The organism is Sphingopyxis sp. NJF-3, assembly GCF_053514865.1.
Genome location: NZ_CM130726.1, coordinates 2718715 through 2772117, shown reverse-complemented (window position 1 = coordinate 2772117; position 53403 = coordinate 2718715). Strand labels below are relative to the sequence as shown.

At 66.8% G+C, this 53403-nt stretch carries 59 protein-coding genes and 1 pseudogene (2 of these 60 cut by a window edge); 25 read left to right on the top strand and 35 right to left on the bottom strand.

All coding sequences use genetic code 11. The features are described from left to right. The 4 genes from ACOTSS_RS13440 to ACOTSS_RS13425 form a co-directional block, all read right to left on the bottom strand. Positions 1 to 176, bottom strand: partial view of a diguanylate cyclase gene (locus ACOTSS_RS13440; RefSeq protein ID WP_448688631.1) — the start only. Its footprint begins 1333 nt before the window's first position; the window shows 176 of its 1509 coding nt (coding positions 1–176); its start codon is at positions 174 to 176; the stop codon falls past the left edge of the window. A 346-nt stretch (positions 177 to 522) separates the two neighbouring features. Further along, on the bottom strand, positions 523 to 1449 hold the full coding sequence (argC, locus tag ACOTSS_RS13435) for an N-acetyl-gamma-glutamyl-phosphate reductase (RefSeq protein WP_448688630.1): 927 nt from the start codon (positions 1447 to 1449) through the stop codon (positions 523 to 525). A 7-nt stretch (positions 1450 to 1456) separates the two neighbouring features. Continuing rightward, on the bottom strand, positions 1457 to 2401 hold the full coding sequence (locus tag ACOTSS_RS13430) for a C40 family peptidase (RefSeq protein WP_448688629.1): 945 nt from the start codon (positions 2399 to 2401) through the stop codon (positions 1457 to 1459). Between the two features lie 85 nt (positions 2402 to 2486). After that, the gene (locus ACOTSS_RS13425; protein WP_448688628.1) at positions 2487 to 3902 is read right to left on the bottom strand and encodes a leucyl aminopeptidase family protein; all 1416 of its coding nucleotides are present in this window, start codon (positions 3900 to 3902) and stop codon (positions 2487 to 2489) included. Between the two features lie 54 nt (positions 3903 to 3956). Between ACOTSS_RS13425 and ACOTSS_RS13420 the strand changes: the two genes are divergently transcribed. From ACOTSS_RS13420 to ACOTSS_RS13410, 3 genes and pseudogenes are all read left to right on the top strand, one after another. Continuing rightward, positions 3957 to 4790, top strand: coding sequence for a DUF3298 and DUF4163 domain-containing protein (locus ACOTSS_RS13420; RefSeq protein ID WP_448688627.1), 834 nt, complete (start codon positions 3957 to 3959; stop codon positions 4788 to 4790). Positions 4791 to 4856: 66 nt separating this feature from the next. Beyond that, a pseudogene (locus tag ACOTSS_RS13415) lies at positions 4857 to 4955 on the top strand (NAD(P)-dependent oxidoreductase); the annotation flags it as partial. Positions 4956 to 4981: 26 nt separating this feature from the next. Beyond that, complete coding sequence (locus ACOTSS_RS13410; RefSeq protein ID WP_448688626.1) at positions 4982 to 5164, top strand: DUF3008 family protein; 183 nt, start codon at positions 4982 to 4984, stop codon at positions 5162 to 5164. 4 nt (positions 5165 to 5168) lie between these two features. On the opposite strand, the gene ACOTSS_RS13405 is transcribed toward ACOTSS_RS13410, so the two are convergent. Then, complete coding sequence (locus ACOTSS_RS13405; RefSeq protein ID WP_448691355.1) at positions 5169 to 6728, bottom strand: flavin-containing monooxygenase; 1560 nt, start codon at positions 6726 to 6728, stop codon at positions 5169 to 5171. Between the two features lie 183 nt (positions 6729 to 6911). Here ACOTSS_RS13405 and ACOTSS_RS13400 point away from each other — a divergent pair, with 183 nt between their 5' ends. Beyond that, on the top strand, positions 6912 to 8036 hold the full coding sequence (locus ACOTSS_RS13400) for a DUF47 family protein (RefSeq protein WP_448688625.1): 1125 nt from the start codon (positions 6912 to 6914) through the stop codon (positions 8034 to 8036). A gap of 15 nt (positions 8037 to 8051) precedes the next feature. Next, on the top strand, positions 8052 to 9065 hold the full coding sequence (locus ACOTSS_RS13395) for an anion permease (RefSeq protein ID WP_448688624.1): 1014 nt from the start codon (positions 8052 to 8054) through the stop codon (positions 9063 to 9065). 1 nt (position 9066) lies between these two features. On the opposite strand, the gene ACOTSS_RS13390 is transcribed toward ACOTSS_RS13395, so the two are convergent. Beyond that, the gene (locus tag ACOTSS_RS13390) at positions 9067 to 10548 is read right to left on the bottom strand and encodes a DUF4403 family protein (RefSeq protein ID WP_448688623.1); all 1482 of its coding nucleotides are present in this window, start codon (positions 10546 to 10548) and stop codon (positions 9067 to 9069) included. Between the two features lie 69 nt (positions 10549 to 10617). Beyond that, entirely contained in the window at positions 10618 to 11988 is a 1371-nt protein-coding gene (rimO, locus tag ACOTSS_RS13385; RefSeq protein ID WP_448688622.1) for a 30S ribosomal protein S12 methylthiotransferase RimO, read from the bottom strand. A gap of 242 nt (positions 11989 to 12230) precedes the next feature. Between rimO and ACOTSS_RS13380 the strand changes: the two genes are divergently transcribed. After that, positions 12231 to 12557: a DUF423 domain-containing protein gene (locus tag ACOTSS_RS13380; RefSeq protein WP_448691354.1), complete on the top strand. Its 327-nt coding sequence runs from the start codon at positions 12231 to 12233 to the stop codon at positions 12555 to 12557. 116 nt (positions 12558 to 12673) lie between these two features. Here ACOTSS_RS13380 and ACOTSS_RS13375 read toward each other — a convergent pair whose 3' ends face one another. The 5 genes from ACOTSS_RS13375 to ACOTSS_RS13355 all read right to left on the bottom strand — a co-directional run bounded on the left by ACOTSS_RS13375 (position 12674) and on the right by ACOTSS_RS13355 (position 16926). Continuing rightward, positions 12674 to 13729, bottom strand: coding sequence for a potassium channel family protein (locus ACOTSS_RS13375; protein WP_448688621.1), 1056 nt, complete (start codon positions 13727 to 13729; stop codon positions 12674 to 12676). A 75-nt stretch (positions 13730 to 13804) separates the two neighbouring features. Next, positions 13805 to 14569, bottom strand: coding sequence for a 5'/3'-nucleotidase SurE (surE, locus tag ACOTSS_RS13370; RefSeq protein ID WP_448688620.1), 765 nt, complete (start codon positions 14567 to 14569; stop codon positions 13805 to 13807). A 114-nt stretch (positions 14570 to 14683) separates the two neighbouring features. After that, positions 14684 to 16084, bottom strand: coding sequence for a serine--tRNA ligase (serS, locus tag ACOTSS_RS13365; RefSeq protein WP_448688619.1), 1401 nt, complete (start codon positions 16082 to 16084; stop codon positions 14684 to 14686). Positions 16085 to 16126: 42 nt separating this feature from the next. Then, a complete protein-coding gene (locus ACOTSS_RS13360; RefSeq protein WP_448688618.1) occupies positions 16127 to 16588 on the bottom strand; it encodes an SRPBCC family protein in 462 nt (153 codons plus the stop codon). Then, a complete protein-coding gene (locus ACOTSS_RS13355; RefSeq protein ID WP_448688617.1) occupies positions 16585 to 16926 on the bottom strand; it encodes an ArsR/SmtB family transcription factor in 342 nt (113 codons plus the stop codon). The genes ACOTSS_RS13360 and ACOTSS_RS13355 overlap by 4 nt, the downstream gene beginning before the upstream one ends. A 154-nt stretch (positions 16927 to 17080) precedes the next feature. Here ACOTSS_RS13355 and ACOTSS_RS13350 point away from each other — a divergent pair, with 154 nt between their 5' ends. The 4 genes from ACOTSS_RS13350 (at position 17081) to ACOTSS_RS13335 (ending at position 19568) form a co-directional block, all read left to right on the top strand. Next, the gene (locus ACOTSS_RS13350; RefSeq protein ID WP_448688616.1) at positions 17081 to 17905 is read left to right on the top strand and encodes a hypothetical protein; all 825 of its coding nucleotides are present in this window, start codon (positions 17081 to 17083) and stop codon (positions 17903 to 17905) included. Between the two features lie 27 nt (positions 17906 to 17932). Beyond that, the gene (locus ACOTSS_RS13345; RefSeq protein WP_448688615.1) at positions 17933 to 18349 is read left to right on the top strand and encodes a hypothetical protein; all 417 of its coding nucleotides are present in this window, start codon (positions 17933 to 17935) and stop codon (positions 18347 to 18349) included. Between the two features lie 282 nt (positions 18350 to 18631). Beyond that, entirely contained in the window at positions 18632 to 19093 is a 462-nt protein-coding gene (gene dksA, locus ACOTSS_RS13340; RefSeq protein WP_448688614.1) for an RNA polymerase-binding protein DksA, read from the top strand. 76 nt (positions 19094 to 19169) lie between these two features. Continuing rightward, positions 19170 to 19568 (top strand): PilZ domain-containing protein, encoded by a 399-nt coding sequence (locus ACOTSS_RS13335; protein WP_448688613.1) that lies wholly within the window; start codon positions 19170 to 19172, stop codon positions 19566 to 19568. 50 nt (positions 19569 to 19618) lie between these two features. Here ACOTSS_RS13335 and ACOTSS_RS13330 read toward each other — a convergent pair whose 3' ends face one another. After that, positions 19619 to 19777, bottom strand: coding sequence for a YdcH family protein (locus ACOTSS_RS13330; protein WP_448688612.1), 159 nt, complete (start codon positions 19775 to 19777; stop codon positions 19619 to 19621). Positions 19778 to 19902: 125 nt separating this feature from the next. Here ACOTSS_RS13330 and ACOTSS_RS13325 point away from each other — a divergent pair, with 125 nt between their 5' ends. From ACOTSS_RS13325 to ACOTSS_RS13315, 3 genes are all read left to right on the top strand, one after another. Then, positions 19903 to 20100 (top strand): YdcH family protein, encoded by a 198-nt coding sequence (locus ACOTSS_RS13325; protein ID WP_095386419.1) that lies wholly within the window; start codon positions 19903 to 19905, stop codon positions 20098 to 20100. A gap of 93 nt (positions 20101 to 20193) precedes the next feature. Continuing rightward, positions 20194 to 20664, top strand: a complete 471-nt coding sequence (locus tag ACOTSS_RS13320; RefSeq protein ID WP_448688611.1) for a DUF1465 family protein — start codon at positions 20194 to 20196, stop codon at positions 20662 to 20664. A gap of 116 nt (positions 20665 to 20780) precedes the next feature. Next, complete coding sequence (locus ACOTSS_RS13315) at positions 20781 to 21284, top strand: hypothetical protein (RefSeq protein ID WP_448688610.1); 504 nt, start codon at positions 20781 to 20783, stop codon at positions 21282 to 21284. Between the two features lie 43 nt (positions 21285 to 21327). Here ACOTSS_RS13315 and ACOTSS_RS13310 read toward each other — a convergent pair whose 3' ends face one another. From ACOTSS_RS13310 to ACOTSS_RS13295, 4 genes are all read right to left on the bottom strand, one after another. Next, a complete protein-coding gene (locus ACOTSS_RS13310) occupies positions 21328 to 22044 on the bottom strand; it encodes a hypothetical protein (protein WP_448688609.1) in 717 nt (238 codons plus the stop codon). A gap of 232 nt (positions 22045 to 22276) precedes the next feature. Then, complete coding sequence (locus ACOTSS_RS13305) at positions 22277 to 22591, bottom strand: GIY-YIG nuclease family protein (RefSeq protein ID WP_448688608.1); 315 nt, start codon at positions 22589 to 22591, stop codon at positions 22277 to 22279. A gap of 125 nt (positions 22592 to 22716) precedes the next feature. Continuing rightward, on the bottom strand, positions 22717 to 22914 hold the full coding sequence (locus tag ACOTSS_RS13300) for a KTSC domain-containing protein (RefSeq protein WP_448688607.1): 198 nt from the start codon (positions 22912 to 22914) through the stop codon (positions 22717 to 22719). 49 nt (positions 22915 to 22963) lie between these two features. Beyond that, positions 22964 to 23143, bottom strand: coding sequence for a hypothetical protein (locus tag ACOTSS_RS13295; protein ID WP_448688606.1), 180 nt, complete (start codon positions 23141 to 23143; stop codon positions 22964 to 22966). Positions 23144 to 23631: 488 nt separating this feature from the next. On the opposite strand from ACOTSS_RS13295, the gene ACOTSS_RS13290 reads away from it, so the two are divergent. Then, positions 23632 to 24237, top strand: a complete 606-nt coding sequence (locus ACOTSS_RS13290) for a hypothetical protein (RefSeq protein ID WP_448688605.1) — start codon at positions 23632 to 23634, stop codon at positions 24235 to 24237. A gap of 35 nt (positions 24238 to 24272) precedes the next feature. Here the strand turns inward: ACOTSS_RS13290 and ACOTSS_RS13285 are convergent, their stop codons facing one another. From ACOTSS_RS13285 to ACOTSS_RS13260, 6 genes are all read right to left on the bottom strand, one after another. Then, positions 24273 to 24503 (bottom strand): hypothetical protein, encoded by a 231-nt coding sequence (locus ACOTSS_RS13285; RefSeq protein ID WP_448688604.1) that lies wholly within the window; start codon positions 24501 to 24503, stop codon positions 24273 to 24275. Between the two features lie 117 nt (positions 24504 to 24620). Beyond that, the gene (locus ACOTSS_RS13280; protein WP_448688603.1) at positions 24621 to 25685 is read right to left on the bottom strand and encodes a ribonucleotide-diphosphate reductase subunit beta; all 1065 of its coding nucleotides are present in this window, start codon (positions 25683 to 25685) and stop codon (positions 24621 to 24623) included. Between the two features lie 3 nt (positions 25686 to 25688). Next, entirely contained in the window at positions 25689 to 26024 is a 336-nt protein-coding gene (locus ACOTSS_RS13275; protein WP_448688602.1) for a hypothetical protein, read from the bottom strand. Positions 26025 to 26085: 61 nt separating this feature from the next. Next, the gene (locus ACOTSS_RS13270) at positions 26086 to 28044 is read right to left on the bottom strand and encodes a ribonucleoside-diphosphate reductase subunit alpha (protein WP_448688601.1); all 1959 of its coding nucleotides are present in this window, start codon (positions 28042 to 28044) and stop codon (positions 26086 to 26088) included. Positions 28045 to 28990: 946 nt separating this feature from the next. Next, complete coding sequence (locus ACOTSS_RS13265; protein WP_448688600.1) at positions 28991 to 31285, bottom strand: EAL domain-containing protein; 2295 nt, start codon at positions 31283 to 31285, stop codon at positions 28991 to 28993. Between the two features lie 106 nt (positions 31286 to 31391). Next, a complete protein-coding gene (locus ACOTSS_RS13260) occupies positions 31392 to 33125 on the bottom strand; it encodes an acyl-CoA dehydrogenase (RefSeq protein WP_448688599.1) in 1734 nt (577 codons plus the stop codon). Positions 33126 to 33178: 53 nt separating this feature from the next. Here ACOTSS_RS13260 and ACOTSS_RS13255 point away from each other — a divergent pair, with 53 nt between their 5' ends. Further along, positions 33179 to 34135, top strand: a complete 957-nt coding sequence (locus ACOTSS_RS13255) for an L-threonylcarbamoyladenylate synthase (protein WP_448688598.1) — start codon at positions 33179 to 33181, stop codon at positions 34133 to 34135. Between the two features lie 195 nt (positions 34136 to 34330). Here the strand turns inward: ACOTSS_RS13255 and ACOTSS_RS13250 are convergent, their stop codons facing one another. Next, positions 34331 to 35233: a DMT family transporter gene (locus tag ACOTSS_RS13250; protein ID WP_448688597.1), complete on the bottom strand. Its 903-nt coding sequence runs from the start codon at positions 35231 to 35233 to the stop codon at positions 34331 to 34333. Positions 35234 to 35317: 84 nt separating this feature from the next. Between ACOTSS_RS13250 and ACOTSS_RS13245 the strand changes: the two genes are divergently transcribed. Both ACOTSS_RS13245 and ACOTSS_RS13240 read left to right on the top strand, forming a co-directional pair. After that, the gene (locus ACOTSS_RS13245; RefSeq protein ID WP_448688596.1) at positions 35318 to 36358 is read left to right on the top strand and encodes a DUF6624 domain-containing protein; all 1041 of its coding nucleotides are present in this window, start codon (positions 35318 to 35320) and stop codon (positions 36356 to 36358) included. Next, on the top strand, positions 36351 to 37013 hold the full coding sequence (locus ACOTSS_RS13240) for a hypothetical protein (RefSeq protein WP_448688595.1): 663 nt from the start codon (positions 36351 to 36353) through the stop codon (positions 37011 to 37013). Before ACOTSS_RS13245 ends, ACOTSS_RS13240 begins: the two co-directional genes overlap by 8 nt. A 4-nt stretch (positions 37014 to 37017) precedes the next feature. Here the strand turns inward: ACOTSS_RS13240 and ACOTSS_RS13235 are convergent, their stop codons facing one another. Both ACOTSS_RS13235 and ACOTSS_RS13230 read right to left on the bottom strand, forming a co-directional pair. Continuing rightward, positions 37018 to 37797: an SDR family NAD(P)-dependent oxidoreductase gene (locus ACOTSS_RS13235; RefSeq protein ID WP_448688594.1), complete on the bottom strand. Its 780-nt coding sequence runs from the start codon at positions 37795 to 37797 to the stop codon at positions 37018 to 37020. Position 37798: 1 nt separating this feature from the next. Then, entirely contained in the window at positions 37799 to 38308 is a 510-nt protein-coding gene (locus ACOTSS_RS13230) for a thioredoxin family protein (RefSeq protein ID WP_448688593.1), read from the bottom strand. 70 nt (positions 38309 to 38378) lie between these two features. On the opposite strand from ACOTSS_RS13230, the gene ACOTSS_RS13225 reads away from it, so the two are divergent. Next, complete coding sequence (locus ACOTSS_RS13225; RefSeq protein WP_448688592.1) at positions 38379 to 39896, top strand: acyl-CoA carboxylase subunit beta; 1518 nt, start codon at positions 38379 to 38381, stop codon at positions 39894 to 39896. Between the two features lie 134 nt (positions 39897 to 40030). Here ACOTSS_RS13225 and ACOTSS_RS13220 read toward each other — a convergent pair whose 3' ends face one another. Then, on the bottom strand, positions 40031 to 40891 hold the full coding sequence (locus ACOTSS_RS13220) for a LytTR family DNA-binding domain-containing protein (protein ID WP_448688591.1): 861 nt from the start codon (positions 40889 to 40891) through the stop codon (positions 40031 to 40033). 92 nt (positions 40892 to 40983) lie between these two features. Between ACOTSS_RS13220 and ACOTSS_RS13215 the strand changes: the two genes are divergently transcribed. Continuing rightward, complete coding sequence (locus ACOTSS_RS13215) at positions 40984 to 42120, top strand: acyltransferase family protein (protein WP_448688590.1); 1137 nt, start codon at positions 40984 to 40986, stop codon at positions 42118 to 42120. A gap of 53 nt (positions 42121 to 42173) precedes the next feature. Beyond that, a complete protein-coding gene (locus ACOTSS_RS13210) occupies positions 42174 to 42371 on the top strand; it encodes a hypothetical protein (RefSeq protein WP_448688589.1) in 198 nt (65 codons plus the stop codon). 7 nt (positions 42372 to 42378) lie between these two features. On the opposite strand, the gene ACOTSS_RS13205 is transcribed toward ACOTSS_RS13210, so the two are convergent. Genes ACOTSS_RS13205 through ispG form a run of 5 tightly spaced genes read right to left on the bottom strand, consistent with a single transcriptional unit; the run spans position 42379 to position 45184 of the window. Beyond that, positions 42379 to 42858 (bottom strand): N-acetyltransferase family protein, encoded by a 480-nt coding sequence (locus ACOTSS_RS13205; protein ID WP_448688588.1) that lies wholly within the window; start codon positions 42856 to 42858, stop codon positions 42379 to 42381. 31 nt (positions 42859 to 42889) lie between these two features. Continuing rightward, positions 42890 to 43309: a hypothetical protein gene (locus ACOTSS_RS13200; RefSeq protein WP_448688587.1), complete on the bottom strand. Its 420-nt coding sequence runs from the start codon at positions 43307 to 43309 to the stop codon at positions 42890 to 42892. 42 nt (positions 43310 to 43351) lie between these two features. Then, positions 43352 to 43738, bottom strand: coding sequence for a type II toxin-antitoxin system VapC family toxin (locus ACOTSS_RS13195; RefSeq protein ID WP_448688586.1), 387 nt, complete (start codon positions 43736 to 43738; stop codon positions 43352 to 43354). Beyond that, positions 43735 to 43977 carry an AbrB/MazE/SpoVT family DNA-binding domain-containing protein gene (locus ACOTSS_RS13190; RefSeq protein ID WP_448688585.1) on the bottom strand — a complete coding sequence of 81 codons (243 nt, stop codon included), beginning with the start codon at positions 43975 to 43977 and terminating at the stop codon, positions 43735 to 43737. The genes ACOTSS_RS13195 and ACOTSS_RS13190 overlap by 4 nt, the downstream gene beginning before the upstream one ends. A 55-nt stretch (positions 43978 to 44032) precedes the next feature. Continuing rightward, complete coding sequence (gene ispG / locus ACOTSS_RS13185; protein WP_448688584.1) at positions 44033 to 45184, bottom strand: flavodoxin-dependent (E)-4-hydroxy-3-methylbut-2-enyl-diphosphate synthase; 1152 nt, start codon at positions 45182 to 45184, stop codon at positions 44033 to 44035. Positions 45185 to 45304: 120 nt separating this feature from the next. Between ispG and ACOTSS_RS13180 the strand changes: the two genes are divergently transcribed. Then, positions 45305 to 46045 (top strand): TorF family putative porin, encoded by a 741-nt coding sequence (locus ACOTSS_RS13180; protein ID WP_448688583.1) that lies wholly within the window; start codon positions 45305 to 45307, stop codon positions 46043 to 46045. A gap of 355 nt (positions 46046 to 46400) precedes the next feature. Beyond that, on the top strand, positions 46401 to 47141 hold the full coding sequence (locus ACOTSS_RS13175; RefSeq protein WP_448688582.1) for a TorF family putative porin: 741 nt from the start codon (positions 46401 to 46403) through the stop codon (positions 47139 to 47141). Between the two features lie 46 nt (positions 47142 to 47187). Here ACOTSS_RS13175 and ACOTSS_RS13170 read toward each other — a convergent pair whose 3' ends face one another. From ACOTSS_RS13170 to ACOTSS_RS13160, 3 genes are all read right to left on the bottom strand, one after another. Continuing rightward, the gene (locus tag ACOTSS_RS13170; protein ID WP_448688581.1) at positions 47188 to 48399 is read right to left on the bottom strand and encodes an NAD(P)/FAD-dependent oxidoreductase; all 1212 of its coding nucleotides are present in this window, start codon (positions 48397 to 48399) and stop codon (positions 47188 to 47190) included. Positions 48400 to 48550: 151 nt separating this feature from the next. Next, positions 48551 to 50203: an amidohydrolase gene (locus tag ACOTSS_RS13165; RefSeq protein ID WP_448691353.1), complete on the bottom strand. Its 1653-nt coding sequence runs from the start codon at positions 50201 to 50203 to the stop codon at positions 48551 to 48553. A 119-nt stretch (positions 50204 to 50322) separates the two neighbouring features. Continuing rightward, positions 50323 to 51201, bottom strand: a complete 879-nt coding sequence (locus ACOTSS_RS13160; protein WP_448688580.1) for an NAD(P)-dependent oxidoreductase — start codon at positions 51199 to 51201, stop codon at positions 50323 to 50325. Between the two features lie 199 nt (positions 51202 to 51400). Here ACOTSS_RS13160 and ACOTSS_RS13155 point away from each other — a divergent pair, with 199 nt between their 5' ends. From ACOTSS_RS13155 to ACOTSS_RS13145, 3 genes are all read left to right on the top strand, one after another. Continuing rightward, positions 51401 to 52648, top strand: coding sequence for a threonine ammonia-lyase (locus tag ACOTSS_RS13155; protein ID WP_448688579.1), 1248 nt, complete (start codon positions 51401 to 51403; stop codon positions 52646 to 52648). A gap of 151 nt (positions 52649 to 52799) precedes the next feature. Beyond that, positions 52800 to 53198 (top strand): acyl-CoA thioesterase, encoded by a 399-nt coding sequence (locus tag ACOTSS_RS13150; RefSeq protein WP_448688578.1) that lies wholly within the window; start codon positions 52800 to 52802, stop codon positions 53196 to 53198. Further along, positions 53195 to 53403 carry the 5' end (the start) of a GNAT family N-acetyltransferase gene (locus ACOTSS_RS13145; protein ID WP_448688577.1) on the top strand. 274 nt of this gene lie beyond the right edge of the window, so the window shows 209 of its 483 coding nt (coding positions 1–209); it begins with the start codon at positions 53195 to 53197; the stop codon falls past the right edge of the window. The genes ACOTSS_RS13150 and ACOTSS_RS13145 overlap by 4 nt, the downstream gene beginning before the upstream one ends.

Genomic DNA, 53403 nt, shown 5'->3' with positions numbered 1-53403 from the left:
GCGAAAACCAGGAAGAGCAGCGACAGGAGCCAGGCCTTGCCGCCGCCGAGGGCGATCGCGGATGCGTGCGCGGCGACGAAGGCGAGCGGCAGGAGAATGTCCGGATGCCGGCGCCAAGCCGGGGAGCGCGCCGGGAAGGCCGAATCTTCGGCTTTATCCTGCAAAGACATGCCCATGCCTGCCTCTTACCACGCCGATGCGGCGCCGCCATCGGTTATCGGGTGGGCGCGGCGGGACAGGTCTAGGTCACATACCCATTACCGGCGCGCTCGAGGTTTGAAGCGATTTTGTTCAGTGCGAGAAGGCAAGGGGAAGGAATATGTCGATATTTCAAGACTTGCCGACGAAGCAATGGACAAAATCGGTCAAATCCCCCCTTCCGCTTAATTGGGGGGACGTCGAAATGGCTTCGATCTCGGCTCCGTGCGGCCTTGCGGGTAGAACCACTACACGCTGCGCCCGCCCGAACCCGATATCTTCGCCATTTCGACGCCTCGAACGTGCCGGTAGTGGATATGTGACCTAGAGGCGCAGGCCCGCGGTTTCGGGCAAGCCTGCCATGATGTTGAGGCTCTGGACGCAGGCGCCGCTCGCGCCCTTGCCCAGATTGTCGAGCCGCGCGACGAGGCGTGCCTGGCTGCCGTCGGCAGCCGCGAAGACGAACAGGTCGAGCCGGTCGCTGCCGCCGTCGGAGGCGCGCAGCAGCAGTTCGCCGTCTTCCGGCGCCGCGCCCATGCCGACCACCGGGCTGGCGGCATAGAAGGTCGCGAGCGCGTCGCGGAGCGCGCCAGGCGTCGCCGCGCCCGGCATCGCCGCGAGCGGCAGGGGCACTTCGACCACCATGCCGCGATGCGCGGGGATGACGGCGGGGGAAAAGAGCGGCGCGACCGACAGCCCGCAGCGCGCCTGCATTTCGGGCACATGCTTGTGGCCGAGCGCCAGCGCATAGCCGCGCCATGCGATGTCGCGGTCGGCCTCGAAGCGCTCGATCAGCGCCTTGCCGCCGCCCGAATAGCCGCTGACCGCGTGGCAGATATAGGGCCAGTCGGCGGGGATCAGACCCGCGCGCACCAGCGGCGCGACCAGCGCGATGAAGCCGGTCGAATAGCAGCCGGGGTTCGACACGCGCTTCGCCTCGGCCACGGCGTCATGGCCGCTGACTTCGGGAAAGCCGTAGACCCAGCCCGGCGCGACGCGATGCGCGGTCGAGGCGTCGATGACGCGGGTGCGATCGTTCGCGATCATCGCCACCGCGTCGCGCGCGGCGTCGTCGGGCAGGCAGAGGATGACGAAATCGGCGGCGTTCAGCGCCTCGGCGCGCGCGGCGGCATCCTTGCGGCGCGCCTCGTCGAGCGTGATCAGCGAAAATTCGGCCCGCCCCGCGAGCCGCTCGGCGATTTCGAGGCCCGTCGTTCCCGCCGCGCCGTCGATGAAAACCGTCTGTGTCATGATGAAATTACCGCAATCTCTTCATGCCGCTCATCGGCGGCTGATGTCCCTTCTCCGCCGATCGCGCGACGACGTCGGCGAGCGGCTCGGTCTTGACCGCCATCCATCGTCGGCTCGCGTGGATGATCATGTCGTGATCGGCCATGATCCCGACGTGGCCGGGGAAGAAGACGAGGTCGCCGCGCGCGAGATCGGCGGGGGTTACATCCTTGTCGGCGCCCAGCGAGGCGAGTTGCAGGTCGCTGTCGCGCGGCAACTGCACGCCCGCCGCGCCCCAGGCGAGCTGGACGAGGCCCGAGCAGTCGATGCCCTTGGCGGTGCGGCCGCCCCACAGATAGGGCGCGCCGATCATCGCCTCGGCGACCGCGGCGGGATCGGCATCGGGCGATCCGACCTCGACCAGCGCCGCCAGCGGGAGAAAACCGTGCGGGGTCCGAAGCCATTCGCCCTCCGCCTCGCCCATGACGAGCGCGCCATAGGGCAGCACCGCGGGGCCGCCGCTCGCGGCATCGGGTGACGAATGCAGCATCGCCTCGACCATATTCACGCGGTGCGTCGGCGCGATCGGCGCGCCGAGCGCCTCGGCGGCGAGATAGCCGACATAATGATCGGCGAGGCTGTAGCCCCACGCCCAGCCGCCCGTCAGATCGAGCAGCGCGAAGCCTTCGCCGAACAGCAGTTCGCTTGTCTGGTCGGCGTCGAGCGTCGGCGCCGCGCGCATCGCGGCGGCGGGCAGTACCCCGCTGCGCATCATCGGCGCGGCATAGTGCGGGGCGAAATGAACGCCGGCGACCGCGATGTCGGCGAGGTCGGGACGGATCGCCACAACGCGCGGATCGAAGCTCTGCGACGTGCCGGTCAGGCCGAAGCGATCGCGCCCGGCGCCGACGACGCCGGGGCGTCCCATGCGCACGCGATGGATCGCGGAATTGAGGCCCGTTTCTGCTGTCACATGCCGTCCTGTTAATAGCGCCTCCGCCTCTGGGGCGGCCAATCGCGCGCCATTAGACCAGCGGGGCGGGCTTGATCAAGAATGTTCAATCGGCGCCGCGGCTGCGCCCGCGCCGGTCATAGCGCGCCTGCAGCATCGCCCAGGAGGCGCGCAGGCCCAGCGCCGCGCCGCCCTTGGGGCGCCCCGGCTTCGCCGAGGGTCGCCACGCGAAGGTGTCGAAATGCGCCCAGGGCGTCCCCTCGGGGACGAACCGCTTCAGGAACAGCGCGGCGGTGATCGACCCGGCGAAGGCCGAACTGCCCGCATTGCCGAGGTCGGCGATATCGGTTTCGAGAAGATCGGCATAGCCGTCCCACAGCGGCATCCGCCACAGCGGATCGTCGCGGTCGGCGCCGCCGGCGATCAGATCGTCCGCGAGTGCATCGTCATTGGCGTAGAGCGCCGGCAGGTCGGGGCCGAGCGCGACCCGCGCCGCGCCGGTCAGCGTCGCGAAATCGACGATCAGCTCGGGCGTATCCTCGCCCGCCTTCGCCAGCGCGTCGCCAAGCACCAGCCGCCCCTCGGCGTCGGTGTTGCTGATCTCGACCGTCAGCCCCTTGCGGCTCTTCAGCACGTCGCCCGGCCGAAAGGCGTCGGCCGAAATCGCATTCTCCGCCGCTGCGACGAGGCAATGGAGGCGGACGGGCAGGCCGGTCGCCATCACCAGTTCGGCGAGGGCGAGCGCGTGCGCCGCTCCGCCCATGTCCTTCTTCATCAGCCGCATCCCCGCCGCGGGTTTGATGTCGAGCCCGCCGCTGTCGAAGCTGATCCCCTTGCCGACCAGCGCGACGCGCGGGTGATCCTCCTTGCCCCACATGATCTCGATCAGCCGCGGCGCATGATGCTTGGCGGCGGCGCGGCCGACCGCATGGATCATCGGATAACCCTGCTCGAGCGCCTCGCCCTTGGTGACGGTGAGCTTGCCGCCATGCGCCTTTGCGATGCGCTCGGCTTCCTTCTCGAGTCCGGCAGGGCCCATGTCGGCCGCCGGGGTGTTGACGAGATCGCGGACCAGCGCGACGCCGCGCATCTCGGCGACCATCGGCGCGATCGCGCCGACGTCGGCGGTCAGCAGTACGCGGGGCCCCCGCGCTTCGCTTTTGGTTCGATAGGCGTCGAAGCGATATTGCCCGCTCATCCAGCCGAACAGCGCCTTGCCCGGCTGGCGCCCGTCGAGCCGGTAACGGCCCTCGGGAAGCGTCTGCGCTAGCTTGGCGAGGCACCAGGCCGACAGATTGTCCGCGTCGGCGACCGCGGTGACGACCGACCAGCTTTCGACGTCGTCCCCGGGCAGGATCGCATGGGCGAAGGCGTCGGGTTTGTAAGCGACCGCGGCGAGATGCGCGCGTTCGCGCGCGCTGCGGCCCTTCAGCCATTCGTCGTAGCTCTGCTTGTCGACGAGATGGATGGCGCGCGCCTCTTGCCCCTTGTCGGGCTGGATCAGGTCGGAATAATCGGTCATGCGTATTTGCTAGGCGCGCACGGAAACTTTGTCGATTCCCGGCGTTATGCCCGTATGACGACGATCCCACGCTATCGAACCGCGGCGCTCCTCCTTTCGGGCGTGCTGCTCGTCTCCGCCTGTTCGGAGAAGGCCCAGACCCCCGCTGAAAAAGCCGCAGCCGCCGCGGTCCCCGGAGCGCCTCCCGGCGGCGCGGAGGATGTTGCCGCGAAAAATGCGACGGCTTCCGACGTCAAGGAAACGAACGATCTGATCGAGTTTGCCTATAGTTATCCGGTCGAGGCGGCGCGGATTCCCGAACTCACCGCCTGGCTCGATGGCGACCGCGCGGCGCAGCGCGACGCGCTGGTCGAGGCGGCCGAGCGCGACAAGGCCGCCGCCGACAAGGAAGGCTTTCCCTATCATGCGCACAGCCATCTTCAGAGCTGGAAGCGGATCACGAACACGCGACGCTTCCTGAGCCTGTCGAGCGAGATTGCGACCTACATGGGCGGTGCGCACGGGATGCAGAGCTTCGACTCGCTATTGTGGGACCGCAATCATGCCAAACGGTTGAAGCCGCTCGACCTGTTCAAGAGCGGCGAGGCATTCGACAAGGCGGCGAACGACGATCTGTGCGCCGCGATCGAACGCGCCAAGGCGGCGCGCGGCGTGACCTGGTCGCGCGAGCCCGACAGCCCGTTCGGGAAATGCCCGTCGGCGTCGGCACAGACCGTCTGGCTCGGATCGTCCGACGGCAAATATCTCGACCGCCTGACGATCGCGATCGCGCCCTATGAGATCGGCCCCTATGCGGAAGGGAGTTACAAGATCAACCTGCCGATGTCCGAAGCGATCGTGAACACGGTCAAGCCCGAATACGCCCGCGACTTCCTGCCCGCGAGCTGAGGAGGTGCGCCGAGCGATCGCGAGGTCGACCTCTCCTGCGCGCCGCAGCCTCGCTACCCCGCGCGGGCCGAAGTAGCGCCCGCCTTCCTGTTCCCCGTCTGCGACGACAGCAGCTATATGTCGGGCCAGGTGCCGCATCCCAACGGCGGCACGATCGTTAATGGTTGGCGGGGGCAGGCAGGAGACATGCCATGCCAGCCAAATCCAAAGCCCAGCAGAAAGCCGCCGGTGCCGCGCTGAGCGCCAAGCGCGGCGATACGCCCAAGTCGAAGCTCAAGGGTGCGTCGAAGCAGATGGTCGACAGCATGAGCGAAAAGCAGCTTGAGGAGTTTGCCAAAGGCTCGCGCAAGGGCAAGCCCGAGCACGTCGACTGACGGTTTACTCCGCCGCTTCGAGCTCCGCCGGTGCCGTGGCCGCCCGCGCGGCGCCCGCACGGCCGAAGGCGAGTACGCCATCGGCGATCGCACCGGTGCGCATGTCGACGCGGTCCTGCACATAATTCTGGCTGAGCCGCCACGGCAGCCTGTCGGCGTTCTTGGGCATGATGTGCAGCGCGCGCTGGATATAGCCCGAGGAGAAATCGAAGATATTCTCTTCGGTCAGGCTCGCCGGGTCGGCGAGCACCGGCGTTGCAATGTCGGTGTTCGTGTCGCGCATATGGTTGAGGACGCGGCACACATATTCGGCGACGATGTCGGCGCGCAGCGTCCACGAGGCGTTCAGATAGCCGAACACGACCGCGAAGTTCGGCACGTTCGAGAACATGCACGCCTTGTAATAGAAATGCTGGCTCCAATTGACGAGATCGCCGTCGACTCGCACCGGAATCTTTCCCGCCACCGCGAGCTTGAGCCCTGTCGCGGTGATGATGATGTCGGCGTCGAGATGCTGACCCGATTTGAGCTGGATTCCGGTCTTGTCGAAGTGTTCGATATGGTCGGTGACGACCGATGCCTTGTCGGCCTTCATCGCCTCGAAGAAATCGGCGTCGGGGACGAGGCAGAGCCGCTGTTCCCAGGGATTATAGGGCGGGGTGAACGCTTTTTCGTCATAGCGGTCGCCGAGCGCGGCCTTCAGCCGCTTGGTCAGAAAGTCCTTGACCTTCTGCGGCTGGGTCCGCGCACGGCGGAAGCTGATGTCCTGAAGTCTTACATTCTTGAAGCGCGTGATCTTGTAGGCCAGTTCCTCGGGCAGGATCTTGCGCAGGAAATTGGCGAAACCGTCCTTCGCCGGTCGGATGAAATACCAGGTCGGGGTGCGCTGGAGCATGGTGACGTGCGCCGCGCCCTTGCCGTCGCCCTTTTCGGTCATCGACGGCACGATCGTGACCGCGGTCGCGCCCGATCCGATCACGACGACCTTCTTGCCCGAATAGTCGAAATTCTCCGGCCAGAATTGCGGATGGACGATCTGCCCTTCGAAATCCTCGCGCCCGGTGAAATTGGCGTCGAACGGCTCGTCATAATCATAATAGCCCGAACCGAGATAGAGCCAGCGCGCGGTGGTGGTCGAGGTCTGGCCGGCCGCGTCCTCCATCGTCACCGTCCAGCGCGCCTCGGCGCTGCTCCAGTCGGCGCCGACGACTTTGCGGTCCAGCCGGATGCGCTCGCGGATATGGCGTTCGTCGACGATGCGATTGAGATAGTCGAGGATCGCGGGCCCGTCGGCTATCGACTTCTCGTGCTTCCAGGGCTCGAAAACGAAGCCCAGCGTGTGCATGTCGCTGTCCGACCGGATGCCGGGATAGCGGAACAGGTCCCAGGTGCCGCCCAGATTGGCGCGGCGCTCGACGAGGGCGAAGCTGCGGTCGGGGCAGTTCATCTGAAGATGGACCGCCATGCCGATCCCAGAAATACCCGCGCCGACGATCAGCACATCCTGATCGACAGGGGCAGCCTTCGCGCCCGCGGGGCGTTCCATCGTCGCCGTGCCTGCCATCATGCTTTCTCCCGTATATCTTTATGGACGCAGCTTACGCATAGCGTTGCATTTTGCAATCGAATTGACGTTTACGGAAAGTGCCGTCGCGGCAGCGCGGGCATTGCCGCTGTCACAATATTGTCATAGGGGCGTCACCCAGTTGTCATCACCAGCCGCCGCCAGGAAAGGGAGGGCTTTCAAATGCGTCAGATAGCCGTCCTTCCCTATCGGTTCGGCGGCCCCGGCATGGACGGGCCGACCGAGATCCTGCTGATCACCTCGCGTGGCACCGGTCGCTGGGTGATTCCGAAGGGCAACCCGCTCACCGGCATGCCCGGCCACGCTTCGGCCGCGATCGAGGCCGAGGAGGAAGCGGGCGTCATCGGCGCGGTGTGCCCGACCCCGATCGGCAGCTATCAATATCGCAAGCGCCGCCCGAACGGCGCGTCGGTGATGCTCGACGTCGAGGTCTTTCCGCTTGCGGTGACCAGGGAGCTCGGCGAGTGGAAGGAGCAGGACGAGCGCGAACGGCGCTGGTTCGCCTTCGACGAGGCGGCAAAGGTGGTCGACGAGACCGACCTGCAGGCGCTGATCCGCTCGTTCGGCGACACCGGCTTTCGCGCCGTCGCCCGCACCAGCGGCGTTGTCGACAATATTGCGGAAAAAACGGGGGTTAGCCACATGTTCGCCTGGTTCCAGCGCCTGCTTCCCAAGCAGGGCAATTTCTTCGAGCTGTTCGAACGCCACGCCGCGACGCTGGCGGCGGGGGCCGAGGCGCTCGCGCGGCTGCTGCAGGGCGGTGACGGCATGGCGGACCATATCCAGGAAATCGTCGAGCGCGAGCACGACGCTGACGCGATCACGCGCGAGGTGCTGCAGACGGTGCGCCGCACCTTCCTGACTCCGTTCGACCGCAGCGCGATCACCGACCTCATCGCCTCGATGGACGATGCGATCGACGAGATGCAGAAGACCGCGGGCGCGGTCGACCTCTATGACGTGCGCGAATTCTACCCGGAAATGCGCGACATCGCGGGCATCATCGTCGACGCCGCACGGTTGACCGTCGAGGCGCTGCCGCTTTTGCGCAACATCTCGGCGAACGGCGCGCGCCTTCACGAGCTCACCGAGCGGCTGGTGCGGATGGAGGGGCATGCCGACGAGATCCACGCCGCCGGGCTCAAGCGCCTGTTCCGCGAGCATGGCGAGACGAACACGATCCATTTCATGATCGCGCGCGAACTCTACAGCCACCTCGAACGCGTCGTGGACCGGTTCGAGGATGTCGCGAACGAAATCGACGGCCTGGTCATCGACCACGCGTAGGCGGGGCGCCCCACCATGCACGAACTGGCATTTCCCCTTCTCGTCGGCCTGATCCTCCTCGCGCTGGCGTTCGACTTCCTGAACGGTCTGCACGACGCGGCGAACAGCATCGCGACGGTCGTTGCGACGCGGCTGCTGCGGCCGGTGCAGGCGGTGCTGTTCGCCGCCTTCTTCAACTTCGCGGCCTATTTCCTGTCGATCACCTTCCCCGAACTGCACCGCGTCGCGGAGACGATCGGCGCGGGGCTGATCGACAAGAATCTGGTGACGCCCGCGGTCGTCTTCGGCGCGCTCGTCGGGGCGATGTTCTGGAATGTCGTGACCTGGCTCAAGGGCATTCCTTCCTCGTCGAGCCACGCGCTCGTCGGTGGGATCGTCGGCGCGGGGGTTGCGCATGCCGGGTTCGAGGGCATCCAGTGGTCGGGGCTCAACAAGACGGTGATCGCCATCTTCCTGTCCCCGATGCTCGGCATGCTGCTCGCGATGCTGGTGATGCTGCTCAGCAGCTGGGCGCTGCGCCGCGTGACCGCGAATTTCGCCGAAAAGACCTTCCGCCGCCTCCACCTCTTCTCCTCCGCCGCCTATTCGATCAGCCACGGGCTCAACGACGCGCAGAAGACCATGGGGGTCATCACCGTGCTCCTCTATTCGACGGGCTATCTGAACGGCGAATTCCACGTTCCGCACTGGGTGGCGATCAGCTGCTATATCGCCATCGCGCTCGGCACCCTGTCGGGCGGGTGGAAGATCATCGAGACGATGGGCGGCCGCATCACCAAATTGTCGCACCATCAGGGCTTCGCCGCCTCGACCGGCGGTTCGATCATGGTCTTCGCGGCGAGCTGGCTCGGCATTCCGGTGTCGACGACGCACACGATCACCGGCAGCATCATCGGCGCCGGCGTCGCCCGCCGTGCAAGCGCGGTGCGCTGGGGCGTCGCGGGCAACGTCGTGGCGGCCTGGTTCATCACCATCCCCGCGAGCGCCATCGTCGCGGCGCTCTTCTATTCGCTGACGCGGCTGTTCTGACCTATCTGGCCGGCCGATAATCGATGGTCGCCGAGCCCGTCATCCGCACCGGCAGATAGAGCCCGTTGCCATAGGCCTTGATCTCGCCGGTCTCGAAGCCTTCGATGCGGGTACGGATCAGGAGGGCGCCTTCGCGGCGCCGGTCGACCGCCCGGCGGATCTTGCCTTCCAGCCCCTCGACGTCGCGCGTGAAATTCTGGGTCAGCGCATCCGCGATCAGTGTCGTGAAGCCGGGGCTCTGCCCCAGCTTGATGAGCAGGTCGCCGCCGATGCCGTCGGTATCGCCGGCGATGCGGATATCGGTGAAGTGCACCTCGGCCGATCCCGGTTCGTTGACCGGCACCGCCGTCGCCCAGATGCGGCCGTGGGTCGGCGCCTGACGGATGCGCTGCGGCTCCGCCTCGACCGACATTCCCACCGCGATGCGGCCGCCGGGCGAGCCATAGGCGGTGACCTTGGAAAAGCTTGCAGTCACCGGGCCGATGCGCGGCAGCTCGAACGGCCGCGCCGAACGCTTGACCAGCGCGCGCAGGATCACGGGTTCGAGTTCGGCATAGTCGGCGACGACGGGAACGAAAACGTCGAGCCGCGGGCTCAACCTCCCGCGTTCCAATCGCGGCAGCGGCGTCGCGGCGGGGTCGGCCGGGCGGGTGCCGACGAAGCTCTCGGTCACCGCTTCGAGCCCGAGGTTCAACCGGATGCGCCCGCCGTCGAGCCGGTAGCCGCCATAGAGGATGCGCTGCGGCGTGACGCGCATCCATACTGGCGGATTCTCGCGGTTGAGTTCGAGGGTGGTGAAGCTTTGCCGCCAGATGTCGGCCGCCTGCCGCTCGATATGGATCTTTGCGATTTCGTGCGTCACTTCACGTTCGACGTCACGCACCACCGGTTTCAGCTTCGCGTCGGCCTCGTCGGTGAAGGTGATGCGGCGGCCGAGGAAGTCGATTCCCGGCGCCCTGGTCCAGCCATAGCTGATCCGCGCCTTGCCTTGCAGCCGCCAGTCGGGGCCGAGTTCGACCCGGACGCGGGCGTGCGCCATCGCCGATCCGGTCGCGGTCTCGCCCCTCAGCACCCCGCCGACATCGCGCGCGCTGATCACCGCATTCAGCGGCACGTCGACGACGATCTCGTCGCCCTCGCCGCGCAGCCGCAGCGTCCCGCGCGTCACCTTGCCGACGATCGTGCATGCAAGGGGAGGCGTCACTTTCACCCGCTTGCCGAAAACCTTGACCCGCTGCGGCGGCACGCATGCCTTCTCGCGCCGGTCGATCGTCCACAAGGTGCGCGGCACGGCGCGTTCGAGCGCCGTCTTCAGCATCGCCGCGTCGGCGTCGATCGGCACCGCGATCAGCGAGGTCTGCTTTGGAGTGGGTGCGACGTCGGTGGCCTGGGGCGGCGCGACGTCGGCAACGGTCTGGCGCTTGCAGCCCGCGAGCGCGAGGCCGATCAATAATGCAGCACCCAGCCCCCTGACCCTGTCCATGGCTCAGCCCCTGATTGATGTCCTGTTCCTAACATCAAACGCACGGAGCTGTTCCATGAAAACATTATCTTAGGGCGCGACCGCCCCGAACAGATCATGCTCGTCGGCGTCCTCGACGATGACGTCGACGATATCACCGGCCTTGAGCGTCGCGGCGACGTCGCGGAGGTAGACGTGACCGTCGATCTCGGGCGCGTCGGCCTGACTGCGGCCGGTGGCGCCGATGCTGCCCTCTTCGTCGGCCTCGCCGACCTCGTCGATGATCACGGGGAGGGGGCGGCCGATCTTGGCTTCGAGCTTCGCGGCGCTGATCGCGGCGGTCTTTTCCATGATCCGCTGATAGCGTTCTTCCTTGACCTCCTCGGGCACCGGGTCGGGCAGGGCGTTCGCCTGAGCGCCCGCGACGGGCTCGAAGCGGAAGGCGCCGACGCGGTCGAGCTGCGCTTCGTCGAGCCAGTCGAGGAGGTAGCGGAAATCCTCCTCGGTCTCGCCGGGGAAGCCGACGACGAAGCTCGACCGGATCGCGATGTCGGGGGCGACCTGGCGCCAGCTTTTCAGCCGTTCGAGTACCTTGGCTTCGTTGGCGGGGCGCTTCATGCGCTTGAGCACGCTGGGGCTCGCGTGCTGGAAGGGAATGTCGAGATAGGGGGTCAGCAGTCCTTCGGCCATCAGCGGGATCACCGCGTCGACATGGGGGTAGGGGTATACATAGTGGAGGCGCACCCACGGGGCGCGGCCCTCGCTGGTGCGAAGCTGGCTGAGTTCGCGCGCGAGGTCGGTCATATGCGCGCGCACCTCGCGGCCTTTCCACTCACGCGGGTCGTGGCGGATATCGACGCCATAGGCCGAGGTGTCCTGACTGATCACCAGCAGTTCCTTCGTCCCCGCCGCGACCAGCTTTTCGGCCTCGCGCAGCACCGCGTCGATGCGGCGGCTGACCAGTTTCCCGCGGAGATCGGGGATGATGCAGAAGGCGCAGCTGTGGTTGCAGCCTTCGCTGATCTTCAGATAGCTATAGTGCCGGGGGGTGAGTTTCAGCCCGCCCTCGGGCACCAGATCGACGAACGGCCCCTGCGTCGGCGGCGCGGCGTCGTGGACGGCGTCGACGACCTGCTCATACTGGTGCGCGCCAGTGACCGCGAGCACCTTGGGGAAGCGGGCGCGGATGACGTCGGCCTCGCTGCCCATGCAGCCGGTGACGATGACGCGGCCGTTCTCGGCCATCGCCTCGCCGATCGCCTCGAGGCTTTCCTCCTTCGCCGAATCGAGGAAGCCGCACGTGTTGACCAGCACGACGTCGGCGCCGGCATAATCGGGCGACAGGCCATAGCCATCGGCGCGCAGCTTGGTCAAAATGCGTTCGCTGTCGACCAGCGCCTTCGGGCAGCCGAGCGACACCATGCCGACTTTCGGCTGGGCGGGAAGAGTCTTGGTTGTCATGATTGGCGGGGCGCATAGGGGATTTTTATGGGTTTGTCACGCCTCCGACGTTATCGGTGATGCCGTAGTTTGGCATGGCAGGCTCGACTAGCCTCCCCCCGTCACCCCGGACTTGATCCGGGGTCCCGCTCAGCAACGCCGGGAAGCGGGACCCCGGATCAAGTCCGGGGTGACGAAAGAGGCAAAATCACGCCCATTTTCAAATCGGGCGATCAATATTGATCGAAAAGGGACTGAGCATGATGATTGGCCTATTTGCAGCACTTTCGGCGGCGGTGGCGGTCGCGGCGGGGGCCTTCGGGGCGCATGGCGCGGCGGGCCAGCAGGAGGCCGACTGGTTGCGGACCGGCGGGCTCTATCAGCTCATCCACGCGGTAGCCGCGCTCGCGATCATGGGTTTTGCGCGCGGGCCGGCGATCCTGCTGCTCGCGGGCTCGGCGCTGTTCGCGGTCACCCTCTACGCGATGGCGCTGGGCGGGCCGCGGTGGCTGGGCGCGGTGACGCCGATCGGGGGAACCTTGCTGATCGCCGGGTGGCTGTGGGCCGCGTGGATTTATTGGCGGGGGTAGTAGATAATATCCGTATCCCCGAGCGAAGTCGAGGCTGCGACGCCCGAGGTTCTCGCTTCGCTCGAACGAGCCCCTCGGCTTCGCTCGGGGACGCGGATTTTTCAGATTGCGCGCAACTAATCCGAACTCGTCTCGCTGTCTCCACAGCGAACGACCTCGACCACATGGTCGCCCCGCTGCAGCCGCTTCGCTTCGTCTTCCCAGAAGCCATAGGGCTTGCCGTCGCGGTAGATGCGCAGGCCGCGACCGCCGGACGCGAGCTGGTCGATGCTGCCGCCGATCTCTTCGCCGCTGATCGCCCGTTCGACGAGCTGGACGCGCCCCGCGATGCCCGCAAGATCGGCCATATAGTCGGCGACATGCGCGCCCTCGGCCGATCCGGCGAGCAGCAGGCCGGTGAAGCTGACGGGGTTGATGACATTGTTCGCGCCCGCCTGCCGCGCGAGCAGTTCATTGTCCTGCGCGCGGATGACGACGCTGATCGGGACGTGCGGCGACAGGTGGCGAACGGTCAGCACGATCAGGATCGAGGTGTCGTCGCGCCCCGCCGACACCAGCACCGACCGCGCCTGATCGATGCGGATATGCATGAGCGTGTCGTCGTTCGACGCGTCGCCCTCCAGCACGTTGCAGCCCATATGTTCGGCGGCGTTGATGCGCCCGCGCGCCTGATCGATCACGACGATCGTGGCGGGGTCGGTCCCGCGCGCGATGAGTTCCTTGACCGCTTCGCTGCCGCTGATGCCGAAGCCGAGGACGACGATATGGTCGGTGAGCTTTGCCTGGATGCGGGCCATGCGCCATTTTTCCCATGTGCGTTTGAGGACGAATTGATAGGCGGTGCCGATGAAGATGAAGAGGACGGCGATGCGGATCGGCGTCACGATCACCGCCTCGATCAGCCGCGAGCGGTCGGACACCGGGGTGATGTCGCCGAAGCCGGTCGTGGTCACCGAGATCATGGTGAAATAGACGACGTCGAGGAAGCTGACATGACCGTCGTAGCTGTCGCGGAGCCCGGCGCGATCGCTCCAGTGGACCAGCACGACGATGGCGATCAGCAGGAAGGCGATGCCCAGCCGCGTCACGAGATCGGCCCACACCGGCCAGCGCGTCGCGCGGCGCAGCACCTCGAACTGCCGCTGGACGCTCTTGGTCAATCGCTTCGCCATCGCGGCTATCGTGGGGGCAGTCGCTTCATCGGGTCAACTGCTATTCGATTCGGGCGCGGCTGGAAATGGCGCTGCTTAGCCCTCGTAGGCGCTGCGCAGCGCCGCGAGCGAGGCGTCGTGGGTCAGGTCGAGCTGGAGCGGGGTGACCGCGATATAGCCGTCGTCGATCGCTTCGAGGTCGCTGTCGTGGGCGAGCGAGTGCTCGATGCCGTGCAGCCCGAACCAGTAATAGGTATAGCCCCGCGGGTCGGTCCCCTCGACGATCGAGCCGCGGTTATAGTCGTGGAAGCCCTGTCGCACGACGCGGATGCCCTTGACCTCGGCGGCGGGGATCGCGGGAAAATTGACGTTGACCATCGTGCGCGGTGCCATCGGGGTAGCGAGCAGCGGCGCCAGCACCTTTGCGCCCCAGGCCTCGGCCGCCTCGAAGGGTACGGTGTCGCCCATGCCTTCGCGCGCGTAGACCTGGCTCAGCGCGATGGCGGGAATCCCCGCGAGCGCGCCCTCGATCGCCGCCGACACGGTCCCCGAGTAAGTGACGTCATCGCCAAGGTTGGCGCCGCGGTTGACGCCCGAGAGGATCAGGTCGGGGCGCTCGGGCATCAGCTTGCCGATCGCGATCATCACCGAATCGGTGGGCGTGCCGGTACACGACCAGCGCCGCTCGCCATGCTGGCGGACGCGCACCGGGCGCGAGAGGGTGAGCGAATGGCCGGCGCCCGACTGCTCCTCGGCCGGTGCGCAGACCCAGATGTCGTCGCTGAGCTGGCGCGCGATCGCTTCGAGCACTGCGAAGCCGGGGGCGTGATACCCATCGTCGTTGGTGAGGAGGATGCGCATGTCTTGTCCCTAAGGGTCGTCATTGCGAGGAGCGCAGCGACGAAGCAATCTCCAGCGGGAAATGTCGCGCGAGGTCGAAGGCTGGAGATTGCTTCGCTTCGCTCGCAATGACGATCAAGGGGTCAGTCTGGTCAGTCCGCCCATATAGGGCAGCAGCGCCTGCGGAATATCGACGCTGCCGTCGGCCTGCTGGTAATTTTCGAGGATCGCGACCAGCGTGCGCCCGACCGCGAGGCCCGAGCCGTTGAGCGTATGGACGAACTCGGTGCCCTTCGCGCCCTCGCGGCGGAAGCGCGTGTTCATGCGCCGCGCCTGGAAATCGCCGCAGTTCGAGCAGCTCGAAATCTCGCGATAGGCGCCCTGACCCGGCAGCCACACTTCGAGGTCGTAGGTCTTGCGCGCGGCGAAGCCCATGTCGCCGGCGCAGAGCAGCATCTTGCGGTAGGGCAGGTCGAGCGCCTCGAGGATCGCCTCCGCCGCGCGCGTCTTGCGTTCGAGTTCGGCGTCGCTGTCTTCGGGACGGACGATCGAAACGAGCTCGACCTTCCAGAACTGGTGCTGGCGGATATAGCCGCGCGTGTCGCGTCCCGCCGATCCGGCCTCGGAGCGGAAACAGGGGGTGAGCGCGGTCATGCGGAGCGGCAGATCGGCCTCCGCCAATATTTCCTCGCGCACCGCGTTGGTCAGGCTCATTTCGGAGGTCGAGATCAGCCAGCGGCGATTTTGAGCATCCTTCTCGACCAGATTACGAACCTTGCCGCGGATCAAGTCCTCTATGACAGGAGAGAATTCCCCATCTCTGTCAAAATGTTCGTCTAGTATCTGTTCGAACAAGCGAGCGTTAAAGATAGATGTTGAGAAAAGATCCTCTTCAAATTTTGGCAGCTGCGCCGTGCCGAACGCCGCTTCGTCGCGCACCATCAACGGCGTCGCGCATTCGGTATAGCCCGCTTCGGTCGTCTGCTTGTCGAGCATGAACTGGCCGAGCGCGCGTTCGAGCCGCGCCATCGCACCTTTGAGGAAGGCGAAGCGCGCGCCCGACATCTTCGCCGCGGTTTCGAAATCGAGCCCGAGCGCCGGGGCGAAATCGGCATGTTCCTGCGGCGCGAAATCGAAACCGCGCGGCGTGCCCCAGCGCGAAATCTCGACATTCCCTTCCTCGTCGACGCCTTCGGGCACGTCGGCGGCGGGCAGGTTGGGGAGGGCGGCGAGGCTGTCGTGCAGCGCCGCGAGTTGCTCGCGCTCGGCGGTTTCCTGTTCGGGCAGCTTTTCCTTCAGGGCCGCGACCTCGGCCTTCAGCGCCTCGGCGATGTCCTTGTCGCCCTTCGCCATCGCCTGGCCGATCGCCTTCGACGCCTCGTTGCGGCGCGCCAGCGCAGCCTGCATGTCGGTCTGCAGGGCGCGGAGCGAGGTATCGGCGGCGAGAATCTGTTCGGACAGGGGTTCGATGCCGCGGCGCGCGAGGCCGGCGTCGAAGGCTTGCGGGTTGTCCCGGATCAGGCGGATATCGTGCATGGGCGCGCTATGGCGGCGCGGCGCGGGCGGTGCAACCCCGACTTACCGCTCCAGCAGTTGTGCCAGCTGGCCGAGCACGGTGCCCCAGCCGTCGTGGAAGCCCATCTCTTCGTGCCTGGCGGCATCCTCGGGGCTCTTGTGGAGAACGCGCGAGGAATAGAGGGTGCCGCCGTCCCGCGCCTCGAAGGTCAGGATCGTGGTCATCGCGAGCCAGGGCTCGGCGGGCTGCCAGCCTTCGGTCAGGACGGTGGTGAAGACGAGCTGTTCGTTCGGCACCGCGTCGAGGAAGCAGCCGTCGACATGCGGCTGCCACTCGCCGCCGCCCTCGCGCATCCGGGTGACGAAGCCGCCTCCGGGGCGAAGGTCGAGCCGGGCCACCTGGCACTCGATCGGCGCGGGGATCCACCATTTTTCGAGCTTGGCGGGATCGCGCCATGCATCCCATACCGCGGCGGGCGAGGCGGCGATGAAGCGTTCGATGGTGAGTTCGGTGGCGTCGGTCATGGTGTCTGCTCCCGTTCGGATTGCGATTCGACGAAGTCGGCGAGCCGGTCGGCGCGGCCCTGCCAGATGGCGCGCTGTTCGGAGAGCCAGCTTTCGGCCGCGCCCAGCCGGTCCGCCTCGATATGACAGGTGCGCACCCGGCCGCGCTTTTCCGACCGGATCAGCCCTGCCCCCTCCAGCACCGCCAGATGCTTGAGAAAGGCGGGAAGCCCCATGTCGAAGGGGCCGGCCAGCTGGGTCACCGGCGCCGCGCCTTTCAGCAGGCGGTGGACGACGGCGCGCCGTGTCGGGTCGGCGAGCGCGTGGAAGATTCCGTCGAGCGGTTGTTGGTTCACCATGTGGCGAACCATAGTAATGGTTTTCCGAATGGCAAACTAAAAAGCGGGGGCCAGGAAAAAGGGCCGCTCCGAAGAGCGGCCCCCGATTGACGGCCCATGCCCCCCAGCGGGCCGCCAGGAAATTTATGCGGCCTCGGTCTCCGCGCTGTCGCGGTTGGCGGCGCGGCGGCGCGCGACGAGCGCGGCGGCGGCGGCCCCGAAGAGGAGCATCATCGGCGGCGCCGGCACCGGGGTCGGATCGCCCGAAGACCCGCCGCTGCTGCCGCCCGAGCTCGACGACGAGGAAGAGGAGGACGACGACGAACTGCTGCTCGACGAGGAAGAGGAGCTGCTGCTGCTCGCGCCGAAGCTGCTGCTGCCGCCGGTCGCGCCCGATGAGGTCGAGCTCGACGACGAGGAAGAGGAGGAGCTCGACGAACTGCTGCTGCTCGATCCGCCCGAGGAGGAGCCGCCGTGCGACGAGCTGCCACCCCAGCTCGAGCTGCCGCCATGGCCGTGCGAGCTGCCGCCGCCCGACGAGGACGAACTCGAAGAGGAGGATGAGGAGGAAGACGAGCTCGACGACGAGCTGCTGCTCGACGAGGAGGACGAGCTGACGTTGCCCGACGAGGTCGAAACGCCGCCGGTCGAAGTGCTCACGCCGCCGGTCGAGGTCGACACGCCACCCGTCGAGGTGCTGACGCCGCCGGTGGAAGTCGACACCCCGCCGGTGGACGTGCTGACGCCCCCCGTCGAGGTCGAGGTGCTGACGCCGCCGGTCGAGGTCGACACGCCGCCCGAGGTGCTGCTGGTGGTCGAGCTGAGCCCGCCGGTGGTGGTCGAGGTGACGACGACGCTGCCGCTGCTGCCCCCGCTGCTGCCGCCGAAGAACCCGCCGAAAAAGCCGCCGCCGAACCCGCCGCCAAAGCCGCCGCCGATCACCGTGACCCCGGCGCCGCCGCCGCCCTCGAAGCCGTCGCCGCGCGGGAAGGGAGCGTAGGGGATGGGCGGAAGCGGGATCGTCTGGGTGACGACCTGGGTCTGCGGGGTCGCGGTGCGGATCACGCGCTTCGTCGTGACGACGCGGCGCACCCGCTTGACCTTGCGCTTCGCCGCGTGGCGCTTGCGCACGACCTTCTTGGTGCAGGGCGTGCACGACGGCGCCTTGCGCACATGCGCCGCCGCCGGCACGTCGGCGATCTGCATCGCGCCGCTGCCGATGATCGCGCCGCCGCAGGTGCAGGCGCAAAGCTTGGCGAGGGCCATTCGGACAGACATAGGTTTCTCTCTCTTTTCCCGTTGCTTGGCGGAGCGACACCCGTCGCGGCACCCGCTTGCCCTTCGGCTACGGCCAAAAGGCCAAAGCTTTGTGAACGCGACAATTGCGTTAACCGCGTTTGATTGTCCGAGAGCGGGAATCGGGGGCCGGAATCAACCCAATTGACCCCTTCTGTCCCGAAACGGAACGGAAAGGGCCCAATTTTGCGGCATTGGTTAACGTTGAAGGCGCGGAGAGGGGCTGAAAAGAGGGTCGCCGGAGGGGGGCCGCACCCCTGCGGGAATCGCCGCCGGGACGCTCCTTCGGTTCAGCCGGGCTTCAGCCGCACGTCCTATCAGCCGCTTAGGCGCTTGTATCGCAACCGGTGGCTGGGTATAGGCGCGGCGCAATCCCTTGGACCGCCAGCATCGGCGGCCAGGTGAGAGGAAAGGACGCGAAAAGCCCGCTATGCCAACCCAGATTGCCGATGTTGGTGCCGACGCGCTTCGCGAAGCCAAATCCAATCTCGATTCGGACTATCTTCCCCGCGAGGACGAGCCGTTCATGAACGAGCGGCAGCAGGATTATTTCCGCGGCCTGCTGCTCGCCTGGAAGAAGTCGATCCTGACCGAAGCCGAATCGACGCTGGCGCATCTGCAGGACGGCCCCTTGCGCGAGCCCGACCTCGCCGACCGCGCGTCGAGCGAGACCGACTGGGCGATCGAACTCAGGACCCGCGACCGCCAGCGCAAGCTGATCGCCAAGATCGACGCCGCGATCCGCCGCATCGACGAGGGCGAATATGGCTATTGTGCGGTCACCGGCGAGCCGATCTCGCTCGCGCGGCTGCAGGCGCGGCCGATCGCGACGATGACGCTGGAGGCGCAGGAGCGCCACGAGCGCAACGAGCGGATTTCGCGCGAAGACTGATCCGCCGCCGGCGGTCCATTTACGTTTCCGCAAGGGCTGGCCTCTAGGGTCGCCGCCTCGAACAACGGGCGCGGGAATGGGTCGCATGAAATCGCGGGTACCGGAATCACTGGACGAGCAAGTTGCGGCGCTGTCGCGCAGCGCCGATCGCGACAGCCTGTTCCTGCAAGCGAGCCTGGAGCTTCCGGGTGTCGAACGCCCCGTCGTGGTGCGCGTCCGCAACCTTTCGGCCGGGGGTATGCTGGCGGAAGGCGCCGCCGCTGTCTCTCAGGGCAGCACGGTCGCTGTCGAACTCGGCAATGTCGGTATCGTGCCGGGGCGCATCATATGGGTCGGCGAGGGCAAGTTCGGCATCGCCTTCGACCGCCCGATCAATCCGCAGGCGGTGCGCCGTCAGGTGGTCACCAAGTCCGATTTGCCGCCGCATCTGCGGCGAACGGGGCTCGAACGGCCCCCCATCTACCGCCGACGCTGACGCGCTCCGCGGGGAGAAGCGCCAGCGGGGCGGCAGGGACGCGCGGCCGGTCAGTAGACCGCGAGCATCTCTTCCTTGATCTTCAGTTTCTGCTTCTTCATCTGCGCCAGCAGGGCCGCATCGGGGGCGGGGCGCCGTTCCTCATTCGCAATTTTCGCATCGAGGTCCGCATGGCGGGACTTCAGGGTGGAAAGGTGCGAAATGCTCATGGGCCATTCTCCTTTTCGACTCGATTGGCACTCCCGAGTAAATCACGAATCGCCCCGAATGTCGTGGCGATTCGCTCACCCGGTCCCCGTTGCGGACGGGCCGTGATCGTGGCAGGAGGGCCGGCGTGAACCCCGAAGACATCGCCCAGCGCCTCGAACTGCTCCGCGTCGAGCACCGCGACCTCGACGCCGCGATCATCGCGCTCGGCGAAGGCGCGGTTCCCGACCAGCTCCAGCTCGCCCGGCTCAAGAAGAAGAAGCTGCGCCTGCGCGACGAGATCGCGTGGTGCGAGGACCAGATCATCCCCGACATCATCGCCTGACCGGCCTCCTGATTCAAAACGGGACGCGGGCGGCGCGCAAAAAATGGTTAGCGGCGTTGCGGCCCGGCGCGCGCCCGTGGCATCCTCGCGGGCATGACCAGAGGGGGCCCCGATCATCCGCCAGCGACGCCGCCGGTGCACCGCGCGCAGGTGGAAAATCTCTATGTCGAGGCGATGCTGCTCGCCGACGAGGCGCACGCGGCCTTCGCCGCGGCGCGCGACCTCGGCGCCGGCGGCCGCGACAGCCTGCTCCAGCTCAGCCTCGCCTGCGAATCGCTGAAGACCACGACGCGCCTGATGCACATCATCGCCTGGCTGCTCCACCGCCGCGCGATGATCGCCGGCGATCCGGGCGCGGGACCGGAGGACAGCGCCGCGCGCATCGGCGAGCCGGTCGCCGCCGACTGGACGGTCTGCGCGCGCTTCGCGCCGAACATCGGCCGCATCATCGCGGCGAGCGAACGCCTGTTCGAACGCATCGCCGGACTCGAGGCGGGCTGGAACGCCCCAGCGCCCGCGCCGCCGGTGCGGGCGATGCTCGAGCGGCTCGCGGCGCGGCTGTAAGCGCGCGGCCTGTCGGGCCGGACCCGCTTCCAGATCCTCCTGGGCGTGCACTGAGGAGGACGACCGGCGGTCTCCATGCTGGCGCCGCGGCGCGGCCGTGCCTATGTGTGCGGGCGATGACGCATCGGGACCGGAAAATCGTGATCGCGCGGCTGAAGGCGAAGCCGCTGCTGGCCGGGCAGCTGGTGAGCGCGCTGGTCTTCGCCGCGCTGGCGGTCGGGCAGGCGGCGCCGGTGGCGGCCGACGGCGCGGCGGCGATGCTGCGCGCGATCCTGTTCGGCGACGCGGCGGCGAGCGCGGCGATGCTCGCCGCGCTGTTCGCCTTCTGGACCTGCCTGCGGCTGTGGCGCCAGCGCGACGCCTGGATCTTCCACGACGGCGCGCGGCTCTATCGCGGCGGCGCCCTGTCGTGGCCGCTCGCGCTGGTCCGCGACGTGGTGATCGACCGCGGCGAGCTCGGCATCGTCTCGCTGCGGCTGGTCGTCGACGACGACAGCGAGGTGACGCGCGAACTGGTGAAGCTGTATCTGCTCGCGGACCGGCCCGAGGTGGTGCGCGATGCGGTGATGTTCGCGGCGGCGCGGGCGGGGGGCGTGGCGGTTTCGGCTTCGGTGCACTGACGGCCGCGGGGTCAAGATTCGGGGGATCAAAGTTCAGGAAAGTTCAGCCTTGTGGCGATCCCGTGCCGGGCGCCGCGGCGGGCGCCATGACCGCCTCTTCCGGGTTGTCGCCCAAGTCGTCGCGATACCAGTGCGGCAGCGCCCCGTCGCAAAGGTCGGCAACCTCGAGCGCCACGGCAAGATCGTCGGGGGCGATCAGCGCGGCGGGCTCGGCGGGCGGGGCGGGGTGCAGATGGGCCAGCGCCTCGGCCACCGGGGTGGCGGCCGGGGCTCCGTCGCGACCGGCGACGGCCTCCCGAAACCGGTCGGGCCCGTAAGCGCGGATCAGGAACATCAGCAACCGGTCGCTCTGGCGCAGGCGGCGGCCGACGCGGTTGCCTTCGCGATCGAACACCGGCTCTTCGCTGCCGACGAGCGCGCGTTCGAAGGCGGCGTCGAGCAATTTCTTCGACGCCGCATCGATCGCCGCGCCCCAGGCGCGGTCGAACGCTTCGGCGCCGGGGGAGCGGCGCAGGCGATAGGCGGAGGATTCGGACATGCCGACGCGCTGTGCGGCGGTGACGACCGATCCGCTATCGGCCAGCGCCTCGATAAAGGCGCGCTGCTTGTCGGGCGACCAGCCGTCCTTGCGGCGCTTTTTCAGCACCGGCACCCAGTCGTAGGCGGCGGGGTCGTGGCCGTGCGCGTCGAGCGCGGGGGTGGATGCGGCGGTGAGGGCGGGGACCGCGTCGGGCGCGGGGATGGGGGCGATGTGGCTCATCCGCCAGTTTGGAACATAAAAGGAACGTGTAGGAAAGCGTTTTTGGGGTGGGGTGTGCGAAATAGGATTTGGGAGGGCGCGAGCGGTGTGGAGATGGGATCTCACGCGAAGGCGCGAAGGCCCACCCCCTTATCGTCACCCCGGACTTGATCCGGGTCCATGCGGCGCTGGTGGAATGGATGCCGGATCAAGTCCGGCATGACGAAGGAGGAGGATGTGTGGAGGGAAGGCGTCACCCGCCCATCGGTGGCAGCCCCAAATCCCCGGCCAAATCGCGCCAATCGGGATTCGCCGCCTCGATCAGCTCGATCTTCCACTTGCGTTGCCAGTTCTTGAGCTGTTTTTCGCGCGCGATGGCGATTTCCATCGTCCCGGCGAGTTCGAACCAGACGAGCGTCTTGACACCGTAACGCTTGGTGAAGCCGTCGAAACTCCCGTCGCGATGCTGGCAGACGCGCTGGATCAGGTGCGAGGTGACGCCGGTGTAGAGCGTGCCGTGCCGCTCGCTCGCCATGATATAAGCGCAGGGCTGGAAGTCGGCGTGCATGGGGCCGAGGCTAGGGCGGCGATGGACCCCGGATCAAGTCCGGGGTGACGAGGATTGGGTCGGATTGGACGCTTCTTTCCCGATCGTCATGCCGGACTTGATCCGGCATCCATCCAGCCTATCGATCAGCGATAGCCGTACTGATCACGGATATTGTCGTTGAAATATTCGCCCTTCGATGCCGCCGACAGCAGACCGTTATAGATATACTGCGGCACACCGTAATAGTCGTAGGTACGACCGCTGGTGAAAGTGATCGCCAAAGTATGGCTGGTCGGATTGTATTCCGCCGCGCGGATCGCCGAGGAAGAAAAATAGGGCATTGGGGTACTCCCACAAAAAGAGGGCGGGCATCGCTGCCCGCCCTGCAATTTACGCGTACTGGATGAGCACCCAGACGACGGCTTTGCCGGCGTACGGGGGCATGCGGTTGCCTTTGGCGATCGGGGCAGTCGTGGAGGGCGTCCCCTCGACCTTCCAGATGCCGCTTTCGGGGCAAATCGTACCAGTGGCTGCGCGGGTCCCGATGCGGGATTTGGTCGTGTACTGCATGTTATTCACTCCTTGGAGTTTGCAAAAATGCAAACTGAGGAGTAACAACGCGCTTGTAAGCGGGCGTGGAGTACTCCTCACCCCGATTGGAAGTGGCGCGCCAACGCCAATTTCCAACCAAGGGGCGGAGGTTGCATGCAGCCTCCGCCTTTTGCGATTCCCACATAACACACGCTTGCCGAGGCGCAAGAGAAATCGTCTGATACGGACGCGCTACGAGCGGGTCTGCGGCGTAGATGTTCTGCATGAGGCTGGCAGGATCTCAAATTTTCGCTGGAAAACATTCGATTTCGTGATATTTGTTCAATCATCAAATGACCGTCCATAAGAGAGATTGGAAAAGTCCTATGGCCGCTAACTTAGTTTCCTCTGGTTCTAGAAGTCCAAGATACCCTAGGATTTCATTGGGTTCTGCGCTGGACCACGCTAAGTCCATATACCAAGGTGCGCACAGAAGTGCGATCAGTTCGGACACAGCCTATAAGCTTATGGGCTTCAGCGGGAAAACCGGTAGCAGCGCGGCTGCTCTGGGCGCTATCCGGCAATTCGGCTTGGTAGACGGATTGCGCGGGGATCTTAAAATTAGCGCGCTGGCTCTTAGTATTTTTGAGCCTGAATCTATTTTTGAGTATGCAGCGGCCGTAGAGAAAGCGGCATTCAATCCTGACATTTTCCAAGAAATAAGTGCGCAATTCGGCGGCCGAATTCCTCCGGCAGACGAGCCAATCCGCGCATTCCTTATACGCAATCACGATTTTTCAAGCGCTGGAGCAAATGACTGTATTGCCGCACTTCGTGAGACTCTCATAGAGGTTGAGCGTTTCACCGAAGTAAGGGTGGTGGACCGGGATGAAGCGGCGGCAGAAAACTTGGTGCGTACGCCCGAACCGAGCGTTCAGTCGCAGTCCACACCGGCAATGGATGCCGAAGAGTTGATTTCACACGATCCTGGCATTCCGGTTCGCGTTGCGAAACTACCGCTTTCCAAGGAGAGCGAGGCAGAAATCCGCATTACTGGGAAAATCACCGCAACAGGTATTGATCGCTTAATAGCGTATTTGGACGTGATGAAAGATGCGTGGTTAGACGAGTAAAGCTCGTTAGGGATCGTGCGATGGCGCTAGCATAATTAAACCGAAAACCCGCCCGAGTTCCGCCGGTTCGACCCCGCCGCCAGCACCTTCTTGCCGGTCGGGGTCAGCGCCCACTTCGCGCCCTGCTGCACCACGAGGCCCAATGCGACGAGTTCGTCGCGCACGGGATCGGTGGGGAGTTGGGGGCGGCGGTTCGAGAGGCCTTCGAGGGTCGCGCGCTGGGGCTGGCTGAGGATGAGGAGTTTTTCTTTTTTCTTTTCGGTCATGCCGGTGGCCTTGTTTTCTCTTCTGGCGTTGCTTCAGGCCCTAAGACCCCACCCCGCTTCACTAAGCCAGCAAGCTGGCAAGTTTCGCTGCCCCTCCCCTGAAGGGGAGGGGTTTTATCATTCCGCGGCGATCCCCGCCTTGGCGAACATGTCCTCGCCGTCGCTTTCGGCTTCGGCCGTCGCGGCGCCGTCGTCGTTGGCTTTCGCCTTCTTGCGGCTGTCGAAGCTGGTCCACACGCTGTTCCAGTCGCCGCGCGTCGCGGCCTTCGAATATTCGGTGGCGCGGGTTTCGAAGAAGTTCGCGTGCTCGACGCCGTTGAGCAGCGGGGCGAGCCAGGGGAGGGGGTGTTCGTCGATCATGTAGATCGGCTGGAAGCCCAATTGCCCGAGGCGCCAGTCGGCGATGTAGCGGATGTAGCGCTTGATCTCCTTGGGCGTCATGCCGGGGACCGGACCCTGTTCGAACGCGAGGTCGATGAAGGCGTCCTCGAGCCGCACCGTCTTCTGGCAGCAGTCGATGATGTCTTCCTTCACCGCCTTGGTCAGGCAGTCGCGTTCCTTGACGAAGGCGTGGAACAGGCGGGTGATGCCCTCGCAGTGCAGGCTTTCGTCGCGGATCGACCAGCTGATGATCTGGCCCATGCCCTTCATCTTGTTGAAGCGCGGGAAGTTCATCAGCATCGCGAAGCTGGCGAAGAGCTGGAGGCCCTCGGTGAAGCCGCCGAACATCGCGAGGGTGCGCGCGATATCCTCGTCGTCGTCGACGCCGAAGGTGCCCATATAGTCGTGCTTGGCGCGCATCTCGTCATATTCGAGGAACATGCCATATTCGCTTTCGGGCATGCCGATCGTGTCGAGCAGGTGGCTGTAGGCCGCGATGTGCACCGTCTCCATGTTGCTGAACGCGGTCAGCATCATCTTGATCTCGGTCGGCTTGAACACGCGGCCATATTTGTCGTGGTAGCAATCCTGCACCTCGATGTCGGCCTGGGTGAAGAAGCGGAAAATCTGGGTGAGGAGGTTGCGCTCATGGTCGCTGATCTTCTGCGCCCAGTCGCGGCAATCCTCGCCCAGCGGCACTTCCTCGGGCACCCAGTGGATCTGCTGCTGGCGCTTCCAGAAATCATAGGCCCAGGGATATTCGAAGGGCTTGTAGGTCTTGCGGGCTTCGAGAAGGGGCATGGGTTACTCCGGAAGATGAATGACGAGATTGTGATCGGCGAAGATGAGCGCCAGAAGCACGACGCCGCCGAGGATATAGGGCAGACCAGTAAGCGTGGTCCGATCCGGATTGCGCCATTCCGGATCGCGCACGTGGCGCGCAGTCTGGATCAGGCCCACTCCGATGAGAACGCCGGCCGTTGCAAGCATCAGCCATGGCTGAATCCAGCGCGGCGTCAACTTGAACAATTGCTGCGCGCCGATGACGATCGCCAGATTCAGTGCCCAAACCGCCAGAAAGCGCAGCTTCGGACGCGCTTCGAGCCATAGGGCCGGCCTGGATCGGGCGAGTGGTGTCATGCGTCAGCATCCTCCCGCTCTGGACCCCGGCTTTCGCCGGGGATCACGCGATGGGCGGGCGTCACTGGCACGCCAGGCACTCGTCATAGTCGGTGCTCTCGGCCGAAAGCTCGAATTTCGCGGCCTCGGGGGTGTTGTCGGCCTCGACCCCGCCCGCGAAGCCGGCGCGCTGCACCGATTTCGAGCGGAGATAGTAGAGCGATTTGATCCCGAGCTCCCACGCGCGATAGTGGAGCATGAGCAGGTCCCATTTCTCGACGTCGGCGGGGATGAAGAGGTTCAGCGACGCCGCCTGGTCGATATAGGGGGTGCGGTCGGCGGCGAGTTCGAGCAGCCAGCGCTGGTCGATCTCGAAGCTGGTCTTGAAGCAGTCCTTCTCGTCCTGGGTCAGGAAGTCGAGGTGCTGGACGCTGCCGCCCTTTTCGAGGATCGAGTTCCAGATGCTGTCGCTGTTCTTCGCCTTGTCGACGAGCAGGCTTTCGAGGTGCGGGTTCTTGACCACGAAGCTGCCCGACAGCGTCTTGTGCGTGTAGATGTTCGCCGGGATCGGCTCGATGCACGCGCTGGTGCCGCCGCAGATGATGCTGATCGACGCGGTCGGCGCGATCGCCATCTTGCACGAAAAACGCTCCATCACGCCCTGATCGGCGGCGTCGGGGCAGGGGCCGCGCTCCTTGGCGAGCAGCATCGACGCCTGATCGACCTGGCTGCGGATATGCTTGAAGATGCGGAGGTTCGACGACTTCGCCATCGCGCCCTCGAACGGCAGGCCGCGCGCCTGGAGGAAGCTGTGGAAGCCCATGACGCCGAGGCCGACCGAGCGTTCGCGGCTGGCCGAATATTTGGCGCGCGCCATTTCGGGCGGGGCGCGGTCGATATAGTCCTGGAGGACATTGTCGAGCATGCGCATGACGTCCTCGATGAACGCCTTGTCGCCGTTCCACTCGTCCCAGGTTTCGAGGTTGAGCGACGAGAGGCAGCAGACCGCGGTGCGATCGTTGCCGAGATGGTCGCGGCCCGTCGGCAGCGTGATCTCCGAGCAGAGGTTCGAGGTCGAGACCTTGAGGCCGAGGTCGCGGTGATGCTTGGGCATCATCCGGTTCACCTGATCGATGAAGATGATGTAGGGCTCGCCCGTCGCGAGGCGCGTTTCGACGAGCTTCTGGAACAGGCTGCGCGCGTCGACGGTGCCGCGGACGCTCTGGTCCTTGGGGCTGCGGAGGTTGAATTCGGCGCCGTCGCGGACGGCCTCCATGAACTCGTCGGTCAAAAGGACGCCGTGGTGGAGGTTGAGGGCCTTGCGGTTGAAGTCGCCCGAGGGCTTGCGCACCTCGAGGAACTCCTCGATCTCGGGGTGCGAGATGTCGAGATAGCAGGCGGCCGAGCCGCGGCGGAGCGACCCTTGGCTGATGGCGAGGGTGAGGCTGTCCATCACGCGGACGAAGGGGATGATGCCGCTGGTCTTGCCGTTCAAGCCGACGGGCTCGCCGATGCCGCGCACCGCGCCCCAATAGGTGCCGATGCCGCCGCCGCGCGACGCGAGCCAGACATTCTCGTTCCACGTACCGACGATGCCTTCGAGGCTGTCGTCGACGCTGTTGAGGTAGCAGCTGATCGGCAGCCCGCGGCCGGTGCCGCCGTTCGAGAGCACCGGAGTGGCGGGCATGAACCAGAGCTTCGAGATATAATCATAGAGGCGCTGGGCGTGCGCCTGATCGTCGGCATAGGCCGACGCGACGCGCGCGAAGAGGTCCTGATAGGATTCGCCGGGGAGGAGATAGCGGTCCTGCAGCGTCTCCTTGCCGAAATCGGTGAGCAGCGCGTCGCGGCTCGCGTCGGTCGCGACGTCGAAGCGGCGCGCGTGGACCTTGGGCTCGCCGCCGTCGTTCAGCTTCGCGGACGCCGCCGAATCGCTCTTCGCGTCGCCGGCCGATTCGGCCGCTGCGGGCGCATCGTTCTTCGCCAGTTCCATCGTCGCCACGTCGTTCGTCTCCACCCGATCCGTTTCCCGAAAATCCATCGATCTCGCCCTGTCCTGCACACGCGCCGCGGCGCGCTTTGTTCCTGTCTTGTTCGACTCAGGGGCGAAGCCCCAGCCTAGCATTTAATCGCCCCTTCGGGGGACATATTTTTGGGCGCAAAAGGGGTCTTCCCGTGCCCATATGGGATGGGCGACGGAAATCCGCCACTTCCGGCCAAATACTAATTATTGGGTGCCCCCGTCGGCTGACCCACCATCTATAGTGCCACGTCGGCCCAGCGATGCAAGACGGTAAATGACCGATTGAAGACTCGACTCGTCGATATTTTGATTCGGTTCGTCGCTGGGACAGCACGTCTCGCGGGCGCTACGTCAGGCTTTCCGCGGGGTTGCGGCCGATCGGTGGGTGGGGAGGCGGTGGGGCAAAAAATTTCGGGGCCGGACGGCGCGGCCGGCACCGGAGTCTATCCCACGTGATCCCCGGCGGAGGCCGGGGCCCAGAACGTAACCGCGCAGCGCCGGCCCTCCCACGCCCTGGACCCCGGCCTTCGCCGGGGATCACCAACTGCTGTCATCTGGTGTGCCCGCTCCTTCATCGTCACCCCGGGCTTGATCCGGGGTCCCGCTTGATATCGAAGCCAGCCGATGCCTCAAGAAGCGGGATCCCGGATCAAGTCCGGGATGACGAAGGAAAATAAAGCGACGGTCCGCACCCGCCCCAAAACCCACATCCGCGTTGGTTTGCGCGGCTACGCGATCCAATGAAAAAGGGCCCCAGCGACGCTGGAGCCCTTTTGAAAATCCTGTTCAGGATTCAGGCCGGAAGACCGCCACCACCGGTGCCGCCGCCGCCCAGGAACTTCCAAAACCAACCCATTGCAAATCTCCTGATGCACACTGTCAACCAGGACAGTTAACGCGGCGTATACCTTAAAAAATAAGGTAAAGCGAGTCTTAACCTTAACAGATGCTACCAGATTGGCAGTCAGGCGGTGCGGCTGTGCGGGGATGCCAGGAGGTTATTCGCGAGCTCGGAAAATAGCTGCGGTTTCCCAAGGTGATAACCTTGGCCGACATCGCAGCCGAGCTGTTCGAGCAGCGCCATTGTCGGGGCGTCTTCAATGCCCTCGGCGACCGCGACGGCCCCCAGACGGTGCGCAAGGTCGATCGTCGATTTGACGACTTCGAAGTTTCGCTGCGAATCGCGCATCGTCATCACGAATCGCTTGTCGATCTTGATCTCGTCGGCCTCGATCTCGGTCAGATATTCGAGGTTCGACTGACCGGTGCCATAATCGTCGATCGACAGGCGGATGCCCGTGCGGCGCAATTGCGCGAGCGTCTGGCGCGCCTGGCGGCTGTTCTCGATCTGCGCGGTTTCGGTGATCTCGATCGTCAGCGTCTCGGGCGGCAGGTGGTGCGCCGTCAGCATGACGCGGATCGTCCCGACGAGGTCGCTGTGGTCGAGCAGCGTCGCCGACAGGTTGACCGACATGTTGGCGGGAAGCCCGCGCGCCCGGAGGTTGGCGGCCGAGCGGATCGCCTGATCCATCACGAACAGGGTGAGGCGGTAGATGTCCTGACTCTTTTCGGCCTGGACGATGAATTCGTCGGGCGGGATCGGGCCGCGCGTCGGGTGCGTCCAGCGCGCGAGCGCCTCGATCCCGACGAGCCGGCGCGTCGCGATCTCATACTGCGGCTGGAAGGCGACCCAGATGTCGCCGCCCGCGAGCGCGTCCTCGAGCTGCGAGTGGAAGGAGAGCTGCCAGCCGGCGTCTTCCTTCTGGCGCGGCGTATATTTGGTCCACAGCGCGCGGGTGCGGATCGACTTTTCGGCGGCGACGAGCGCGGCGGCGAGCCGCTGCGCGTTCGAGCCCTCGAACTCGTCGTTGACCCCGAAGGCGATGGCGACGTCGATGCGTAGATCGCCGATGGTCAGCGGCGCATTGAACAGCGCGGCGAGCCCGGCGAGATGCCCCTCGATCTGGCTGTGCTGATAATAGGGGACGAGCCAGGCGAAGCTGCCGTCGAGATCGTGGTGGAGCTGGGTGCCGTGGCAGGCGAGCGTCAGGCGGCGCGCGACCTGATCGACGAGCTGCTGGCTGCCCTCGCCGGGCAGGAAGGCGGCGAGATCCTCGAAATTGACGAGCTTCGCCGCGACGACGGTGGCGCTGCCGAAGGGCGCCTGGCTGCGCAGCGCCTCGAAATTGGGGAGACCCGAGACCGGATTCTCGCGCTGCGCCGAAAAGCGGCGGCGTTTGCGCGAGACGTTGGCGCTGACCGCGGCAATGAAGAAGAGTGCAGCGCCGACCGAGGAAGTCATGAGCGAGCCCATCAGCACCACCTTGCAGGCAACGAGCAACGCCGCCGTGCCGAGGGCAATCCATGTGAAGCGTCCCTGCAAGGGCGTCAACAGCGCGAACAGCATCGCTCCCGCTGCAATCAGCATAGCGGGCATCCAGCCGATATTGACCGGGTTGCCGCGCTTCAGCGCTTCGGCGCCGATCAGGTGGATGAAGGCGCCGGGCACCTGATTGTGCCCCGGCAGATAATGCTGGTCGGGCAGGGTCGAAGCGGTGGCGCCGAAGATGACGTCCTTGCCGGCGAGTTCCCTCGCCCCGACCTTGCCTTCCACAACATCGAGCGCGCTATATTCGGTGATGGTGGAAAGCTTGTAGGTGAGGTCGATCCGGAATTCGGACGCGCGGTCGCCGCGCTTGTTGGCAAGTGCCGCGGCCACGCTGGGGAGCAGCCGGCCGTTGGCTTCGAACATCAGCGGCAAGTTCCACACCTGCCAGATCTGATAATTCCACGCGATGCTGGCGAGCTGCGCCTTGGGCCCGCTGATCCTCGGATCGGGAAAGATCGAGATCAGGCGGTCGGTTCCGGGCACCGTTTTCGTCGACACGGCGAGAATGATGCGATCGCCCATCTTCTGGACTGCCGCCGCCAGCTGGGGGGTGCCTTCGTTTCCTTCTTGGCGCTGGTAGTAGAAATCGACCATCAACCGCCGCGCCCCGGCCTTATTGATCGCATCGATCACACGGGCATGGTCTGCACGCGTAAAGCGCCCTTCCGGCACGCTGCCGAGCGTCCGGTCGTCGAGGCCGACCATGACGATCTCGCCCGAAACCGGCCGCCAAGCGGCCCAGCCGACGGCCGATTCGATGATCCGGTCGATCGGTTCGGCAGCGAAGGACAGGGCGGCCGCAATGCCGAGCAGCAGCGACAGCGCAAAGGAGCGCCAGCTGACGATCATCTTGTTCGCGATAAACGACACGCGCGCTTCTCCGGCCATTGCCGGATGGGCCTAGCGGGCGATGGTTATCATCGCGTTAATTATGCGCGCTGCCCGGCCTTCCGAAATCGCCCGCTCGCGCCTGGAATCAGGCGATTTCGGGCAGCGCGGCGTCGCCGGCCAGCGCCGCCGCCGCGAGCCCCGTCGCCGCGGGGACGATCTGCTGGAGATAGAAGCGCGTCGAGGCGATCTTGGCCTCCAGGAAGGCGGTGTCGCCGCCGCCTTCCTCGAGCGCGGCCTTCGCGGCGCGATGCTGGAGCGCCATCAGCCATCCGCACGTCGCCGTGGCGAGCATGGTGAGATAGGGATAGCTTCCTGCAAGGCGGTCGGCGGTGCCCGCGGTCGCCATCCAGTCGGTGACCGCGCGGCAGGCGTCGGCCAATTGCTGAAGCTCTGGAAAATCGGTGGCGCCATGCGCGATGTCGTCGATCAGCCCGCGGATCAGGTCGCCGCCCGCCATGCCCAGCTTGCGGCCCACCAGATCGGCGGCCTGGATGCCGTTGGTGCCCTCGTAGATCGGGGCGATGCGCGCGTCGCGATAATGCTGCGCGGCGCCGGTTTCCTCGATGAAGCCCATGCCGCCGTGAACCTGGACGCCGAGGCTCGCCACCTCGCAGCCGATGTCGGTCGCGTGCGCCTTCGCGAGCGGGATCAATATCTCGGCGCGCATCGCGGCGCCTTCGTCGCCCAATTTGCCGAAGTCGGTCTGCGCCGCGGCGTAATAGACGAGCGCGCGCGCCGCCTCGGTCTGCGCGCGCATCCGCCACAGCATGCGGCGGACGTCGGGATGCCGGTCGATGGTGACCGGGGTACGATCGGGTGAGCCCGCCAGCGCCGACTGGACGCGCTCGGCGGCAAACGCCTGCGCCTGCTGCGTCGCGCGCTCGCCGATCTGGATGCCCTGGCAGCCGATCATCAGCCGCGCATTGTTCATCATCACGAACATCGCGCGCATCCCGCCCATTTCCTCGCCGACGATCTCGCCGAGGCAGTCCTCGCCCTCGCCATAGACCATCACCGCGGTCGGCGAGCCGTGGATGCCGAGCTTGTGCTCGATCGACGCGCAGTGGACGCCGTTCGAAATCGTAGGCTTGCCCTCGGCATCGAGGCGATATTTGGGGACGAGGAAGAGCGAGATGCCGCGCGTTCCCTCGGGCGCGCCGGGGGTGCGCGCGAGGACGAGGTGGACGATATTGTCGGTGAGGTCGTGCTCGCCGAAGGTGATGAAGATCTTCTGCCCCTTGATCCGGTAGAGGCCGGCGTTCGGCCCCTCGGTGACCTTTTCGGCGGTCGAACGCAGCGCGCCGACGTCGCTGCCCGCGGCGGGCTCGGTCAGGTTCATCGTGCCGTTCCACTCGCCGGTGACGAGCTTGGGAAGCCAGGTCGCCCGCTGCTCCTCGGTGCCATAGGCCATCAGCGCGTGGATCGCGCCGGGGGTGAGGATGCTGCACAGCGAAAAGCCCATGTTCGCGCTGCCGAGTGCCTCGATCACGACGGTCGCGAGGGTGAAGGGCAGGCCCTGCCCGCCATATTCGCCGGGGCCATCGATGCTGCCCCAGCCGGCTTCGACGAACTGTTTGTACGCGTCCTTGAAGCCCGGGGGCATGGTGACCTGGCCATCCTGCCACTTCGGATTGTTGGTGTCGCCGACGCGGTTGAGCGGCGCGTAGACTTCGGCGGCGAAGTCGCCGATTCCCGCGACGATCGCCTCGACCATGTCGGGGGTCGCGGCGGCGAAGCGCTCGTGCGCCGCCATCGCATCGATGCGCGCGATATGATTGAGGACGAAAAGCTGTTCGGTGGTCGGCGCCGTGTAGGTCATGGGGGTTCCCGCTTTTGGGGGTGATTCCGTTGCGCCCGGCGCTATAGCGCGGCATGGCCGAGCGTCCAATCGAGAGTGTGGCAACCGCGGTCGTCCCCTATGGCGACGACGCGATCGCGCGCGCCGCGCGGCTGGTCGGCGAGGGGCAGCCGGTCGCGGTGCCGACCGAGACCGTCTATGGCCTCGCCGCCGACGCCCGCAACGCCGAGGCGGTCGCGCGCATCTATGCGGCGAAGGGGCGGCCCGATTTCAACCCGCTGATCGTGCATGTGCCAGACCTGGCGGCGGCCGGGCGGCTGGGGGTATTCGGCGCGGCCGAGCGGGCGCTGGCCGATGCTTTCTGGCCGGGGCCGCTGACTTTGGTGGTGCCGCGCTCGGCCGATTGCCCGGTGGCGCGGATCGCGACCGCGGGGCTCGATACGATCGCGCTGCGCGTGCCGGGGCACCGCGCGATGCAGGCGCTGCTCGCCGCGACCGGCGCGCCGCTCGCGGCGCCGAGCGCCAATGCGAGCGGGCGGGTGAGCCCGACGAGGGCCGAGCATGTGCTGGCGAGCCTCGATGGCCGGATCGCTCTGGTGATCGACGATGGCGCGACGACCGCGGGGGTCGAATCGACGATCGCGCGGGTGAAGGATGGCGCGGTTCAGGTGCTGCGGCCGGGACCGGTGACCGCGGCGATGCTGGGCGCGGCGGGCGCGCTGCCGGTGACGGGGCGCCAGGGGGCGGAGGTGGTGGCGCCGGGGATGCTCGCGAGCCATTATGCGCCGGGCAAGCCGGTGCGGCTGCGGGCTGCGGATTTTGCCGCCGACGAATATGGGATCGGGTTCGGCGGCCTTTCGGGCGACTATGATCTGAGCGCGGCGGGCGATCTGACCGAGGCGGCAGCGCATCTGTTCGACGCGCTCCACGCGGGGGCGGCGAGCGCGAAACCCAGGATCGCGGTCGCGGCGATTCCCGACAAGGGGCTGGGCGCGGCGATCAACGACCGGCTGGCGCGGGCGGCGGTGTGATATTTGGGTTTCACGCGAAGACGCGAAGACGCGAAGAATCCACCAACATCCGTTTGCCCTGAGCTTGTCGAAGGGCTGTTCTTTTTCTCCAAGAAGGAAAGAAGAACGGTGCTTCGACAAGCTCAGCACGAACGGAAGAGGGGGTATCTTCGCGTCTTCGCGTGAAATCAAACAGGGGCCGTCCCTATTTGTCCGTTACGCCGCCGCCGGCTCGATCGGGTCGCCGTGCGGGGCCTTGCGGGGGACGATCAGGCAGGCGGCTACGATCAGCAGCGCGCCGGCGAACGTCGGCGGCGTCACCGGCTCGGCGTAGAAATACCAGCCGAACAGCATCGCCCAGAGGAAGCCGGTATATTCGGTGGTCGCGAGGATTTGCGCCTCGGCGCGGGCATAGGCCCAACTGAGGAGGAGGAGCGATATCGTCGCGAGCAGCGCGGCGCCGGCGATCGGCGCGGCGTGGGCGGTGCCGGGAAGCACCGCGAACCAGGGCGCGGCGAGCGCGAGGAACAGCGCGACGAACGCATTCTGGTAGAAGGCGATCTCCATCGGCCCCGCCATCTTCGCCTGCCGCCGCGCGAGGATCAGGTTGTAGGCATAGCAGATCGCCGAGAGGAACACCGCGCCGACCGCCCACAGCGCTTCGGGGTCGCGCTGTCCGCCACCGAGCTTGCCCGCGACGATGACCAGCACGCCGCCGAAGCCGAGCAGCGAGGCGGCGATCGAGCGCCGCCCGATCTGCTCGCCGAGGAAGATCGCGGCCATGTAGAGCGCGAGCAATGGCGCGACGAAGGCGAGCGCGATCGCCTCCGCCATCGGCAGCCGCGCGAGCGCCCAGAAGAAGCCGAGCGCCATCATCGCGACGAACAGCGAGCGCAGCGCGTGGATGCGCATCGTGGCGCGGTCGGGCCACGCCGGCCGCGCGCCGAAATAGAGAAGCCCGCTGAGCAGCGCGCCCGCCACGTTGCGCCAGAACACCGCATTATAGGCGCCGATCCCGATCGACAGCCCCTTCATCAGCACGTCCATCGACGAATAGGTCGCGATCCCCGCGCAGGCGACGAGAAAGGGGATCAGCGGCGAGGGCGAATCGGGACGCATGGGAAGGGCTGTAGCGGAGAAGGGCGGGGCTGGCAGCGCCCGGCTTGCGGTGCGGCGAAAGCGTGATAGCCTGAAGCCACGAGGATGCGGGGATTGGGGCTGGCGCTGCTCGTCGGCGCGATGATGCCGGGGACGAGCCGGGCGCAGGCGACAGCGGTGCCCGACGTGCTGAAATCCTATGGGAAGGACGGGACGTTCGATCCCGGCGATTTCGGCTGGATGGCCGGGCGCTTCGCGGCCGATAGGACGGCAGCGCGGGCGGCATGGCAATCGGTTGCCGCCTACAAGGAGGCTTGCATCGCGGCGGCAACGGGGAAGGCCAAGGCGGAACTGGCGGCGATAGGCGCCGAATCGACGAATTTGCCGCTGGGACCCTATGGCGACGAGACGTGCCGCGCGATCACCGCCGCGATGGCCATCGACGCCGGGTCGGAAGCCGAACGCGCGGCGCTTCCCGCGCGGCTCGCCGAGGCGCGCCAGCTGTGGGATTTCGCGCTGGCGGGCGGGCGCATGGGGATAGGCGCCGTGACATCCGCGGTGGGACCGCCCGAGTCCGAGGATGCGCAGATGCTGATCGGTGCGACCTTCCGCGAACAACTGGGGCGCCACATGCTGTCGTGGGGCGTCGACGAGGGCGATCCGCCGTTGCCGGCAAGGCTGAAGCCGCTGTTCGACTATCTGAGCTGGACGATGATCGCGGGTGAGGACCGCAAGAACAGGGAGAAGCTGCGCGCCTATATCGCTGAAAAGGGCTGGCCGACGATTTCCGCCCTCGGGGAGAAGGCATCGCACGCCGCATGGCTGCTCGCGCAGCATGCCGACGATGATCCCGCGCTGCAGGTGCTGGCGCTGCGGCTGATGGAGCCGCTCGCGAAGGCGGGCGAGGCGAGCAAGTCGAATTATGCCTATCTCTATGACCGCGTCATGCTGAAGCTGGCGGGGAAGCAGCGCTATGCAACGCAGTTCGGCGGATGCGAGGCCGGCAATGCAATCCGGCCGCTCCGGCCGATGGAAGACGACGATCCGGAGCATATCGACGCGGCGCGCGCCGAGATGGGGCTGGAACCGCTCGGCGCCTATCGCAAAGAGATGGACGAGGCCTTCGGGGCGTGCGGCGATGATTGAACATGACGACGTGCTGTTGGATACCGACCGGAAGACGCTGCTCGCGCTGGCCCATTCGATTGCCGAGGTCGCCATCGACGATTCGGAAGCCGACTTGAGGGGGCAGGGCGTATGGCTGAGGCTGCGCGACGGGGAATGTCTTCAGGTCGCTGCGATATCCGTGGGACTGGCGTTCAAGTTCGAGGTTTTTCCTTTGTTCATCGGCGGGATAGAGGCGTTGCGGGCTCGCATGGCGACTCTGCGGCCGATGCTCGAGCATGCGATGCGGGAAGCGGAGCTCGATTGGCCGTTGCAACCGATCCCCGAACAAATCGTCAGCCCGGTGCCGTTCGACCCCTGGCCCGAGAGCGACTGGACCCTTGAAGTGTTGCAGCGGCGCGAGTGGATCGCGGATCCCGACCTGATGGGGCCCGAGGGTTTGGAAGCTTCGATCGATTTATTGCCGGGCGAGGTTCCGCGCGGCACCGAGCAGGCCGGTCTCGTCGCGCTGGGGTTGTTATTCTCCTTTGCCGGAGGTGATCGGCTTTTGATCGCGTCGGCCGACTGGCCGCCGGATACATTGACGACAACGCGAAACGCGGCACAGATCGACGCCTTTCTGAAACCCTGCTTTCGGGTGGAGGCGAGCCGCTACGCCAATATGCTATCTGGCTAAGGCTCTACCGAAAGCTCGCCATGCCCGCGCCGTCGATGTTGAGTTTCTGCCCCGAGCAATAGGGGTTGGCGTCCGACACGAACCACAGCACTGCCGCGGCGACGTCGTCGGGCGTCGGCACGCGGCCGAAAGGGAATTTGGCGTCGAGGTGGTGGATGTCGTCGTTGCCGGTGATCGCGCGGGCAAGGCGTTCGCCCATGTCGCTGACGGTCAGCGAGGGAGCGACGATGTTGACGCGGACGCCGTTCTTCATTTCTTCCTTCGCGAGCGTCAGCGCGAGCGCTTCGCCCGCCGCCTTGCCCATATTATAGGGCGCGCCATTGGCGCTGTGGCTGAGCGTCGCGACGCTGGAAATGACGATGATATCGCTGCGCTCGTGCGTGCGAAGCTGGGGCAGCGCGAGGCGGCTGACGCGGTGCGGGCCGAGGGCGTGGACCCCGATGACGCGTTCGAGTTCGGCGGGATCGGTGTCGGCGACGCTCCTGCCGCGGCTGGCGATGCCGGCATTGTTGATCAGGATCGACATCGCCCCGAAATCGGCCGCGATCGCTGCGATCATCGCGGCACAGGCGTCCTCGTCGGTGACCGAGGCCCGATAGGCCTTCGCCTTGCGGCCGAGCGCCTGGATCGCGGCGACGGTCTCGGCCGCCGCGGCTTCGTCGCGGGTGTAGTTGACCGCGATGTCGGCTCCCGCCCGCGCGAGCGCCAGCGCGATGCCGCGGCCGATGCCGCGCGAGGCGCCGGTGACGAGGGCGGTGCGGCCGGCGAGGGGGGCCTCGGTCATCTCATTCTCCCTGTTCCATCAGTTCGTCGTAGATCGCGTCGTCGCTGCGGCTCGCGGCGTTGCGCCATTTCGGTGCCGCCTTGCGGTTGAGGACGCGGCCATCCGCATCGATGATCGCGATCGTCGGCGTGCCCTTGATCTTGAAGCGAAAGCGCTTCGGCACCTCGGGGTGGCGGACGAAATCGGCGTGCGGCATGCCGATGTCGGCATAGACGAGGACGTAGCGGTCGCGGACCGCAGCGAAGCGGTCGGTGGCGATCAGGTTCGCGAACCAGGCGCTGTCATGGCATGTGTTGGTGCCCATGACGAGGAGGACGCGCTTGCCTGAAGTTCTGGCTGCGGCGAGCGCGGCGTCGATATCCGCCATCGGGTCGGCGTCGGGATCGAAAACGTCGGTCTTGTAGGGGTCGGCGACGCCGATGATGGTCTTTTCGGCGCTTTCCTTGGCGGCGGTCGCAGGCGGAACGGCGAAAAGCGCGGCGGCGAGCGCGAAGACGGGGCGGCGGGTCATGGCGCGACGATAGCAGTGCGCGCGAAGAATCGGAATGACGTTTCCGTCAACGTAAGGTAGCGTTGGGCGCATGAGCTGGAAAAAGGAAGTCGACGAGCTCGCCGCGCGGCGGGCGATGGCCGAGAAGATGGGCGGCGCCGAGAAGGTCGCGCGCCAACACAGCCGCGGCAAGATGGACGCGCGGGCGCGGATCGCCGGGCTCGTCGATGCCGGCAGTTTCCGCGAGATCGGCAAGATCGCGGGGCGGGGGAGCTACGGTCCCGACGGCGAGCTGGAAGATCTGGCGGCGAGCAACTTCATCTTCGGGCGCGCGAATATCGACGGGCGGCCGGTGGTCGCGAGCGCCGACGATTTCACGGTGCGCGGCGGCGCGGCCGATGCGGCGCTGCACCGGAAGTTCATCCAGTGCGAGGCGATGGCGCACGAATATCGCCTGCCGCTGATCCGCATGATCGACGGCACCGGCGGCGGCGGGTCGGTGAAGACGCTCGAAGCGGCGGGCCACACCTATATTCCGCAGGTCCCCGGCTGGGACCGGATCATCGCCAATCTCGACACGGTGCCGGTGGTGGCCCTGTCGCTCGGGCCGACCGCGGGGCTGGGGGCGGCGCGGGTGGTCGCGAGCCATTACAGCGTCATGGTGCGCGGGTTGTCGCAGCTGTTCGCGGCGGGTCCCGCAGTCGCGGCGGCGATCGGCGATACGCTCGACCGTGAGGAGCTGGGCGGCAGCGACGTGCATACGCGCAACGGGGTGGTCGACGACGAGGTCGCGAGCGAGGCCGAGGCGTTCGCCGCGGCGCGGCGCTTCCTCTCCTATCTGCCCGCTTCGATCCACGAGCGCGCGGCGCGAACCGCGTGCAGCGATCCCGTCGACCGGCGCGAGGAGGCCCTGCTGTCGGTCGTCCCGCGCGAGGCAAAGCAGGTCTATGCGATGCGGCGCATCGCCGAAGCGGTGTTCGACCGGGGCAGCGTCTTCGAGATGGGCGCGCGCTGGGGACGGGCGGCGATCACCGCCTTCGCGCGGCTCGACGGCTGGCCGGTGGCGGTGCTGGCGAGCGATCCCTCCTATCTCGGCGGATCGTGGGATGCGAAGACGAGCGAGAAGGTCGAGCGCTTCGTCAAGCTCGCCGACCAGTTCCGGCTGCCGATCGTCCATCTGGTCGACAATCCGGGCTTCATGATCGGCGGCGAGGCCGAGCGGACGGGGACGATCCGGTACGGGGTGCAGGCGATGAACGCCATTTATCGCGCGAGCGTGCCGCTCGCGTCGGTCGTCGTGCGGCGCGCATACGGGATCGCAGGGAGCGCGATGTCGAACGCCGAGCGCTTTCAGTACCGCTTCGCCTGGCCTTCGGGCGACTGGGGCAGCCTGCCGATCGAGGGCGGGATCGAGGTCGCTTACAAGAGCGAGCTCGAAGCCGCCGAGGATCCCGCGGCGCTTCTGGAGGCGATCCGCGAGCGGCTGAACCGGGTGCGTTCGCCGTTCCGCACCGCGGAGACGTTCCGCGTCGAAGACATCATCGACCCGCGCGACACGCGGCCTTTGCTGTGCGAGTTCGCGGAGTTGGCGTGGCGGGTGTTGGGGTGAATCACGCCCTCCCCTTCAGGGGAGGGCAGCGAGACTCAGCAGCTTGCTGCCTAGTCGCAGCGGGTGGGGTCCATCGGCCTTGCTCTCCGCCGCGAAACCCCACCCCAATCCCTCCCCTGAAGGGGAGGAGCTTCTTACCCCTCCACATTCCCCCGATACCGCCGGCTGCCGCGGAGCGCCTCGCCGCTTTCGGTCTCGACGTCGAAATCGCCGCTCTTGTGGGTGATCACGCGGCGCACCGCGTCCTTGCGGACGAGGCGGCTCCTGTGGATGCGGGCGAAGCCGGGGCCGAGGTCGGCCTCGACCGCGCTCAGCGTCGCACGGTGGAGCAGGCGCTGGCCGCGCCACGCGATCTCGACATAATTGCCCGCCGCCGCGACATGCTCGATCTCGTCGACCGGCAGATGGTGGGTGACCGACCCGTCGCCGACCGCGAGCACCCGTCGCTCGGGCGCCGCGGTAGGCGGGGCGGCGTAGCGCGCGACGAGCCACTGGACGAGGAAGAGGATGAAGACGAGCTCGACATAGGCCGAGAGGTCCTTGCGGAATTCGTAGAGGATCGGCGATCCGTCGGGCGCGGTGAAATGATAGTCGATCCCCATCATCCACCACAGCATCGTGCGAAAGGCGACCATCAGCGCGATATGTCCAAGCGAGATGGGGATGGCGAGCAGCGCGTGGATCGCGACCGTGGCGGGCAGCGGGACGCGCGGCGGGCGGATGCGCTGGACCGCGAACCAGCAGGGGATCATCATCGCCGCCCAGGCGATGAGGCTGCTGCCCTCGAGCATCCAGGCGATCGTCGGCGAGGTGGCGAGGCCCGCGCCCTCGCGATCGGCGATGTAGGAATACACATTGGCGGCGATGCGGACGAGCCCGAAGAGGAAGATCGCGCTCAGCAGCAGCGCGGTGAGCGCGCGGGCGCTGAGCCCGCCAGTGGGGCCGCTCGTCCCGGCTCCGCCGCCGCTCGTCCCTCGCGTCTCCTCGTCCGTCACACCGGCTCCGCTTCTCGTCCCGCCGGGATCGCCCGCCGGCCGCCTTTCCGATTAGCGGCTGCGGCATCAACCGGCAAAGGAGATTCGCCGCGATGGATACGAAGCGACATTATGGAATGGACTGGCTCAGGATCGGCGCCTTCGCGCTGCTGATCCTCTATCATATCGGCATGTTTTTCGTGCCGTGGGGCTGGCACGTCAAAACCCCGCACCCGATGGACTGGGTGCAGATTCCGATGATGGCGACGAACAGCTGGCGGCTGCCTTTGCTCTTCCTCGTCTCGGGCTATGCGAGCGCGGCGCTGTTCGCGAAGCTGGGCGCGCCGGGCGCCTTCCTCCGCTCGCGGAGCGCGCGGCTGCTGATCCCGCTCGCCTTCGGCATGGTCGTCGTCATCCCGGTACAGCCGTGGATCGAGCTCGTCACCCAGCATGGCTATGCGGAGAGCTTCCTTCACTTCTGGGTGCATGACTATTTCCGCTTCGGGACGCTCGAGGGGATCGTGCTGCCGACGTGGCAGCATCTGTGGTTCGTCGTCTATCTGTTCGCCTACACGCTGCTCGCGGTGCTGCTGCTCCTGCTGATGCCCGAGGCGGCGCGGGGGCGGATCGCCAACGCGGCGGCGCGGCTGCTCGGCGGCTGGGGGATATTGATCCTGCCGCTCGCGGCGTGGATGGCGATCCTGTTCGCCTTTCCCGGCTACCGCGAGACGCACGCGCTGTTCGACGACGGGCCGAACCATCTCCACTATCTGGTGCCCTTCTTCACCGGCTGGCTGCTCCGCGTGCGGCCGGTGCTGTTCATGGCGGTGGCGCGCACCTGGCGCACGGCGGCGGTGCTCGCGGTTGGGGCCTATGCCTATGTGGCGTGGGCGATCTGGGCGGCGCCCGGCGAAGGGCCGCCGCCGGTGGGTGTCGTCACCTGGTTCATGGCGATCCGGCTGGTGCAGGGCTGGGCGGCGATCGTCGCGCTGGTCGGGATCGCCGACCGCTTCTGGAACCGCGACCATGCCAGCCGCCCGATGCTCGCCGAGGCGGTCTTCCCCTTCTACATCATCCACCAGACGGTGATCGTGCTCGTCGGATACTGGCTGCTGCTCGCCGGGGTGGGGCCGCTCGCCACCTTCGCGATCCTGGTCGCCGCGACCGTCGCGGGATGCTGGGCCTTCTATCTCGGCGGCCGGCGCGTGAACTGGCTGCGCCCGCTGATCGGGCTGCAGCGCCGCGCGTGACAGGCGCGCGGCTTTGTGTCAGCCTTCGCGGGGATCGGAAGAGGAGAAGCGACATGGGGATCGTGAAGGCACTGGCGGCGATCATCGGCGTCGCCGCCATCCTGATGGGCGGGCTGTGGGCGCTCCAGGGGCTCGACATCGTGCGCTGGCCGTCGAGCAGCTTCATGCTCGGCGATACGACATGGACGCGCAACGGCGTGGTGCTGATCGTGGTGGGCGTGGTGCTGGTCTGGTTCGCACGCAAGCCCTGAACGCGTGTCAGGAGGCGGCGAGGCGGGGCAGCGCCTCGCCGTCGACCCGCATCACCGTCCACTCGTCCATCATCTTGGCGCCGAGACTCCTGTAGAAGCCGATCGACGGGGCGTTCCAGTCGAGCACCCACCATTCGAGGCGCGCGCAGTCACGCTCGATGCAGAGCCCCGCGAGATGCGCGAGCAGCGCCTTGCCGAGCCCCGATCCGCGCGCTTCGGGGCGGACGAACAGGTCTTCGAGGTAAATCCCCGGCTTCCCCTCGAAGGTCGAGAAATTGTGGAAAAAGAGCGCGAAGCCCTGCGGTGTCCCGTCGATCTCGCCGATCACGACCTCGGCATAGGGGCGCAGCCCGAACAGCGTCTCGCCGAGCTTCGCCTCGTCGAAGCGGACTTCGTGCGCGAGCTTCTCATAATTGGCGAGGTCGCGGATGAACTGCGCGATCAGCGGCAGGTCGGCGGGCGCGGCGGGGCGGATGCTGAGCGTCATGCGCGCCCTGTGTCGGTTGGACGTGCGGCTGTCAAATCCGCTTTCGCGCGAACAGGATCGCGAGCGCGGCGATGACGAGCGCGGGCTGGCCGATCACCGCCGGCGCGTCGGCCCGGAAGGTCGCGGGGCCGCAGATGCCGGCAGCGACCTCATAGATGTGGAGCAGGCCGTGCAAGGTCAGCCACAGCCCGCCGACCACCGCGGCGCGCCAGTGGCGGATCGGGTTCGCGGCGGCGTAGAGGAGGATCAGCCCTGATCCCAGATAGGCGAGGCCGATGTCGCGGATGAAATGCGCGTTAGGCGGCCCGGTGGTGACGACCGTCGGCACGAAGACATACCAGTCGAGCGGCTTTGCGAGCATGAAGGCGCCGTTGGCGATGCAGGTGATCGCGGCGACGAGTAACAGCAATTGGGCGAGGCGGTCGAGGGCGTCAGGCTTACCGAATGTCATGACAGGCTCCCTTCGTGCAGTTGGCGGCGCGCGCCGCTCAGGTCAGCGGATCAACCGGATATCGACGCCCAGCAGCGATTTGGCCGATTCCATCCGCCGGTCGGCAGTCAGAACGGGTAATTCGTTGAACATCGCCTGCGTGATGCACGCCCTGTCGCCGAGCGACAGCCCGAACGGCTTGGTGAGCGGGCGTAACTGAGCCACCTGCCAGCTATGCTCTTCGCGAAACGAGCGGATGCGCATCGGGAGCGGAGCGATGATCTCTCGCGCCTTATCGAAGTCCATGCCGCCGTCCAGAAGAGTCGCATAGACTTCGCTCAAATTGACGGCCGAAATCTCGGACCCGTTCAGATGCGCGAAGACATGGTCGCCGCCCGGTTCGTCGAACAGCACCGCCAGTATCGCCGAAGCATCGAGCGTGAAGCTCATTCCTCCGCCGCTTCCGCCCATTTGTCCCGCAGATAGGATTCGACGCTGACCGGGCGTTTCAGTCCGGCCTTGACCTTGGCCCGGATGTCCCGAAGCATCGCCGCCTGGCTCCGAAGAACCACCGTGTCCCCCCGACGCTCAACAACCAGCGTGTCTCCGTCAACGAACCCCAATTCGCGCCGCAATTCGGCAGGGATGACGATCTTGCCACCCTTGATCAATTTGGCGTGATAGGACATGAATGACTCCTTAGGTCCCACATTCTAACATGGGACCTAAAAGGAAGCAAGAAACCTACGCCGCCTTGCCGTGCAGTGTGTCCATGCTCACCGCGCTTCCCGCCTCGATCTCGGCCGCCTTGGCTTCGACCAGCTTGACGATGTGCCGGATCATGTCGGCGTCGGCGACATGGTGGTCGGTGACGCCCGACAGATAGACCATATGCTTGCCGTTGCCGCCGCCGGTGATGCCGATGTCGGTCTCGCGCGCCTCGCCGGGGCCGTTGACGACGCAGCCGAGGACCGAGAGCGACATCGGGGTCTTGATGTGCTGAAGCGCGTCCTCAAGCGCCTGGACGGTGCGGATGACGTCGAAGCCCTGGCGCGCGCAGCTGGGGCAACTGACGACGCGGACGCCGCGGGTGCGGAGGCCCAGCGATTTCAGGATTTCATAGCCGACGCGCACTTCCTCCTCGGGCTCGGCCGAGAGGCTGACGCGGATCGTGTCGCCGATCCCGGCCCAAAGGAGGTTGCCAATGCCGAGCGCGCTCTTGACCGTGCCCCCGATCAGCCCGCCCGCTTCGGTGATGCCGAGGTGCAGCGGGCAGTCGACCGCCTCGGCGAGCTGCATGTAGGAGGCGACGGCGAGGAAGACGTCGCTCGCCTTCACCGCGACCTTATAGTCGTGGAAGTCGTGATCCTGCAGCAGCTTGATATGGTCGAGCGCGCTTTCGACCAGCGCCTCGGGGCAGGGCTCGCCATATTTTTCGAGCAGGTCCTTCTCGAGGCTGCCCGCATTGACCCCGATGCGGATCGCGCAGCCGTTCGCCTTCGCCGCGCGCACGACCTCGCCGACGCGCTCCGACGATCCGATGTTGCCGGGGTTGATACGCAGGCAGGCTGCGCCCGCGTCGGCGGCTTCCAATGCGCGCTTATAGTGGAAATGGATGTCGGCGATGATCGGAATGCGCGCCGCGCGGACGATCGACCCGAGCGCCGCGGTCGACTCGGTATCGGGGCACGAGACGCGGATCAGGTCGGCGCCGGCATCCTCGCAGCGGCGGATCTGGTCGATCGTCGCCACCGCGTCGCTGGTCGGGGTGTTGGTCATCGTCTGGACGCTGATCGGCGCGCCGCCGCCGACGGGGACGTCGCCCACCATGATGCGGCGGCAGTCGCGTCTGGAGATGTCGCGCCAGGGGCGCAGGCCGGGATTGTGATCGCTCATAGGGTCGTCCTCGGGGAGAGTGCCCGCTCTTTAGCCGCCCCGCCGCCGCTTGGCAAAGCGGTTGCACATGGACGCCGCGACGGCCAAGGTCGCGGCCCCGCCACGACCCGAGGATAGACGATGACCCGCCTGCTCGCCGCCGCCCTGTTCGCCCTGCCGGGACTCGCCGCCGTTCCCGCCGCCGCGCAGGAGGTGCCGACCGGCCCGATCGACGTGTCGGGCGGGGTCGAGATCGTCACCGACTACCGGTTCCGGGGGATCTCACTCAGCGGCGGCGACGTCGCGGTGCAGCCGACGATCACGCTCAGCCACGACAGCGGCCTTTATCTGGGGGCGTGGGGATCGACCATCGAGGATACGCCGGCGTTCGGCGAGGTCGAGGTCGACCTGTACGGCGGCTATGCGACCGAAGTCGCGCCGGGGACCTCGATCGACCTCGGGCTGACCTATTACTGGTATCCCGATGGCGAGCGCGCCGCGGGCCCGAGCGACTATGTCGAGGCGACGGGCAAGCTGTCGCACATGCTGGGGCCGGTCGAGGCGAGCGGGCGGGTCAGCTACGCGCCGAGTCAGGCGGCGCTCGGGCATGACGACAGCCTCTATCTGGCGGGGGATCTGTCGGCGGGCATCCCGACCACGCCGCTGACGCTGACAGCGTCGGTCGGCTACACCGACGGCGGGCTCGCCGCGCTCGCGCCGGGCGGACATTATTGGGACTGGTCGCTCGGCGCCTCGGCGAGCTTCGGCCGACTGACCGCCGGCATCAAATATGTCGACACCGACATTCCGGCGACGGGGGTGAAGGCGGTCGACAAATATTTCGATTCGGGCGTGGTCCTGTCGCTGGGAGTGTCTTTCTAGAGAGGTGCACGTTAAATCCCGTTCGTGTCGAGCGAAGTCGAGACACCCATCGACCTTGCGCTACACCGATCGGTGTCTCGACTTCGCTCGACACGAACGGAGGAGAGAAGATGCTGATTTGAGGTAGGGTGTTCCATCGCAATTTTATGTCGGCGTTCGGCGATGCCGCGCAAGGGATTGTTGCAAATTTGTCGCATCGGGACACCTAACGCGCGCCGCCGCGACTTTTCGTTTGTGCATCGCAGCAATTTCGTGAACATCGAACCCACGTATGACCGGACTGGCCCGTGAACGAGGCCGGCCGTTCGTGCGGCAGGCAGGGACGATCCTTCAGACCTTTTTAGGGGATCAACCCATGAAGACTTTCTCCCGCGCATGCTTCGGCATGGCCCTTGCGCTGTCGGCGCTTTCCACATCCGCTTATGCCCAGGAAGCCGAAGAGACGGCGGACACGAGCAGCATCACCATTTCGGGGAGCGCAACGGTCGTCAGCGACTATCGCTTCCGCGGCTTCAGCCAGTCGAACGAAGAGGCGGCGATCCAGGGCGGCATCACCGTCAGCCATGACAGCGGCCTCTATGTCGGCACCTGGGGGTCGAGCATCGGTTTTGCCAACGGCACCGAGATCGACGTGTTCGGCGGCTATTCGAAAGAAGTGACCTCGGGGCTGACCGCCGACATCGGCGCGACGCTCTATCTTTATCCCGGCACGTCGAACAGCTCGGTGATCGAGCCCTATTTTTCGGTCAAGGGTGACATCGGCCCGGCGTCGGTCAAGACCGGCATCGCCTGGGCACCCGGCGGGCAGGACTCGCTCGGCGACGCGAGCGCGGTCTACCTCTACACCGATGCCGGCGTGGGGATACCGAACACGCCCTTCACGCTGAACGGCCATGTCGGCTACGCCAAGAGCGACAGCTTCCTGGGCGGAGCCGACGGCGAGGTGCTCGACTATTCGGTCGGCGTATCGGCGAGTTGGAAGATGCTCACCCTCGGCGTGTCCTACGTCAACACCGACGCGCCGAAGCTCGGCGGGTTCAAGGAAGCGGTCGGCGCCGATGGCGCGGTGATCTTTTCGCTCGGCGCGTCCTTCTGACGCCGGGCCGGGGCGGCTTTCTGAGGGGGAGGCCGCCCCTTTTTCGTCAGCCCGTCAATCGGGCCAGCGCCCAGCGCGGCTCGACCGGGCGGCTCGCGTCCTCGACATGCGCGGCGACGCGCGCGCCGATCGCGGGGGCGAGCGCGAAGGCGCGGCCCGCGCCGCCGCCGACCACCCACACGCGCGGATGATCGGGCAGCCGGTCGAGCAGCAGGTCTCCGGTCGCGGTGCGGCAGTCGTGCGCGGCGGCGCTCGCGACGACCGGCGCATCGGCAAGGCGCGGCAGGCGGCCGGCGAGCCACTGCCGCACCTCGGCCAAGGCGCGCTCATCGGCGCGGCGGTCGAAGCTGTCGGGATCGACGGTCGCGTCGGGGGTGCTTTTCCACACCCGCACCCCGACGCCTTCGACGTCGGGAAGCAGGTTGAAGCCATAGGCACGGTCGACGAGCGCGGGCATCGCGGGCGGGCGGAACTGGGTATCGCCCTGGCCGGGGCCGAAATGGAAGACCTGCTGGCGCACCGCCGACAGCCGCTGCGGGGTCAGCGTCTGCGGGAACAGCTCGGTCAGCCACGCCCCGCAGGCGTAGACGAGGCTTTTCGCGGTGCCGCCGTCGGGGAGCGTGTAGAGGTCGCGGCGCTTGTCGCGGAGGGGCGCGGGCATCACGACATCTTCGGGCGCGACCTGGGCGTCGAGGATGGCTTCGAGCACCCCGCGGCGCCCGGCGAGCATCGCGCCCTTTTCGGCGACGAGCGCGGCTTCCTCGGGGCGCCAGGCGATCTGGGTGTAGCGCGCGCGGAGCCGGTCGCCGCCGAGGCGGTCAACATCGCGCGGCGGTGCGAAGGCGTCGGTCGCGGCGAGCGCGGTCACCGCCTCGCAAGGCGTGAGGATCGGCAGGCTGGCCGTGTCCGAGAGGCGCTGCCACGCCTTGGCGCTTTCCTCGACCAGCCCCGCATAGAGCGCGTCGCCTCCCTGCACCGGATCGAGCATCATCGATGCGAGGTTCGACGCCGCGCGGCCGTTGCCCGCGCCATAGGCGTCGAAGAGGCGGACGCTGAGCCCCTGCCGGACGAGGTGCCACGCGGCCCAGGCGCCGAGCGCCCCGGCGCCGATAACCGCGACGTCGACATGCTGAACTTGGGGCCGGGCGGACTTGCGCTTCTTGGGTTTACGTTCCTTGCGTTCGGCGGCCGCGGCCGCAGTCGTCACGGGCAGCGCAGCAAGCCCGGTCAGGATGGCGCGGCGCGAGGGGGCGTTCATGACGGGCGATCCTCACCCACCGTATCCCCGAGCGAAGACGAGGGGCTCGTTCGAGCGGAGCGAGAACCAGCAACGTCGCGGCCTCGACTTCGCTCGGCAGTGCCCCTCGTCTTCGCTCGGGGATACGGGGGATATGGCATCTTGCAGTTCCTCACCTGCCGGCGGCAGAGCCCTTTTTCTTGTAATAGCGATAGCCGCCGACCCAGGTTTCGAGCGGCGTCATGCGGCGAATCTCGTCGGGGCTCGCGAGCAAGGGATCGCTTTCGAGGATCAGGAAGTCGGCGCGCATCCCCGGCATCAGCGTGCCGAGCCGGTCCTCGGCGAAGCCCGCGAACGCCGCGCTGCGCGTGAAGCCGTCGAGCGCGGTTTCGCGGCTGACGACTTCCTCGGGATGCCAGCCGCCGAAGGGCTGGCCCGCGGCGTCGGTGCGCGAGATGGCGGCGGCGATGCCGGGGAAGGGATTGGCGCTCTCGACCGGCACGTCGGATCCGAAGGCGAGGCGGACGCCGGCCTTCTCCATGCTCCGCCACGCATAGGCGCCCTTCAGCCGCTCGGGCCCGAGCCGCGCTTCGGCCATCAGCCGGTCCGACGGCTGGTGGATCGGCTGCATCGAGGCGATGACGCCCAATTGCTGGAAGCGCGGAATGTCGAGAGGGTCGACGATCTGCGCATGCTCGATGCGCCAGCGCCGCTCCCCCGGCAGGTCGGCGGTCAGGTCGCTGATGGCGTCGAGGGCTTCGGCGTTGGCGGCGTCGCCGATCGCGTGGATCGCGACCTGGAACTTGTCCATCGAGGCGCGGACCATCTTGTTGCGGAGCTGCGCGGGGGTGAGGAGCGGGAGGCCCTTCTGCCCCGGCGCGTCGCTGTACGGCTGCTTGAGCCACGCGCCGCGCGAGCCCAGCGCACCGTCGAGATAGAGCTTCACCCCGACCATGCGCAGCTTGTCGTCGTAGAGCCAGGGGGTGGGCCCCGGCCCGCCGATCAGCGCCATATTGTCGATGTCGTGGCCATAGCTGATGATGCGGATCGCGAGGCTCCGCTTGTCGCCGGCGCGGCGAAAGGCCTGCCAGTCCTGGATGGTCGTGCCCATGTCGGCGATCGTCGTGATCCCCTGTTCGAGCAGCTTCGACTGCGCGAGCAGGAAGGCGCGGTCGAGATCGCGCGCGAGCGGCTTCGGAACCGCCGACGCGACGACGCTGGTCGCGGCGTCGACGAAGATGCCGCTCGGCTGCCCGCCCGCCATTTCGATGCGCCCGCCCTCGGGCGCCTTGGTCGCCGCGGTGACGCGCGCCGCCCGCATCGCCGCGCTGTTCGCCCAGCCGGCATGGCCGTCGACGCGTTCGAGCCAGACGGGGCGGTCGGCGACCGCGGCGTCGAGGTCGGCGGCGGTCGGAAAGCGGCCGAGCCCCCATTTCTCCTGATTCCAGCCGCGGCCGATGATCCACGGCACCTCGGGATTGTCGGCGGCATATTTGCGGATCGCGGCCTGCGCCTCGGCGAGCGAATTGGTGTCCGAAAGGTCGAGCAGCATCAGCGAGAAGCCGAGCCCCATGACATGGCCGTGCGCGTCGATCAGCCCCGGGATCAGCGTCTTGCCCTTGCCGTCCTCCCTGAAGTCGGGGCGCTCGGGGCGCTTGTCCTTGCGGTCGAGCAGCTTCGCGACCTTGCCGTCCTTGTCGATGACGAGCCCGGTGAAGCGGACGAGCTTGCCGTCCTTGTCGAGCGTAATGCCATTGACATTGTCGACCAGCGTATCGGCGTGCGCGGGGGCGGCGAGGAGGAGGGCTGCGAGTGCGGCAGCAATAAAGCCCCTCCCCTTGAGGGGAGGGGTTGGGGGTGGGGTCCATCGGCCTTGCGCAAGGGTTCGAGACCCCACCCCAACCCCTCCCCTCAAGGGGAGGGGCTTCAAGAAAATATCGCGCCTCATTTCGGTAGCCTCGTCACCAGCGAACTCGTGTCCTTCCGCCCGCCGCCGGCCTTCTGCACGTCGGCGTAGAATTGGTCGACGAGGCTCGCGACGGGGAGCGTCGCGCCATTGGCGCGCGCTTCCTCGAGCGCGAGGCCGAGGTCCTTGCGCATCCAGTCGACCGCGAAGCCGAAATCGAATTCGTCCTTCGCCATCGTCCCCCAGCGGTTGAGCATCTGCCAGCTCGCCGCGGCGCCGCCCGACACCGCCTCGAACACCTTGTCGGTGTCGAGGTCCGACGCCTGGGCGAAGCGCAGCGCTTCGGACACGCCCTGGATGACGCCCGCGATCGCGATCTGGTTGACCATCTTGGTCGTCTGCCCCGCGCCCGGGCCGCCGATATGGACGATGCGCCCGGCATAGGCGCGCATCACCGGCTCGGCCGCCGCGAAGGCCTCCGCGCTGCCGCCGCACATGATCGAGAGGGTGCCGTTCTGCGCCCCCGCTTCGCCGCCCGAGACGGGCGCGTCGACGCTGAGCAGCCCGAGTCCCTCGGCCTCGACCGCGAGCCGGCGGGCGATGCGCGCCGAAACGGTGGTGTGATCGACGAACAATGCGCCTGTCTTCATCGCCCGGAACGCGCCGTCGGCGCCGAGCGTCACCTCCGCGAGATCGTCGTCGTTGCCGACGCACGATAGGACGGCATCGGCTCCCGCTGCGGCTTCGGCGGGGGTCGCGGCCGCCCGGCCCCCATATTGCGCCGCCCAGGCGTCGGCCTTGGCGCGGGTGCGGTTGTAGACGGTGACGCTGTGTCCGGCCCTGGCGAGATGACCCGCCATCGGCCCGCCCATGACGCCGGTGCCGATGAAGGCGATGCGGTAGGATGTTTCGCTCATGCCCGGTCCATAAAGATGCTTTGCCCACGGCGCTAGAGCACTGAACGGAATAAGCCCCTCCCCTTTAGGGAAGGGGTTGGGGTGGGGTCTCGAACCCTTGCGCAAGGCCGATGGACCCCACCCCCAACCCCTCCCCTGAAGGGGAGGGGCTTAAATCGGCCTTTCCCTTCGCGATGCTTGCCGTTAGGGCCAGCGCGCTATGACAGACCTTGCAACGCTCTCCGCCGCCGACTTCCCGGCGATCACATTGGACGATGTGCGCGCGGCGGCGGGGCGAATTAACGGCGCGGTCGTGCGGACGCCGACCCTCCATTCGCAGACGCTGTCCGAGATGGTCGGCGCCGAGGTCTGGCTGAAGTTCGAAAATCTGCAGTTCACCGCGGCTTACAAGGAGCGCGGGGCGCTCAATGCGCTGCTCCTCCTCGACGACGAGGCGAAGGCGCGCGGCGTGATCGCAGCGTCGGCGGGCAATCACGCGCAGGGCCTCGCCTATCACGGCAAGCGGCTTGGCGTCCCCGTCACCATCGTGATGCCCAAGTCGACGCCGCAGGTGAAGGTGTCGCAGACCGCGAGCCACGGCGCGACGATCGTCCTGTTCGGCGAGAAGTTCGACGATGCCTATGCCCATGCGCGCGAGCTCGAAAAGGAACGCGGGCTGACCTTCGTCCATCCCTTCGACCACCCGCACGTCGCCGCGGGGCAGGGGACGGTGGCGCTCGAAATGCTCGAGGATGTGCCTGAGCTCGACACGCTGATCGTCCCGATCGGCGGCGGCGGGCTGCTGTCGGGCATGGGCACCGCGGCGCGCGGCATCAAGAACGACATGCGCCTCGTCGGGGTGCAGGCCGAGCTCTACCCGTCGATGTACGCCGAACTCAACGGCGTCGACATGGCGTGCGAGGGCGACACGCTCGCCGAGGGCATCGCGGTCAAGGAACCGGGCGCCTACACGCGCAAGCTGGTGGCCGAACTCAACGACGACATCGTCCTCGTCGCCGAACGCCATCTCGAGCGCGCGGTGAGCCTGCTGCTCCAGATCGAGAAGACGGTGGTCGAGGGCGCGGGCGCCGCGGGGCTCGCGGCGATGCTCGCACACCCAGAGGAATTCGCGGGGCGCAAGGTCGGCCTCGTGCTCACCGGCGGCAATATCGACACGCGCCTGCTCGCCAACGTGCTGCTGCGCGACCTCGCGCGCTCGGGCCGCATCGCGCGGCTGCGCATCCGCTTGCAGGACCGGCCGGGCGCGCTGTTCAAGGTGATGAAGCTGTTCGACGAGAAGCAGGTCAACATCATCGAAATCTATCACCAGCGCATCTTCACGACGCTGCCCGCGAAGGGGCTGATCACCGACATCGAATGCGAGGCGCGCGACCGCGAGCATCTCGACAGCCTCGTCGCCGCGCTGCGCGAGGCGGGCTATATGGTAACCACGGTGGAGCTGGCGTAGCTTGTTAAGCCCTCCCCTTCAGGGGAGGGCAGCGAAACTTGGCAGCTTGCTGCCTAGTTGCAGCGGGTGGGGTCCATCGGCCTTGCGCAAGGGTTCGAGACCCCACCCCAGCCCCTCCCCTGAAGGGGAGGGGCTTGTTATGGTCGTAAACATGAAATCCTTCACCCTCTCCCTCACCGCCACCCCCGACACCATCGACGAACTCGGGCATGTCAACAATGCCGTGTGGGTCCAGTGGATCCAGCAGGTCGCGACCGCGCATTGGGACGCCGCGGCGCCGCAGAGCCACAAGGATGCCTATGTCTGGGTCGTGGTGCGGCACGAGATCGACTATCTGCGCGCGCTCGGCCCCGGCGAGCGCGTGACCGCGCGAACCTGGGTCGCCGATGCGCCGCAGGGCGCGAAGTTCGACCGCTTCATGGAATTCACCGGCGCAGACGGGCGCGTCCATGTTCGCGCGCGGACGGTGTGGGCGCTGCTCGACAAGGCGAGCGGGCGGCCGCTGCGGGTGACCGCGGCGGTGGTGGCGCCCTTCCTGGCGGCGCCATGACCGGCGGCTGGCGCCCGATGCGCGCCGCGGATCTCGATGCGGTCGTCGCGATTTCCGACGCGGTGCACGGCGTCTTCACCGAACCGCGGACGGTCTATGCCGAACGGCTCGACCTTTATCCCGAGGGCTGCCGCATCTTCGAGCGGGACGGCGCGGTCGCGGGCTTTCTCGTCACCCATCCCTGGCATCGCGGCGCGGTGCCGAA

What these genes read in the sequence shown, in the direction of transcription:
- argC (WP_448688630.1), bottom strand. Translation starts at nt 1,449, where the DNA reads ATGACACAGACGGTTTTCATCGACGGCGCGGCGGGAACGACGGGCCTC.
- ACOTSS_RS13425 (WP_448688628.1), bottom strand. Translation starts at nt 3,902, where the DNA reads ATGACCGATTATTCCGACCTGATCCAGCCCGACAAGGGGCAAGAGGCG.
- ACOTSS_RS13420 (WP_448688627.1), top strand. Translation starts at nt 3,957, where the DNA reads ATGACGACGATCCCACGCTATCGAACCGCGGCGCTCCTCCTTTCGGGC.
- ACOTSS_RS13410 (WP_448688626.1), top strand. Translation starts at nt 4,982, where the DNA reads ATGCCAGCCAAATCCAAAGCCCAGCAGAAAGCCGCCGGTGCCGCGCTG.
- ACOTSS_RS13405 (WP_448691355.1), bottom strand. Translation starts at nt 6,728, where the DNA reads ATGGCAGGCACGGCGACGATGGAACGCCCCGCGGGCGCGAAGGCTGCC.
- ACOTSS_RS13400 (WP_448688625.1), top strand. Translation starts at nt 6,912, where the DNA reads ATGCGTCAGATAGCCGTCCTTCCCTATCGGTTCGGCGGCCCCGGCATG.
- ACOTSS_RS13395 (WP_448688624.1), top strand. Translation starts at nt 8,052, where the DNA reads ATGCACGAACTGGCATTTCCCCTTCTCGTCGGCCTGATCCTCCTCGCG.
- ACOTSS_RS13390 (WP_448688623.1), bottom strand. Translation starts at nt 10,548, where the DNA reads ATGGACAGGGTCAGGGGGCTGGGTGCTGCATTATTGATCGGCCTCGCG.
- rimO (WP_448688622.1), bottom strand. Translation starts at nt 11,988, where the DNA reads ATGACAACCAAGACTCTTCCCGCCCAGCCGAAAGTCGGCATGGTGTCG.
- ACOTSS_RS13380 (WP_448691354.1), top strand. Translation starts at nt 12,231, where the DNA reads ATGATTGGCCTATTTGCAGCACTTTCGGCGGCGGTGGCGGTCGCGGCG.
- ACOTSS_RS13375 (WP_448688621.1), bottom strand. Translation starts at nt 13,729, where the DNA reads ATGGCGAAGCGATTGACCAAGAGCGTCCAGCGGCAGTTCGAGGTGCTG.
- surE (WP_448688620.1), bottom strand. Translation starts at nt 14,569, where the DNA reads ATGCGCATCCTCCTCACCAACGACGATGGGTATCACGCCCCCGGCTTC.
- serS (WP_448688619.1), bottom strand. Translation starts at nt 16,084, where the DNA reads ATGCACGATATCCGCCTGATCCGGGACAACCCGCAAGCCTTCGACGCC.
- ACOTSS_RS13360 (WP_448688618.1), bottom strand. Translation starts at nt 16,588, where the DNA reads ATGACCGACGCCACCGAACTCACCATCGAACGCTTCATCGCCGCCTCG.
- ACOTSS_RS13355 (WP_448688617.1), bottom strand. Translation starts at nt 16,926, where the DNA reads ATGGTGAACCAACAACCGCTCGACGGAATCTTCCACGCGCTCGCCGAC.
- dksA (WP_448688614.1), top strand. Translation starts at nt 18,632, where the DNA reads ATGCCAACCCAGATTGCCGATGTTGGTGCCGACGCGCTTCGCGAAGCC.
- ACOTSS_RS13335 (WP_448688613.1), top strand. Translation starts at nt 19,170, where the DNA reads ATGGGTCGCATGAAATCGCGGGTACCGGAATCACTGGACGAGCAAGTT.
- ACOTSS_RS13330 (WP_448688612.1), bottom strand. Translation starts at nt 19,777, where the DNA reads ATGAGCATTTCGCACCTTTCCACCCTGAAGTCCCGCCATGCGGACCTC.
- ACOTSS_RS13320 (WP_448688611.1), top strand. Translation starts at nt 20,194, where the DNA reads ATGACCAGAGGGGGCCCCGATCATCCGCCAGCGACGCCGCCGGTGCAC.
- ACOTSS_RS13315 (WP_448688610.1), top strand. Translation starts at nt 20,781, where the DNA reads ATGACGCATCGGGACCGGAAAATCGTGATCGCGCGGCTGAAGGCGAAG.
- ACOTSS_RS13310 (WP_448688609.1), bottom strand. Translation starts at nt 22,044, where the DNA reads ATGAGCCACATCGCCCCCATCCCCGCGCCCGACGCGGTCCCCGCCCTC.
- ACOTSS_RS13305 (WP_448688608.1), bottom strand. Translation starts at nt 22,591, where the DNA reads ATGCACGCCGACTTCCAGCCCTGCGCTTATATCATGGCGAGCGAGCGG.
- ACOTSS_RS13300 (WP_448688607.1), bottom strand. Translation starts at nt 22,914, where the DNA reads ATGCCCTATTTTTCTTCCTCGGCGATCCGCGCGGCGGAATACAATCCG.
- ACOTSS_RS13295 (WP_448688606.1), bottom strand. Translation starts at nt 23,143, where the DNA reads ATGCAGTACACGACCAAATCCCGCATCGGGACCCGCGCAGCCACTGGT.
- ACOTSS_RS13290 (WP_448688605.1), top strand. Translation starts at nt 23,632, where the DNA reads ATGGGCTTCAGCGGGAAAACCGGTAGCAGCGCGGCTGCTCTGGGCGCT.
- ACOTSS_RS13285 (WP_448688604.1), bottom strand. Translation starts at nt 24,503, where the DNA reads ATGACCGAAAAGAAAAAAGAAAAACTCCTCATCCTCAGCCAGCCCCAG.
- ACOTSS_RS13280 (WP_448688603.1), bottom strand. Translation starts at nt 25,685, where the DNA reads ATGCCCCTTCTCGAAGCCCGCAAGACCTACAAGCCCTTCGAATATCCC.
- ACOTSS_RS13275 (WP_448688602.1), bottom strand. Translation starts at nt 26,024, where the DNA reads ATGACACCACTCGCCCGATCCAGGCCGGCCCTATGGCTCGAAGCGCGT.
- ACOTSS_RS13270 (WP_448688601.1), bottom strand. Translation starts at nt 28,044, where the DNA reads ATGGATTTTCGGGAAACGGATCGGGTGGAGACGAACGACGTGGCGACG.
- ACOTSS_RS13260 (WP_448688599.1), bottom strand. Translation starts at nt 33,125, where the DNA reads ATGACCTACACGGCGCCGACCACCGAACAGCTTTTCGTCCTCAATCAT.
- ACOTSS_RS13255 (WP_448688598.1), top strand. Translation starts at nt 33,179, where the DNA reads ATGGCCGAGCGTCCAATCGAGAGTGTGGCAACCGCGGTCGTCCCCTAT.
- ACOTSS_RS13250 (WP_448688597.1), bottom strand. Translation starts at nt 35,233, where the DNA reads ATGCGTCCCGATTCGCCCTCGCCGCTGATCCCCTTTCTCGTCGCCTGC.
- ACOTSS_RS13245 (WP_448688596.1), top strand. Translation starts at nt 35,318, where the DNA reads ATGCGGGGATTGGGGCTGGCGCTGCTCGTCGGCGCGATGATGCCGGGG.
- ACOTSS_RS13240 (WP_448688595.1), top strand. Translation starts at nt 36,351, where the DNA reads ATGATTGAACATGACGACGTGCTGTTGGATACCGACCGGAAGACGCTG.
- ACOTSS_RS13235 (WP_448688594.1), bottom strand. Translation starts at nt 37,797, where the DNA reads ATGACCGAGGCCCCCCTCGCCGGCCGCACCGCCCTCGTCACCGGCGCC.
- ACOTSS_RS13230 (WP_448688593.1), bottom strand. Translation starts at nt 38,308, where the DNA reads ATGACCCGCCGCCCCGTCTTCGCGCTCGCCGCCGCGCTTTTCGCCGTT.
- ACOTSS_RS13225 (WP_448688592.1), top strand. Translation starts at nt 38,379, where the DNA reads ATGAGCTGGAAAAAGGAAGTCGACGAGCTCGCCGCGCGGCGGGCGATG.
- ACOTSS_RS13215 (WP_448688590.1), top strand. Translation starts at nt 40,984, where the DNA reads ATGGATACGAAGCGACATTATGGAATGGACTGGCTCAGGATCGGCGCC.
- ACOTSS_RS13210 (WP_448688589.1), top strand. Translation starts at nt 42,174, where the DNA reads ATGGGGATCGTGAAGGCACTGGCGGCGATCATCGGCGTCGCCGCCATC.
- ACOTSS_RS13205 (WP_448688588.1), bottom strand. Translation starts at nt 42,858, where the DNA reads ATGACGCTCAGCATCCGCCCCGCCGCGCCCGCCGACCTGCCGCTGATC.
- ACOTSS_RS13200 (WP_448688587.1), bottom strand. Translation starts at nt 43,309, where the DNA reads ATGACATTCGGTAAGCCTGACGCCCTCGACCGCCTCGCCCAATTGCTG.
- ACOTSS_RS13195 (WP_448688586.1), bottom strand. Translation starts at nt 43,738, where the DNA reads ATGAGCTTCACGCTCGATGCTTCGGCGATACTGGCGGTGCTGTTCGAC.
- ACOTSS_RS13190 (WP_448688585.1), bottom strand. Translation starts at nt 43,977, where the DNA reads ATGTCCTATCACGCCAAATTGATCAAGGGTGGCAAGATCGTCATCCCT.
- ispG (WP_448688584.1), bottom strand. Translation starts at nt 45,184, where the DNA reads ATGAGCGATCACAATCCCGGCCTGCGCCCCTGGCGCGACATCTCCAGA.
- ACOTSS_RS13180 (WP_448688583.1), top strand. Translation starts at nt 45,305, where the DNA reads ATGACCCGCCTGCTCGCCGCCGCCCTGTTCGCCCTGCCGGGACTCGCC.
- ACOTSS_RS13175 (WP_448688582.1), top strand. Translation starts at nt 46,401, where the DNA reads ATGAAGACTTTCTCCCGCGCATGCTTCGGCATGGCCCTTGCGCTGTCG.
- ACOTSS_RS13170 (WP_448688581.1), bottom strand. Translation starts at nt 48,399, where the DNA reads ATGAACGCCCCCTCGCGCCGCGCCATCCTGACCGGGCTTGCTGCGCTG.
- ACOTSS_RS13160 (WP_448688580.1), bottom strand. Translation starts at nt 51,201, where the DNA reads ATGAGCGAAACATCCTACCGCATCGCCTTCATCGGCACCGGCGTCATG.
- ACOTSS_RS13155 (WP_448688579.1), top strand. Translation starts at nt 51,401, where the DNA reads ATGACAGACCTTGCAACGCTCTCCGCCGCCGACTTCCCGGCGATCACA.
- ACOTSS_RS13150 (WP_448688578.1), top strand. Translation starts at nt 52,800, where the DNA reads ATGAAATCCTTCACCCTCTCCCTCACCGCCACCCCCGACACCATCGAC.